The sequence below is a fragment of the Candidatus Seribacter sulfatis genome, from assembly GCF_964187635.1.
In the GTDB taxonomy this organism is placed as follows: domain Bacteria; phylum Verrucomicrobiota; class Verrucomicrobiia; order Opitutales; family Seribacteraceae; genus Seribacter; species Seribacter sulfatis.
Genome location: NZ_CAXLMO010000011.1, coordinates 1 through 47,710, shown reverse-complemented (window position 1 = coordinate 47,710; position 47,710 = coordinate 1). Strand labels below are relative to the sequence as shown.

Annotated in this window: 43 protein-coding genes; 18 read left to right on the top strand and 25 right to left on the bottom strand. The window is 43.0% G+C overall.

Features of this window, described 5'->3' with window-relative positions:
• The 3 genes from ACKPQ5_RS01315 to rlmN form a co-directional block, all read left to right on the top strand.
• Nucleotides 1-607, top strand: a 607-nt coding sequence (locus ACKPQ5_RS01315; RefSeq protein WP_407677286.1) for a DUF1553 domain-containing protein, incomplete at its 5' end; no start/stop codon positions are given.
• 2 nt (nucleotides 608-609) lie between these two features.
• Complete coding sequence (locus ACKPQ5_RS01310; RefSeq protein WP_407677285.1) at nucleotides 610-2,079, top strand: DUF1501 domain-containing protein; 1,470 nt, start codon at nucleotides 610-612, stop codon at nucleotides 2,077-2,079.
• 71 nt (nucleotides 2,080-2,150) lie between these two features.
• Nucleotides 2,151-3,218 (top strand): 23S rRNA (adenine(2503)-C(2))-methyltransferase RlmN, encoded by a 1,068-nt coding sequence (rlmN, locus tag ACKPQ5_RS01305; RefSeq protein ID WP_407677284.1) that lies wholly within the window; start codon nucleotides 2,151-2,153, stop codon nucleotides 3,216-3,218.
• A 31-nt stretch (nucleotides 3,219-3,249) separates the two neighbouring features.
• Here rlmN and ACKPQ5_RS01300 read toward each other — a convergent pair whose 3' ends face one another.
• The 13 genes from ACKPQ5_RS01300 to ACKPQ5_RS01240 all read right to left on the bottom strand — a co-directional run bounded on the left by ACKPQ5_RS01300 (nucleotide 3,250) and on the right by ACKPQ5_RS01240 (nucleotide 18,175).
• On the bottom strand, nucleotides 3,250-3,918 hold the full coding sequence (locus ACKPQ5_RS01300) for a 3-keto-disaccharide hydrolase (RefSeq protein ID WP_407677283.1): 669 nt from the start codon (nucleotides 3,916-3,918) through the stop codon (nucleotides 3,250-3,252).
• 85 nt (nucleotides 3,919-4,003) lie between these two features.
• A complete protein-coding gene (locus ACKPQ5_RS01295) occupies nucleotides 4,004-4,390 on the bottom strand; it encodes a VOC family protein (RefSeq protein ID WP_407677282.1) in 387 nt (128 codons plus the stop codon).
• Between the two features lie 23 nt (nucleotides 4,391-4,413).
• The gene (locus ACKPQ5_RS01290) at nucleotides 4,414-4,869 is read right to left on the bottom strand and encodes an ExbD/TolR family protein (protein ID WP_407677281.1); all 456 of its coding nucleotides are present in this window, start codon (nucleotides 4,867-4,869) and stop codon (nucleotides 4,414-4,416) included.
• Nucleotides 4,870-4,873: 4 nt separating this feature from the next.
• Nucleotides 4,874-5,284 carry an ExbD/TolR family protein gene (locus ACKPQ5_RS01285; protein WP_407677280.1) on the bottom strand — a complete coding sequence of 137 codons (411 nt, stop codon included), beginning with the start codon at nucleotides 5,282-5,284 and terminating at the stop codon, nucleotides 4,874-4,876.
• 29 nt (nucleotides 5,285-5,313) lie between these two features.
• Nucleotides 5,314-6,159 (bottom strand): MotA/TolQ/ExbB proton channel family protein, encoded by an 846-nt coding sequence (locus tag ACKPQ5_RS01280; RefSeq protein WP_407677279.1) that lies wholly within the window; start codon nucleotides 6,157-6,159, stop codon nucleotides 5,314-5,316.
• 65 nt (nucleotides 6,160-6,224) lie between these two features.
• Nucleotides 6,225-7,463: a tetratricopeptide repeat protein gene (locus ACKPQ5_RS01275; RefSeq protein ID WP_407677278.1), complete on the bottom strand. Its 1,239-nt coding sequence runs from the start codon at nucleotides 7,461-7,463 to the stop codon at nucleotides 6,225-6,227.
• Nucleotides 7,460-9,613, bottom strand: a complete 2,154-nt coding sequence (locus ACKPQ5_RS01270; protein ID WP_407677277.1) for a tetratricopeptide repeat protein — start codon at nucleotides 9,611-9,613, stop codon at nucleotides 7,460-7,462. Before ACKPQ5_RS01270 ends, ACKPQ5_RS01275 begins: the two co-directional genes overlap by 4 nt.
• A complete protein-coding gene (locus tag ACKPQ5_RS01265; RefSeq protein WP_407677276.1) occupies nucleotides 9,613-11,271 on the bottom strand; it encodes a hypothetical protein in 1,659 nt (552 codons plus the stop codon). The genes ACKPQ5_RS01270 and ACKPQ5_RS01265 overlap by 1 nt, the downstream gene beginning before the upstream one ends.
• 213 nt (nucleotides 11,272-11,484) lie before the next feature.
• Nucleotides 11,485-12,471 carry an ABC transporter ATP-binding protein gene (locus ACKPQ5_RS01260; RefSeq protein WP_407677275.1) on the bottom strand — a complete coding sequence of 329 codons (987 nt, stop codon included), beginning with the start codon at nucleotides 12,469-12,471 and terminating at the stop codon, nucleotides 11,485-11,487.
• A complete protein-coding gene (locus ACKPQ5_RS01255; protein ID WP_407677274.1) occupies nucleotides 12,456-13,442 on the bottom strand; it encodes an ABC transporter ATP-binding protein in 987 nt (328 codons plus the stop codon). The genes ACKPQ5_RS01260 and ACKPQ5_RS01255 overlap by 16 nt, the downstream gene beginning before the upstream one ends.
• Before the next feature lie 26 nt (nucleotides 13,443-13,468).
• Nucleotides 13,469-15,634, bottom strand: a complete 2,166-nt coding sequence (locus ACKPQ5_RS01250; RefSeq protein ID WP_407677273.1) for an extracellular solute-binding protein — start codon at nucleotides 15,632-15,634, stop codon at nucleotides 13,469-13,471.
• Between the two features lie 40 nt (nucleotides 15,635-15,674).
• Complete coding sequence (locus tag ACKPQ5_RS01245) at nucleotides 15,675-16,745, bottom strand: ABC transporter permease subunit (protein WP_407677272.1); 1,071 nt, start codon at nucleotides 16,743-16,745, stop codon at nucleotides 15,675-15,677.
• Between the two features lie 5 nt (nucleotides 16,746-16,750).
• Nucleotides 16,751-18,175, bottom strand: a complete 1,425-nt coding sequence (locus ACKPQ5_RS01240) for an ABC transporter permease subunit (protein ID WP_407677271.1) — start codon at nucleotides 18,173-18,175, stop codon at nucleotides 16,751-16,753.
• A gap of 223 nt (nucleotides 18,176-18,398) precedes the next feature.
• On the opposite strand from ACKPQ5_RS01240, the gene ACKPQ5_RS01235 reads away from it, so the two are divergent.
• The 4 genes from ACKPQ5_RS01235 to ACKPQ5_RS01220 are packed head-to-tail and all read left to right on the top strand — an operon-like array spanning nucleotide 18,399 to nucleotide 23,868.
• Nucleotides 18,399-20,246: a peptide ABC transporter substrate-binding protein gene (locus ACKPQ5_RS01235; protein WP_407677270.1), complete on the top strand. Its 1,848-nt coding sequence runs from the start codon at nucleotides 18,399-18,401 to the stop codon at nucleotides 20,244-20,246.
• 4 nt (nucleotides 20,247-20,250) lie between these two features.
• Nucleotides 20,251-21,180 (top strand): ABC transporter permease, encoded by a 930-nt coding sequence (locus ACKPQ5_RS01230; RefSeq protein WP_407677269.1) that lies wholly within the window; start codon nucleotides 20,251-20,253, stop codon nucleotides 21,178-21,180.
• Between the two features lie 4 nt (nucleotides 21,181-21,184).
• Complete coding sequence (locus tag ACKPQ5_RS01225; RefSeq protein ID WP_407677268.1) at nucleotides 21,185-22,129, top strand: ABC transporter permease; 945 nt, start codon at nucleotides 21,185-21,187, stop codon at nucleotides 22,127-22,129.
• Nucleotides 22,129-23,868, top strand: coding sequence for an ABC transporter ATP-binding protein (locus tag ACKPQ5_RS01220; RefSeq protein WP_407677267.1), 1,740 nt, complete (start codon nucleotides 22,129-22,131; stop codon nucleotides 23,866-23,868). Before ACKPQ5_RS01225 ends, ACKPQ5_RS01220 begins: the two co-directional genes overlap by 1 nt.
• Nucleotides 23,869-23,900: 32 nt before the next feature.
• Here ACKPQ5_RS01220 and ACKPQ5_RS01215 read toward each other — a convergent pair whose 3' ends face one another.
• The 7 genes from ACKPQ5_RS01215 to ACKPQ5_RS01185 all read right to left on the bottom strand — a co-directional run bounded on the left by ACKPQ5_RS01215 (nucleotide 23,901) and on the right by ACKPQ5_RS01185 (nucleotide 29,805).
• A complete protein-coding gene (locus tag ACKPQ5_RS01215; RefSeq protein WP_407677266.1) occupies nucleotides 23,901-24,830 on the bottom strand; it encodes a DNA glycosylase in 930 nt (309 codons plus the stop codon).
• The gene (locus tag ACKPQ5_RS01210; RefSeq protein WP_407677265.1) at nucleotides 24,781-25,248 is read right to left on the bottom strand and encodes a hypothetical protein; all 468 of its coding nucleotides are present in this window, start codon (nucleotides 25,246-25,248) and stop codon (nucleotides 24,781-24,783) included. The genes ACKPQ5_RS01215 and ACKPQ5_RS01210 overlap by 50 nt, the downstream gene beginning before the upstream one ends.
• A gap of 14 nt (nucleotides 25,249-25,262) precedes the next feature.
• On the bottom strand, nucleotides 25,263-25,622 hold the full coding sequence (locus tag ACKPQ5_RS01205; protein WP_407677264.1) for a hypothetical protein: 360 nt from the start codon (nucleotides 25,620-25,622) through the stop codon (nucleotides 25,263-25,265).
• Between the two features lie 24 nt (nucleotides 25,623-25,646).
• On the bottom strand, nucleotides 25,647-26,732 hold the full coding sequence (locus tag ACKPQ5_RS01200; RefSeq protein ID WP_407677263.1) for a Gfo/Idh/MocA family protein: 1,086 nt from the start codon (nucleotides 26,730-26,732) through the stop codon (nucleotides 25,647-25,649).
• Nucleotides 26,733-26,769: 37 nt separating this feature from the next.
• Nucleotides 26,770-27,936, bottom strand: coding sequence for a Gfo/Idh/MocA family oxidoreductase (locus tag ACKPQ5_RS01195; RefSeq protein ID WP_407677262.1), 1,167 nt, complete (start codon nucleotides 27,934-27,936; stop codon nucleotides 26,770-26,772).
• A 30-nt stretch (nucleotides 27,937-27,966) separates the two neighbouring features.
• Complete coding sequence (locus ACKPQ5_RS01190; RefSeq protein ID WP_407677261.1) at nucleotides 27,967-29,010, bottom strand: sugar phosphate isomerase/epimerase family protein; 1,044 nt, start codon at nucleotides 29,008-29,010, stop codon at nucleotides 27,967-27,969.
• Nucleotides 29,011-29,145: 135 nt separating this feature from the next.
• On the bottom strand, nucleotides 29,146-29,805 hold the full coding sequence (locus ACKPQ5_RS01185) for a metal-dependent transcriptional regulator (protein WP_407677260.1): 660 nt from the start codon (nucleotides 29,803-29,805) through the stop codon (nucleotides 29,146-29,148).
• Nucleotides 29,806-29,933: 128 nt separating this feature from the next.
• Between ACKPQ5_RS01185 and ACKPQ5_RS01180 the strand changes: the two genes are divergently transcribed.
• The 4 genes from ACKPQ5_RS01180 to ACKPQ5_RS01165 are packed head-to-tail and all read left to right on the top strand — an operon-like array spanning nucleotide 29,934 to nucleotide 34,141.
• Nucleotides 29,934-30,896: a metal ABC transporter solute-binding protein, Zn/Mn family gene (locus tag ACKPQ5_RS01180; RefSeq protein WP_407677259.1), complete on the top strand. Its 963-nt coding sequence runs from the start codon at nucleotides 29,934-29,936 to the stop codon at nucleotides 30,894-30,896.
• Complete coding sequence (locus tag ACKPQ5_RS01175) at nucleotides 30,893-31,693, top strand: metal ABC transporter ATP-binding protein (RefSeq protein WP_407677258.1); 801 nt, start codon at nucleotides 30,893-30,895, stop codon at nucleotides 31,691-31,693. The genes ACKPQ5_RS01180 and ACKPQ5_RS01175 overlap by 4 nt, the downstream gene beginning before the upstream one ends.
• A 31-nt stretch (nucleotides 31,694-31,724) precedes the next feature.
• Complete coding sequence (locus ACKPQ5_RS01170) at nucleotides 31,725-33,194, top strand: metal ABC transporter permease (protein WP_407677257.1); 1,470 nt, start codon at nucleotides 31,725-31,727, stop codon at nucleotides 33,192-33,194.
• The gene (locus ACKPQ5_RS01165; RefSeq protein ID WP_407677256.1) at nucleotides 33,194-34,141 is read left to right on the top strand and encodes a metal ABC transporter permease; all 948 of its coding nucleotides are present in this window, start codon (nucleotides 33,194-33,196) and stop codon (nucleotides 34,139-34,141) included. The genes ACKPQ5_RS01170 and ACKPQ5_RS01165 overlap by 1 nt, the downstream gene beginning before the upstream one ends.
• A 79-nt stretch (nucleotides 34,142-34,220) precedes the next feature.
• Here ACKPQ5_RS01165 and ACKPQ5_RS01160 read toward each other — a convergent pair whose 3' ends face one another.
• On the bottom strand, nucleotides 34,221-34,529 hold the full coding sequence (locus tag ACKPQ5_RS01160) for a hypothetical protein (RefSeq protein ID WP_407677255.1): 309 nt from the start codon (nucleotides 34,527-34,529) through the stop codon (nucleotides 34,221-34,223).
• Between the two features lie 150 nt (nucleotides 34,530-34,679).
• On the opposite strand from ACKPQ5_RS01160, the gene ACKPQ5_RS01155 reads away from it, so the two are divergent.
• The 7 genes from ACKPQ5_RS01155 to ACKPQ5_RS01125 all read left to right on the top strand — a co-directional run bounded on the left by ACKPQ5_RS01155 (nucleotide 34,680) and on the right by ACKPQ5_RS01125 (nucleotide 44,285).
• Complete coding sequence (locus ACKPQ5_RS01155; RefSeq protein WP_407677254.1) at nucleotides 34,680-35,840, top strand: HupE/UreJ family protein; 1,161 nt, start codon at nucleotides 34,680-34,682, stop codon at nucleotides 35,838-35,840.
• A 95-nt stretch (nucleotides 35,841-35,935) separates the two neighbouring features.
• A complete protein-coding gene (locus ACKPQ5_RS01150) occupies nucleotides 35,936-36,325 on the top strand; it encodes a hypothetical protein (protein WP_407677253.1) in 390 nt (129 codons plus the stop codon).
• A gap of 128 nt (nucleotides 36,326-36,453) precedes the next feature.
• Entirely contained in the window at nucleotides 36,454-37,461 is a 1,008-nt protein-coding gene (locus ACKPQ5_RS01145; protein WP_407677252.1) for a transporter family protein, read from the top strand.
• Nucleotides 37,462-37,652: 191 nt separating this feature from the next.
• On the top strand, nucleotides 37,653-39,851 hold the full coding sequence (locus ACKPQ5_RS01140) for a TonB-dependent receptor (RefSeq protein ID WP_407677251.1): 2,199 nt from the start codon (nucleotides 37,653-37,655) through the stop codon (nucleotides 39,849-39,851).
• 184 nt (nucleotides 39,852-40,035) lie between these two features.
• Complete coding sequence (locus ACKPQ5_RS01135) at nucleotides 40,036-42,201, top strand: DUF1549 domain-containing protein (protein ID WP_407677250.1); 2,166 nt, start codon at nucleotides 40,036-40,038, stop codon at nucleotides 42,199-42,201.
• Nucleotides 42,202-42,222: 21 nt separating this feature from the next.
• A complete protein-coding gene (locus tag ACKPQ5_RS01130; RefSeq protein ID WP_407677249.1) occupies nucleotides 42,223-43,524 on the top strand; it encodes a DUF1501 domain-containing protein in 1,302 nt (433 codons plus the stop codon).
• Between the two features lie 143 nt (nucleotides 43,525-43,667).
• Entirely contained in the window at nucleotides 43,668-44,285 is a 618-nt protein-coding gene (locus ACKPQ5_RS01125; RefSeq protein ID WP_407677248.1) for a peptidylprolyl isomerase, read from the top strand.
• 16 nt (nucleotides 44,286-44,301) lie between these two features.
• On the opposite strand, the gene ACKPQ5_RS01120 is transcribed toward ACKPQ5_RS01125, so the two are convergent.
• The 4 genes from ACKPQ5_RS01120 to ACKPQ5_RS01105 all read right to left on the bottom strand — a co-directional run.
• A complete protein-coding gene (locus ACKPQ5_RS01120) occupies nucleotides 44,302-45,033 on the bottom strand; it encodes a DUF3299 domain-containing protein (RefSeq protein ID WP_407677247.1) in 732 nt (243 codons plus the stop codon).
• An 80-nt stretch (nucleotides 45,034-45,113) separates the two neighbouring features.
• On the bottom strand, nucleotides 45,114-46,328 hold the full coding sequence (locus tag ACKPQ5_RS01115; RefSeq protein WP_407677246.1) for an ABC transporter permease: 1,215 nt from the start codon (nucleotides 46,326-46,328) through the stop codon (nucleotides 45,114-45,116).
• Complete coding sequence (locus ACKPQ5_RS01110) at nucleotides 46,325-47,008, bottom strand: ABC transporter ATP-binding protein (RefSeq protein ID WP_407677245.1); 684 nt, start codon at nucleotides 47,006-47,008, stop codon at nucleotides 46,325-46,327. The genes ACKPQ5_RS01115 and ACKPQ5_RS01110 overlap by 4 nt, the downstream gene beginning before the upstream one ends.
• Nucleotides 47,009-47,101: 93 nt before the next feature.
• Nucleotides 47,102-47,710: PhoU domain-containing protein (locus ACKPQ5_RS01105; protein WP_407677244.1), on the bottom strand; the 609-nt coding region annotated here is incomplete at its 5' end.

Genomic DNA, 47,710 nt, shown 5'->3' with positions numbered 1-47,710 from the left:
TGCCCTCGCACAGGATCCATTAAACCAGTCATTTTGGCGCTATGATATGAGAAGATTAACTTCGGAGGAAGTGCGGGACTCGGTCTTAAATGCATGCGGTACCATTAACCTGGAAATGGGAGGCCAAAGCGTAACTCCTCCGGTGCCCGAGATAATTCTAGCAGGTTCTTCGGTGAAAGGAAAAGGCTGGGGAGCCTGTACTCCCGAACAAGCGAATCGAAGAAGCGTTTATGTGAAGGTGATGCGTTCTATGCAAATGCCTTTGCTTATTAACCACGACATGGCAGATACCGACTCCACCTGCCCGGTGAGGTTTAACACCACGGTTCCCACACAGGCTCTGAATATGCTGAACGGTAAATTTATGAATGACTCTGCCAAGTCGTTTGCAAACCGACTGCGAACCGAGGCAGGGAAAGAACCGAAGAAACAGGTTGAACACGCGTTAAAACTGGTTTTTTCCCGCAGTCCCCATAAAGATGAAATTAATGCCGGTATAGAGATGATGAAAAATATGAAGAATAAATTTAGTCTTTCGGAAGAGGAAGCCCTGGATCGCTTCGCCTTGTTAGCTTTAAACCTGAATGAATTTGTATACCTCGATTAATTATGAACGAAAAACCAGAAAACACATTTTGTAACCGTACACACCGAAGAGAATTCCTAAAGGATATAGGAGGAGGCTTTGCCTCGCTCGGACTGACCGGAATGCTTGCCCAGGACGGATTCTTTGCGAACAAGGCAATGGCGGGAAGTACATCATCCTATGTGAATCCCCTCGCTCCCAAAAACTCAGCTTTTCCAGGAAAAGCGAAGTCGGTTATCTTCCTGTTTATGTACGGTGGACCCAGTCAGGTGGACACTTTTGACTACAAACCTAACCTCTACCCATTGGATGGAAAAACAATCCAAGTTAAAACTTTTGGACGTGGAGGAAAAAGAAATGAAAGCCGGGTGGTGGGTCCAAAGTGGAAATTCAAACCCTATGGAGACTGCGGTAAGTATGTATCCGATCTTTTTCCTCATGTCGGATCCTGTGTAGACGATATTGCGTTTTTACACTCCATGAAAGCCGAGTCCCCCATTCATGGCTCCGCTATGCTGATGATGAATGCAGGCAACCTTCTTTCCGGGCACCCTTCCCTTGGATCCTGGGTAAACTACGGACTGGGCAGCGTAAATGAGAACCTGCCAGGTTATGTGGTGATGCTGGATAAAACCGGAGGCCCGATTAGTGGAGCCAAGAACTGGTCCAGTGGATACATGCCGGCAAGCTATCAGGGAACCGTATTACGCTCACAAGGATCTCCCATCCTTGACCTAGAGAACTCGCATGGAATACCCCGTTCGCAACAGCGTACCATGCTGGACCATTTGCGGACGATGAATGAAGGCCATCTCTCCGAACGGTACGACAACACCAATTTAGCCGCTCGAGTGGCATCCTACGAACTTGCTTACAAGATGCAGGCATCCGCTCCAGAGGCTGTCGATGTGGATAAAGAGCCCGGCCACATTAAAGACCTATACGGTATGGACGGATCCAACACCGAAGACTTTGGGCGCAAGTGCTTACTTGCCCGCAGACTTGTGGAACGGGGAGTACGATTTATTCAAATTTATTCAGGAGGACATCACAATGACAACAATTGGGATGCCCACGGCGACTTGGTCAAAAACCATTCCTACCATGCCGGAAATACTGACAAACCAATTGCCGGTTTACTCAAAGACTTAAAACAACGCGGACTGCTCGATGAAACCCTTGTGGTATGGGGCGGTGAATTTGGACGGCAACCCACGGCTGAATATAAAGAAGGAACTGGACGCGACCACAACTCATGGGGATTCACCATGTGGATGGCAGGTGGTGGTATTAAAGGAGGAGTGAGTGTCGGAGAGACGGATGAACTTGGGAGCGAAGCGGTGAAGGATCGCTTTCATGTCCGTAGGTTACACGCAACGATTTTAAATCAGCTGGGCTTGGATCCTAATGCACTTTCGTACTTCCATGGCGGACTCGATAAAAGCCTCGTTGGAGTAGAAGGTGCGGACCCAATTCATCAGGTCATTGCTTAACTTTCTCAGTTTAGCACTTTCTCTTTTAGTTTATCTTGTAGGAACTGCCATTTTCAGGCAGAAAGTATCCTATGGTGAACCTAAAACAAAGTAAGCCGCTCCTAATCGATACTCCATTTGAACAATGGCAACTGAAAGGACTGCCCTCCTATCGAAATAAGCAAATCAGAGAGTGGATTTACGAAAAAGGCATTCTCGATTTTGAAAAAATGAGTAATCTTTCACTCGGGTTACGGGAAGATTTAAAAAAGGAGTGGGATCTCATGCCGATGGAGTTATCCCGAGAACAAGGCTCTGAGGATACTACTCAAAAGTTTCTGTGGAAATTACGCGACGGGCAATTAATTGAGAGTGTACTCATACCCGCAACTGAAGGTACAAAGGGAGTACGGGCATCCCGGCTCACCTTATGCGTATCCACTCAGGTGGGTTGTGCACTGGGATGTAAATTCTGCGCCAGTGGGCTAGATGGTTTAAAGAGGAATTTAACCACAGGGGAAATTATCGGCCAAATTCTCATTGCACGGGCGAAAGCGGGTCGAAGAATTGACAATCTGGTTTTTATGGGAATGGGAGAACCGCTTGCCAATTTACCGGCCATGATTCCCGCACTGGATCAAATTTTATCTCCCGATGGCTTAGGGATTGGAGCGAGGCATATCACTCTCTCTACCAGTGGACTCGTACCCAAGATTCTTGAATTAGCAAAATACCCCGCGCAAATACGACTGGCGATTTCTTTACATGGAGGTGATAACCGAACGCGTGAGCAAATTATGCCAATCAACAAGCGCTACCCGATCGAAGAATTAATCGATGCATGTGAAAGGTTTATCGAAGAACGGAAAAAAATGATCACCTTGGAATATATTTTGATTAAGGGAATAAATGACGACCTTGGCCAAGCTATTCTACTGGCCAGGCATGCACGGCGATTAAATGCAAAAGTGAACTTGATCCCCTATAATAAAGTGGAAGGGATGAAGTGGGAAAGACCGGAATTATCACAAATTAATGCATTTCGATCTCAAGTGGAAAAAGAAAATGCACCTCGGGTAACCTTACGGATGGAAAAAGGACACGATATCGACGCGGCCTGTGGACAGTTGAGACTAAGGGAAACTGTAGAATCCTGCTAAACCACAAAATAAGGAAATGAAGCAGTTGTTTTTAAATTTCCTTTAAAAACACTTCCCGAATAACTCCAGTGGTTGCATAGGTACATATTCCCAGGGGGACAGACATTTCGATCTCCCCATAGCGCATAGCTACCTTTCGACCCTCAACTTCGCAATCAATTACCTGCTCGTCGTTAATCCATACAGAGATTTCGCTATCGGTCGCACGGAGACGAATATCATACCATTGGTTATCCTCAAAAATATAGGCATCACCCGTTTCATTTTCTGACGCGTCAAAATCATCAATACTGGAAATACCGATTAGGGAACCTCCCCAACCCCCTAATATGAGGGTGGCATGAGATTGCTTAAATGGAAATGTTAAGCCGCAAAAGAAGTCACTCCCCATTGTTCTTTTAGCTTTGAAATGAATTTCATAATTTACAACAGGCAAAGGTTCACCTTTCCAATGGACTCCCGAAAGCTCAGCACCCATTTCCAAAACAAGACTGCCATTTGCATCAATCATAACCTCTCCTTTTCCGGCGAAATCGGTCGGCTCCCAATCTTCCAAACTGGATCCATCAAAAAGCCATCTCTTATTATCAATCAATGAAGACGGAAGCATTTTCTCTGGCAGACAAGACAGCATACAAAGTGACAGCACAAAGCATAGGCCAAGACGTAGTAAAATGGAATGAATCACTTTCAATTTCATACTGTAATCCTTGAATATGTCAGTGGTATCGACAACCAAGAACTCATTCTAATGGTAAAAAAGATAAGTAAGCCCGTTTTAAAATTTAAGGCCTTTGGATAACTTCGATCTCATACCCGTCCGGTGCATCCACAAAAGCAAAAATTGAACCGGAAGAACTGGTTGTCGGACCATCACTTAAAGGAACTCCGACGGACTGGGCATGGGATTCAAATTCGGTCATACTTTCGACCTCGAAAGCAAGATGCATTAGGTCTTCCTGTACCTCAACGGTACCGGACCCTGGGAAATAAGTAAGTTCGATTTCCTCATCACTATTTGGCACGGTAAGGAAAACCAATTTGGAACCCCGGGGGGATTCGTGGCGCCTGGAAACTTCCAGGCCGAAGACCTTATTGTAGAATTCAACTGATTTATCTAAATCACTCACCCGCATACGGGTATGAAGAAATTTACAAACTACTGCACTCATTAAAACAAAAAATAAAGGCTGAGTTAAAAAGAAAAAGTTACTTTATTTACCCCGGCTTCCGAGCATGCATTTAATACACTCACTGCAGATTGATGCTCTGCAATACCGGAGGATTCAATTTGTACTTTTAATTCCGCTTCCGCTTTGGTCTTTGCTCCCGAAGAAATGAGTTGATCCCGCATTCCTTTTTGAACCTTGAGGTTGGAAACTAGGTCAGGCATTTCAAAATCGAATCCATCCTCAATCTCGGACCCATTTAAATAAACCTCGCCCTGGTCTCCAATTTTAACATTAAGCATATCCATAGGAGTAACGTCGCTACTCTGGGGCTTTCCGGGCAGTTGAATAGATAACTCCGCCTCCGGTTGTTTAAGCATTGTCGTAACCATGAAATAAATAAGCAGTAAAAAGGTAACATCAATCATGGGGGTCAGATCAACTTCATCCTCGTCGGCTAAAATTTTCTTTAATGTTTCCATTCGATTATGTCCCTACTTGCCAGGTTCCAAAAATGATATCTGCCTGTCCCGCATTCCCGATCACCTTCATTACATCCTGAACCACTGCGTGGGTGACTTTTGGGTGAACCCGTAAAAAAACCTTCCATTCCGGATTTCGTTTTACGGCTGTTCCGATTGCATCCATATCAATTTCCTGTTCTCCCCAATAATATTTCTGTCCGACAGGAGTTTCATCGATACTGATAATTGTGCGCGGAGGAGGCTGTTCTTTTACGCTTGAATTTCCGGCAACAGGAAGAGCGGATAATTCAATATATTGTTCAGACATTCTTTGTGCGACCACCATAAAAAATACGATCAATAAGAATACCACATCAATCATGGGAGTTAAATCAGGCGAGTCATTGGACTCGGGTGGTTTGTATCCACTCATCTACACTTAAATAAAATCAATTATGCTTGTTATGCAGGGGGCATTGGCGGTGCTCCGGGAGCTGGAGGCAAGCCTTCCTCGACAGGAGCTTCCTGCACCTCTTCGTAATATTCTTCGCCTGCCTCTTCTCCCCCTTCAGCAAAACCACCTCTTGCAGCACGCACTAAAGTGAAAACCATTTCCCCGGCAATTCGATTTACTTCTGCCACAATTGTAGCAAATTTTGTTTTGTAAATGAAATAAGAAATTAAAGTAGGAATTGCAACCACCAGACCCGCGGCAGTAGTCCATAAAGCACTACCAATATTTCCCGCCATCTTTTGACTCGATTCTCCGCCCATTCCCGAGCTTTGCAAAACTTGGAACGCACCGATCATTCCGACTACTGTTCCGAGAAGTCCCACCATTGGAGCAATCGAACCCACAGTATTTAACAAATTAATCCAGGTAAAGGGTTTGGCCAATTCAAGCCCAGATGTTTCCTCCAGTCCTTTCTCGATCGACTCGATATCCAATTCATCATCCTGAATCCGTGCAAGTCCACCTTTAAGAACAGAAGTAACGGGCAATTTATACTGTTCGCAAAGTGCCATAGCACCCTCAACATTAAGGTTTTGCAGTTCCTGCATGATAGGCTGAACCACATCCTCCTTTACAAATGCTTTTTTTCGAATCGCGATACCATTATAAATGATCAGTGTAAAACCGGCTAATATTAATATGATAAAGGGAACCAAGAAAGGCCCCAAGTTATCAACCAGGGCTGAACCAAAGCCCTTTTGTTGCGCGTGAACCACATTAGCAAAAAAACTGGGGGATAAACTGGAAAAAATAATTCCAAGTATGCTGAATTTACGGATTGAGCCAAGTTTCATAATTTTGATTGTTTTAAGGTCTAAGAATTACGGGTAAGGGGGGATGGGTCAAGAGTAGGATTAACTCAGGTGGCGGGGATTGCGTCTAGTCGTTTTTTACTTTCAATGGCCCATTTTGAACCCTTGTAAAAAATGGAGACCTGTTTGTAGACATTGATTGCCGCCTCATTTAAACTTAATTTTTCATAGGCTCCACCCGCCATCAAAAGGGATTCCGGAAGCCAATCTAGACCGACGCGGGCACTCACAATTCCTTCGGTTACTTCCAAAACAGACTGACGATAAAATTCAGCGGCTTTCAATTCGTTCCCGCTTTGCTCGTATTGACGTGCGTACTGAACACGCAAGAGAGCACGAATCAGTTTATAAAGAGAGTATTCATTTGTTTGCCGAGCGGGTGGTTTTTCGTCTAACTTTTTAACCGTCTGCATCGCAGTATTAAATATTTTACCGGCCGCTGCTTTATACCGTGCATCCTTTAATGCTGCCTTGGAATAGGTTTCGTATAGTTTAATATAACAATAAATCGGCCAAATTTCGACTATCTTGGCATGGGGACTTCCCGGAGACTTTTGTACGATTGGTCCCAACCGGGCGTATTCAGAAATTGCATCGTTATACAAACCCTGGGTTCGTAGCGAATCGGCAAGTTTTAAATAAGAGGCATGATCAGCGCTATTGTTTCGAATCGTTACTTTTTGCAAAAGAGCACGGGCAATCTTGGCAGATTTTGAGTTGGCTCGAATCATTTTACTGGCGAGTTCAAGTGACGCTTCCGAGAAATCTCGGTATCCGTAACTGTCCAACTTATTTAAGTTTAGACGTGATAATAAATAAAACGCTTCATTATACTGCTCCATGGCAATTAATGCTTTTACATAGATCAAGCAATTATCATGGATGGCAAAGTATTGCTGGGGTATATCAAGAAAGAGCATTACTTTATACATAATTGGTCTTAAACTTGGCAGAAGTTCTTTGCTGTACTGTTCGTTAGAAAATGCTTGAAGAGTTTTCATCGCACCCTGTGGCCAAGCAAATGAAAAACCTTGAATATTCTGTTTCTTCAATCCGCGAAGTTCCAGTTGCATCCTTCCCGCACCGTCCATGGAGGCATAAATAATGCCTTTCTGCCCATCCACCCCTAAGAGAGTGCCAGCCTTTGCTGCATTTCCAACAAATATCTTAACCGGTAATGCACCCGAATGGATCTTAAAGTAGTCCTGATTGGCTTGAGCGCACAAATTAATGTGACCGAAATAAAAGCTGAACAAGACTGTAATACAAGTTAAATACTTACTCATTTAAGAAACTTTCTCTGCCAATCAACATACTGTTTTTCCACTTGAGTAATTTGATCAGATTGCCCGGTTTGTTCGTAACAACGAATTGCTTGTTCGTAGGATTTGGAAGCCCACTTTGTTGCACTTGGAAAGTTAAGGGTTGTGTCCAGGTAATAATATGCTGCACCAGCATGATCGCGAATGGCGCGTTTGCACTCCCCCATCATGTAGGAGGATTGAGCTCTCTGCTCGAGGCTGGTATCGGTATCGCTTCTTACTTCCTCGAAAGAGGAAACCGCCTGGTCAAAGAGACTGGAATCTTTACTGGACTGCCCCACTTCAAAAAGAGATTCACCCAGGCGAATCCGAGCATCGTTGGCGTTATCATGCCAGGATGAATTAGCAAGTGCAGATTGATAATGGGAGACAGAACTCTGGTAGTCCCGCTCCTTTTGCTTTGCTTGTCCCAAGAGGTAGTAAGCATCAAAAAGAAATTCGCCACCCGTATCTCCGTATACATTTACAAGGCGCTCCATCGCAGATACCGCATCCTCCACCGAGTTTTGGGCAAGTAATTGTTCGGCCATCCAAACGAGAACACCTGGACTTGCCGCAGGGAAGTCACTCTTTTGCGGATTATAACTCCCACCCGCTTTTGAACCAACCCGATCGAGCATTGAACGCATGCGCAATTCAAGTGGTCTGTTCCCTGCTGACTTTGCCTGTTCCAATAATTTTGCAAAGGCAACGGCAGGAGATAGATCCGACGGAAATCCCTTTTTAAATTCTTTGTATTTCTTTAAATAACCCTTAAATTTTGCCATATGAGAAGGGTTTGAAAAGATTGCTCCTCGGGATTTCACCACATCGCTATAAATATCCTGATCCATGCCCTTGTATTGAGAGGAAAGAAATGGCAGCAATTTTTTACGATCTCCAATTATATCCTCAACCGTTCCAGTAATCGTTTCTTCAATTCCCTTCCTGTCACGATAGGTGAATGAAATGGTTTGCCCGGGTTCTTGTAGCTTTGTAAGAAGATCTAAAGTTCTTCCGTATAATTTATCGTATTCATCGTACTTAACGGTGTATTTTTTAAGGATAGCATCGACGCCTACATTACTAGGATCGTTGCCGTACTTTTCAATATCCTTATAATAAAGATTAAGCATGGTAGAGGGACGACCTAGCATTTCATTGGCAAATCCAATTTTTTCAGTGGCTTCTGAAATTCTAGCCCCTTCTGAATCACTAAATTTTTCTGAATAGTCCGAGTATAATTTCACCATGCTTGAATAATAAACATAGGAGGCAACATCATAAAGTTCACCGAAATCGATGGACTTATCTTCATTCAAATCAAAATCGGCAAAAGATTTATCGGATTCAATTCCGATGGTAGAATATTCACTTGATTGCAATACTTCGTCTTTATTTTTGTCAAACGTAAGGTAATTTTCCACGATTCCGTCCGGATTTTCTGCCACTCGCTCGATCAGACCGCCTTCATTAAATGTGGCATCTGTAATTAATTTAATTTCCCGTGACTTTTCCCGAACCAATGAATAATTGGCCTGGGCATTTTGTATTTGTTCGTAGGAAGGTTGCTCGTCAGATTTTACATCGCTAATAGCCAAGTCACCCAAGCTCAGGTATGCCTCGGGGACCATTTTGTCTTCCGGGAAGTCTTTCACAAACTGTTGGAAAAGCCTAATTGCATTTGGGTTATCAGTGGAACCCTGATACGCGACTGCAAGGCGAAATAAAGCGTCTTTGGCAAACTCATCGTCCGGGAAATGACGGGCTTTTCCCCCATCGCTCCATTTATCATTAATCGATTCTTTTCCGGACGAGACTATTTTTCCTCCCCCTGACTTATCGGAAATTTTCCAGATTGAACCATTAAACCACATGAAAAAGCCTTCCCCATTTACAAAAACAGGCTTTCCATTCTTTTCCTCTCCGTTTGGCAGGTAAACCCCATTTGGATTCGGCAGCACTGCGACCTCCTCCTCCTCGACCTCTTCGACTACGGGAGCCTTTTCAGGTTTTACTTCGGGTGCAGTTGTGTCTGTGGTAGCTTCAGAAACCGATTCAGTCTCATCGCCACCGCAGGAAACCAAGAAAAAAGAGAAAGGAAAGAGAAAGAAGATACGGTATATTTTATTCATTATTCCGATTCCTCCTCGTCTTCACTATAACTTGAACCTCCAATCGGAAGCCCTTCAACGTTTACCCCGACCACCGCACCGAGCAATGGCTTAGCCTCTTCAAACTTACCGGAGGCAAGCAATGCCAATCCACTCATGTAATGAGCGGTCGGCATAGCGGGGCTTTTAGTAAACTCACTACGATTTACATAGCCTTGGGAGCGATTCATCGCACCATTCTCAAATCCGGCAAATTTTTCCAATAATTCTTCGAATTTTCTGCGCTTAAAGAAAACCGATCCCATCATGCCAACAAAATCCTTCGCATATTTGTGCTCAGGCATAACTTCGATGAAGTCATCACAAAGTCCAAAAAAGCGATTGTAGTATTCTGCGGATTTAACTTTTGATTTTTCTGCCCGGTCTTTTTCTGCAGTTCCCATTGCGGATTGTAAGCTGACTGCAATTGCTTGAAGGCTTTCCGCTTCCTGCCTGTAGGCATTCGCCATAATAAAAGTAACATCCGCCCGAAATTTCTTCCAGTCCTTATTTTGTAAGTATTCTTCTCCCAGCTCGATCGATTTTTCTCGATGTTTTACAGTATTGGCAGACGCGAAGGCCGCATAAATAAAATTCTCCACACTTTCATGTTTTGGAAAGTCTTTGTAGAGCCAATAAAATCCCCAAAATGACTCCCAGTCTCTTTTGGTAACTTGAAAATTATCCGCTTTTCTCCAGCGCAAAACGGTAGTGAATGGAGGTGTATCCTGAGCTAACTTGAGTTGACCTTTGGCACTGGTCAGCTTCATGGCGATGGCATTTGAACGCTCTTTTAAAATTTCCAATCGACGCTTGGGCATTGTGTTTCCCTGTAACGCGATCAATTGTTCATATTGGGAAAGTTCTGTCTGTAATTGCTTCTGCCTTTCGGTATAAAATGCAACAATTTCCTCCGTTGTCATGGTCAGAGCATAAAAAAGTGAAGCCTCCACATGTCTTTCCTTATCTTTAAGTTGAGCCGCCCCCTGCATTAAATTGACATTCAGGCGAAGGTCATAACGGGCTGGGGTATCTCCAGATAAACGGGGTAATAAAGGAAAGACTTCATCGATCCGCTTGGTCTGCACGAACATTTCAGTGAGACAAGAAACTGCATATGCAGAACGGTCTTCATCCTTGGCGAGATCGGCATACTTCAATAATTCCTTGAAGGATGGTTCTCCTTTAACCCAGTTTTGCTCGATGTGATAGCACTGAGCTTTACCAAAATAAAGATTCATCAGTTCGCTTCGTTTGACAATCTGCTTACGGTAAGGTTTTGATGTATCCAAGAGTAATTCGATAACAATTGCGGCTTCCTTCCAATCATGAAGAGCACGAAGACAATCCGTTCTCTTTTGCAAAGCCATCACAGCTTTTGAATCATTGGGAAACTTATCCGCAAAAAATCCAAATGCTCCCGATGCTTTCTCAAGGAAGTCCTTATTTCCCGTTTTTGCAAAACTCTGTAAATAGCCTACTCCACGAACAAAACCAAATTGTTGAAGGATTTTTTCCACCTCCGGATCTTTTTCGTTTTCAAAGCGACCCTCCAATTCATCCAACAGAGGAGAAGCACCCGCAAAATCACCCTGACCAATAAGTGCCTGTGCCTCGGTAATTACTTGGCGCAGTGGCATATCCGCGGGACTCTGCCCCAGCGAGAGGGAATACGAAGAAATCCAGACTAAAATACAGATTAGGAAAGGCGAAATTAAAAACTTTCGAACTGTTATTCTTTTAAAGGGCATGTAAAAGTGGTAAGAGAAAGATGATCATAAAAGAGACTCGTTCATTTTGTCGCAAGCTTTTTTCTACTATTGAAAAAATGAGGGTGATCTACCTAAAAAAATTCATGTGCAGCAAGGGCATTGAAGTACAAAATGACCTGTAGAAACTTCTTCCATGTCTAATTTTTTTCCAACACTTTCAGGATAAAGAGATGAACCCACACGATGCCCAAAAGCACAGCCTGATGGAGGGTTGATGGGGGAAGGAACATCTCCCGGAATAATCACTCTCTTCCTTTTTTTGGTGGGGTCCGGGATCGGAATAGCCGAGATAAGTGCCTTCGTATAGGCGTGTGCCGGCTTTAAGTAAATCTCTTCCGCAGGCCCAATCTCAACGATCTTTCCCAAATACATGACCGCAATTATATCGGATACATGCTTTACAACCGCTAAATCATGAGCAATCAAAAGGTAGGTCAATCCAAGCTTAGATTGAAGATCCATGAGCAAATTAAGAACTTGGCTCTGCACGGATACATCTAATGCAGAAACTGGTTCGTCGAGGACTAAAAGTTCGGGCTGCAGAGCCAAAGCACGGGCGATTCCAATTCTCTGCCTCTGTCCGCCCGAAAATTCAAACGGATATCGATTTGCTGCGCTTCCAGATAAGCCAACCTGTTCGAGTAACTCCGCCACCCTTTCAGAACGAACATTTTTTTCGACTATATGATGAATATCCAAAGGTTCCTCCAATATTGCACCCACGGTCATGCGGGAATTGAGAGATTCTGCTGGATCCTGAAAAACCATTTGCACATTTTTACGAAAATTATTTTGAGCCTTTTTTCCCGCTATTTCCTGGTTTTTAAATTTGATCGAGCCAGAAGTGGGTTCAACCAATTTTACCACGGACTTGGCCAAGGTCGATTTCCCGCAACCGGATTCACCCACCAGTCCGAGTGTCTGCCCTTTTTGTAATACCAAGCTTACCCGGTCTACTGCCTTACATGATCCGACTGCTCTGCGAAAAATCCCTCCCCGGACGGGGAAGTGAACACGAAGGTCTGTAATTTTTAGTAATTCCTCGGGTGCATTCATAAATTCGAACATAGGGGACAAGATTCTACCCAATGCCCTTCCGCGACTTCCTGCAAGGGCGACCTTTGATCAAGCAGGGCCTGTGGATGTACTTTTCCACTCCGTGGAGCAAAACGACAACCTTGGTTTAAGTCAGAAAGACCGGGAACCATGCCATCGATTGTGGAAAGTTCAGTCTTGGGTATTCTATCCAATCGCGGGATCGAGGAAAGTAAGCCACGGGTGTAGGCATGTCTTGGATTGGCAAAGAGTTCGACTGTGGATGCTCGTTCGACTATCCGACCTGCATACATCACACAAACCTCATCGCAAGTTTCGGCAATAACCCCAAGATCGTGGGTAATTAATAAAACGGAAGACCCCAGTTGTTTTTGCAAAGTTTGCAGAAGTTCAAGAATTTGAGCCTGTACCGTAACATCTAATGCAGTGGTGGGTTCATCTGCGATGACGAGCTTTGGTCTGCATGCCAACGCCATGGCAATCACAACTCGTTGTCTCATTCCGCCCGAAAGTTGGTGGGGATATTCGAAGGCACGGCTATCGGGTGCTGGGATTCCCACATCATGGAGCATTTCTACTGATTTGAGCCAGGCTTCTTTTACTCCAATTTCTTGATGTAATAAAAAGACCTCACTCAATTGATCGCCTATTGTCCGAACCGGATTTAATGCATTCATCGGTTCCTGGAAAATCATGCCGATCTCATTTCCTCGAACCTGCCTCATTCCATCTGCAGATAATTCCAATAAATCTTTCCCCTGAAAATGGATTCTGCCGGATGTTATTTTACCCACGGGCTTGGGCAATAAGCGCATAATGGACAGAGCGGTTACACTCTTCCCACATCCTGATTCTCCAACCAGGCCAAGAGTTTGTCCGAGCCCGACCTGAAAATCAACTGAATCAAGTGCCTGCACGCGTCCCTCGTCCGTCTCAAAAGAAACCGAAAGCCCTTTTATATCAAGCAATATATCAGTTTCCATTCAGTCTGCCTTTTCGCATTTGGATATCAATTGGACTGGTACTTATCATAAATCCGAACGGTCGGTTGATCCGATAGAACCTCGCCTGCCAATTTAGCCTTGAGAATCGTTTTCTTTTCGGACTGATCGATCCAAAAAACCTGAAATTCTTCATAATCACGGGTTTCTTTTGGTCCCCAGTCCTGAGGAAACTTAATCCAATTCCAGTGACCAATCCTAATCCATGGTTTTTTCCAGGCTGGAACCCAAACCCCATGTTCATGGATCATTTCACTGAGTTGATGGGATAATTCTGTAATTCTTTCAAGGCTTTCCTCCTCCCGATATTGATTAATTAGATGATCAATTTCACGCACTGCAGTTTGCGTAAAATTATTGGTGCTAGTCTTGATTACTAAGTTATCCTTTAATCGACCATCCTTACGATATTTCGTATCCCCATCCTGCTGATACGCATTATCGGAATGGAAGGGTTCCCAATATCGGGGGAACAGTTCCACAAAAGAATTAAAGGCGGAGAAAATAACTTGGTGATTCTTTTCCCCCGCGGTCTTCCATGCAGCCGTACTCTCGAGAATTTTGAGCTTTATTTCCAAGCCTGCCTTCTTGGCCTCTTCTTTAAGCACAACCAATACATCCTCGAAATGCTTATAGCCCGTTACTATTTCAACCGACAATCTTTCACCTTTTTTATTAACCAGTATTCCGTCTGGGCCACGCTTTAAATATCCGGCCTTTGCAAAGTGTTCGACTGCTTTCTCCACCGAAAAAGTACGGGCCTGCAAGGTGGGGTGCGAGCGGGCTCCATATCCATCTGCCACGGTGTTCATCCTAACATAATCTCCCCGGAAGATCTTTTCCAAAACAAGCTTAAAGTTCATTGCATGGTGAAAGCCAATTCGAATGTTTTGGTTATCTAAAGGCGCTTTTTGCGAATTAATTCTCAACGCATAAGAGGGGGGTGGAGTTTGATTAAAAAAAGTGACTTTTGATAAATATCCGTTCTTCACTAATAGATTCTTGTCGGTTAACTTTTCATACCAGAACTCCGTTTTTGCTAAACCGAACATATCAATCTCGCCCTTTAGAAAAATTTCAAATGCTTTGTTATAATCACGCACTACGCTTACCTTGATCTTGTCTGGATTAAAACGGTATCGATAGAATTTTTTCTGATCTGCCCACCAATCATTTTGCCGGACGAGAGTGACTGATTTCCCCTTATCTATATTCTCGGGGGTTGCCACATAAGGCCCTGTGGTAGGCTCGGGAAGCCACTGATATTTATTCAAATACTCACCATCTAACTCACCATAAAAATGTTCCGGAACAGGACGAAGGGATACCCGCTCAACCACATCAGGTTTTGCTTTATAATAAGTGATTGAAAAGGTATGGCTATCAAAGAGAGTAACCTTGAGAAATTTATCCTTCCCAAAAAAATCATTATACCATGGAGCCTGGATATGTTTACTTCGCATGTAATAAAACAAAAAGAAAAAATCACTGGAACGAACTGCTTTCCCATCACTGTACCGTGCATCAGGATCCAACCGGAAATAAACCGTCTTGCGATCATCCGCAACCGCCCACGAACTGGCTAACCCGGGATAATATCCGTCCGAATTGGGGTGAGACATCACTAAACTCAGGGCATTATAATCTGACAAATAACTTCGAAAGGCCCCATTTGCATCTGGTCCAATCGTTCGTAGCGTCCTCGGAAAATCTCTCATGAAAACATTCCAAGTGCCTCCCCTTTTTGCGTCCGGTGAGGAGAATTCTTCTTCTCCCAAACCGTCTTTCCAATTTAAACCAGCAGGAATTTCCTGGAGGGATTTAATAGCAAAACAATCCGCATGACTTTGATAAAATTCCAGAACATCTTCTGAACAATGAGCTAGTAATGGATGGGGGCGGCCATCCATGTCCACTAATGAACCCGGATCTCGATCAATCTGAACAGAGTTTGCTGAAAAAACAGAATCCAGTTGAATCGATGAGTTTCCTTCATTTAATTGCCTGCTCAATTCTCGGGCAAATTCCCTCCCTAGCTCCCGGGCCAGTTCACGAGCAAATTCACGATCCACTGGCAGACCACTTTCTCCAGTTTGCCTGGAAGGCTCGCTTCCAGACTCGCGGGGTGGTTTAAGTTGATGGTCTTCGCAGCCATTAAAAAACAACAGGCTCACGAAAAAAAAAGCGGTATAGTAAATCTTATTAATTTTCATATTATTCATAAGTTGAGAATTTCTTGGGATCGAATGCTTCCCGCACTGCCTCCCCCACAAAAGTGACCAGGGTTAATGTAAGCACCAATATTGAAACTGAGGAAATTACGATCCATGGAGCAATGCGGAGATTATTCACACCCTGCTTCAGAAGTTCCCCCCAACTGGGAGTTGGAGGAGGCAAACCATAGCCAAGAAAATCCAAGGCGGTAATGGAGGAAACCGCGGCCGCAATTGTAAAGGGGGCAAAAGTGACCAGGGTGGAAATCACATTGGGTAAAAGATGGCGAAAAATAATTCTGGCTGAACTCGCCCCAATTACCTTGGCCGCAGAGACGTAATCCCTGGCCTTTTCTTTATACACTGCCGCTCGAATGTAGTATGTCATTCCAGTCCATGAAAAAAGGACCATAATGAGTAATAGAGAGGAAACTTGCCAACCAGTGCCCCACCAACTCGGCATTACAGAAACCAAGATAATTACCATGTATAAAAAAGGAACATTTGCCCAAATTTCAACCAGTCGTAATCCAAGCATATCTGTCCTTCCACCAAAGTATCCCATTATACTACCCGCACAAATTGCGATGAGATAAGTTAACAGTAAATACCCCAGAGAAAAAGTCATCGCGATACGAAAGCCATAAAGCAACCTAGCAAATACATCCCGTTCCGTTTTGTCAGTTCCGCAAAAATGCCCGGAAGAAAAACTCGGTGGTGAAAATCCAGTGGAAGATTCTTTGGCATAATCCATCTCATAGGGGCCAAAGGGAACGATTGGCATAAGTAACCAATCGTTGGAATTTTCTTTTTCAAATTTCTTTTGGAGGTCCCGGTAATTCGTTTCATATTCATAATCAAAACCAAAAAATTTTCCGCTAATCTGTTCGCCGTAGGTGGGAAAGAAAAATTCTCCTTGGTAAGAAACAATCAAGGCCCGTTTATTCACAAATAATTCTCCCAAGAGACTGAGGCTATAAAGCAATACCAAGAAAATAAAAGACCAATACCCACGCTTAATCGAACGAAAGCGACGAAGCTTCTTGGTGGTCAATGGATTCAATTTAATCATGGTTTTCATTCGAAACGGACACGGGGGTCCACCATCGCCACTAAGGCATCCGACAGGATGTTCCCCAAAAGCATAAGAGTCGCAGAAAGAGTAAGTACTCCCATAACTACAGGATAATCCCGATCGATTACCGAGTTAAAACCCAACAGCCCAAAGCCATCAATATCGAAAATAGTTTCAATTAAGAAGGAACCCGTTACGAATAATGTCACTTGGTGCCCCACATTGGTTGCTAAGGGGACCAATGAATTTCGCAGAGCATGTTTGCGGACGGCATTACCAAATGAGACACCCTTCGCCATTGCGGTTCGAACATAATCTGCAGATAAATTGTCCATCAGGTGATTTTTCATCATCATCGTAACGAATGCAAAGCCACCAATCAAATAGCAGCATAATGGTTGAAAACTATGTTCCGCTAAGTCTTTTAATTGTTCGAACATCGACAATTGTTCATGGTTTTCACTCACTAAGCCCCCCATAGGCAACCAATCCAACTTTACAGAAAAAAATAGCAGTAAAAGAGAACCCAGCGCATAACCTGGAACGGCATAGCCCACAAAGATCAGAATCGAAGACAGATCGTCATAGAGCGTGTTATGCCGAACCGCCTTAAAAATCCCCAAGGGAATACAGACTGCATAGGTAAGAAGAAAAGTCAGAAGTCCAAAATAGGTTGATACTGGTAATCGCTCCGCGATAACATGAAGAACCGGTTCACCAAAACGGGTTGATTGACCAAAATTTCCTTGCAGAACGCCTTCATGTTGAGTCATGAAAAGCTCCGCCACCGGAACCGCATTTGATTGATCTGGGCTTCGTTCCTTCATTCGAACGTTCCAATTTCCCAATAATTCGGAAAGATTCACAATCGTGACTCCACCCAACCGATCTCTTTTCAGGATTACCTTTTCCCGAGCCCCCTGAATAATCGAATTTGGTTTATTGATTTCTTCATTATCTAATTCGTTGTCCTGGTTTTGATCCAAGCTATTAAAATTAATATATTTTAAAATAGTGGGAGGTACCTCGTCACGTTGTAAATATCCATCCCTATCCCAATCCAATTGAGCAAGTGGGAAACTGGGCAAACTTACCCGTTCAGATAATTCCAATTCGTCTCCCAAAAAGCGAATCTGGCGAAATTCAGTTTCTCTTGGCAAAATGCCAAGCCAGATCAAATAGGCCTGCCAATGAGGTTTATCAAAACCGTATAATCGTTTCATTTGTTCCAATTGCTCTCGGGAAAGTGCTTGATTTGAACCAGAACTCCGTCCCCCACCCCCTTCTTCAGAAACTTGTTGCATTTGCATCATTGCCTGTTCGAGCGGACCGCCGGGCGCCAGTCTGGTAATCGCAAAGACCATAATGCTGATTCCGAGAAGAGTCGGAGGAATCAATAATAGCCTTCTGATAAAATAATCTCGCATGTAACGGGTTTCTTCCTAGTCCTTTCAAGGAGATGGGGCAAAGTCAAATCTTTGCACTTTCCAATTTTGCTGATTCTTTTGCTTGCCAATAGTCAAGTGGTCGTCCCTTTTTTAAAGGATCAATTACCCAACAAACAGTCTAGCTTATTTAGGAGATACCAGGAGTTTTTTTATTCGGGTTCTCTTTTGCCTTCTGCTGGTATCATGCGGAGAAACTAGCAGTGTGGACGATGCCTCCCGTAAGGGAATACTAATCATGGGAAATAGTGGCGAACCCAAGGGATTGGATCCCCATATCGTGAGCGGAGTTCTCGAAAGCAATATTATCCGTTCACTTTTTGAAGGACTGGTCGAAGCGCATCCTTCCAAAGATGGAATTGCGATGCCCGGAGTCGCGGAAAAATGGTATCCCGTTGACCCTGCTCGACCGGATGAATGGATCTTCGAACTTCGCAAGGATGCCCAATGGTCGGATGGAGAACCTCTTACCGCGGAGGATTTTCTTTTTTCCTTTCGCCGCCTACTCACCCCTGCCCTCGCCTCGGACTATTCTTTCATGCTTTATTACATTAAAGATGCCGAATTCTATCATAAGTCCCAGCGTTCCTACCTGCTTTTCCGTAAAGACGCCAACTTTACTGAAGATTGGTGGTCAACCTTCAAAAATGTGGACTTCGGCCCGAATGAAAAAGCGGAGGAAAATTCTTTCAATTTTATTGGTCTCGATAAATTGACTCTAACTAATTTAGAAAATCTACTGGAAAATCCTTCGCTTTTTTTATGGCCAAAGAATCTTTCTCCAGAGATTCGACGATCCCTCATCATGAAAAACCTGAATTTTGAAAAAGGGGATCGGGGTCAATTAAAAAAAGATGAGTTAAAGGATTTATGGAAATTAATTGAATTGGGTGCCACCGCCCCGGACATGCACACCTTGAGGGTAAAACTCAATTCACCCATTCCATTTTTACCCGAGATCACTAAACACTATACTTGGTACCCCGTGCCTAAGCATATTGTTCTGAAGCACGGCACTATTGGAGAACGGTTCACTTCTTGGACTAAACCCGAAAACCTGGTTGGAAACGGAGCCTTCATCCTAAAATCGTGGAGATTCAATGACCATATTGAAGTGAGCCGTAACCAACATTATTGGGACAAAAGTAATGTCGGTCTCAACGGTATCCGGTTCCTCCCCATCGGCAATCTCTACACGGAAGACCGAATGTATTTTGACGGTCAGATGCATGTGACCTACAGCATTGCATCCGAACTAATTGAATACTCCCGAAAAAAATATCCAGAACATGTCCGTAGTGAACTTTATCTCGGCACTTATTTTATTAGAACCAATGTTTCCAATAAACCTTTTACAGACCCCCGGGTACGACTTGCCTTCTCCTACTCGCTCAACCAGAAATCACTTATCGATAATGTCCTTAAAGGAGGACAGAAGCCGGCCAGTGGACTGGTTCCTCCCTTCGGAAATTACCCTGCCTCTGACACCGTGACATTTGACCCGGAACTGGCCCGTAAGTTATTGGCCGAAGCAGGATATCCAGGCGGCAAGGGGTTACCTGATATTGAATTTCTTACTACGGATAAGGAATCTTCAAAGGTTACTGCAGAGGCATTACAGGCTATGTGGAAGGAACACCTCGGAGCCACGATCAAGATCAAGCAAATGGAATGGACTTCCTATATTACCGCGATGTTTGCAAAGGACTACGACCTTGCCGCTGGTGGCTGGATTGGTGATTACATGGACCCACTCACTTTTCTCGATATGTGGATGAAAGGGGTAGGAAATAACCGCACAGGTTGGCATAATGAAGAATTTGAGGACATCCTGGGCATGGCTGCCCAGACGGGAGAGGCGGCCAAGCGATACGAACTGCTCGCTCAAGCCGAAGCACTTTTTCTTGGTGAGCGGCCTATACTCCCGGTCTATTGGTATACACGCAATTATCTTCTTCACCCTGATGTAAAAGGATGGAATCCCCTTCTTCTCGATAATCATCCGTACAAGTTTTTACGCTTGCAACCGGGTGCCAACAATAGAAAGGACTGAACTAATGCTCCGCTTTCTAATCGGTCGGGTACTGCAAGGATTTCTTGTTCTTTTCGCTCTTTATACCATTACCTTTTTTCTGGCCAAGGCCATGCCAGGGGAACCTTTTACATCCGAAAAAAATATATCTGCGGAAACGAAAGCAAACATACGCAAACTTTATGGATTGGATAAACCGATCTGGGAACAATACATAGTCTATCCAAAAAATATAATAACGGAGGGTTCATTCGGGATTTCAACGAGTAAAGGAAGGCCAGTAATTGATATTATTGCCCAGTCTTTTCCTAATTCATTAATGCTTGGCCTATGTGCTCTTGGCTTCGCAATCGGAATAGGTGTGCCGATCGGCATACTTTCGGCAGTTCGGAAAAACAGCTGGATAGACTGGTCGTGCATGGCGGTGGCAATGATTGGCATTTGCATCCCCTCATTTACAATCGGCCCGCTCTTGCAAATCTATGTGGCGGCCCATATTCCCGGACTGAAGGTGGCCGGTTGGGGAAACTGGGAGGACATCCTTCTGCCCGCCTTTACCTTGGGACTAGTCTCCGCCGCTTACCTTGCCCGCCTGACCCGGGGAGGCATTCTTGAAGTCCTGTCCCAGGACTTCGTTCGAACGGCACATGCAAAAGGGGTGTCTCCAACCCAAGTAATCCTTAAGCACACATTGAGGGGTGGCCTTCTCCCGGCAGTTGCCTACCTTGGACCGGCTTTCGCTGCCTTGATCAGTGGTTCGTTTATCGTAGAGACCATTTTTCAAGTTCCGGGAATGGGACAGCACTTTGTAAATGCAGCCACTACAAGAGATGAGTTTCTTCTCTTAGGCCTGTCACTATTCTTCGGTTTGCTCATTGTGGTAATGAATCTTCTCGCCGATCTGCTCACCGGATTATTGGACCCTCGCATGAGACAAAGCGGAGGGACCGATTAGAGACATGACTAATCAAGATCAAGCGAATCCTCAAGGTTCCTCTCTTTGGAAGGATGCCCGGGCCCGCATGGCGAAAAATAGATTCGCGATGGGGGGACTCTGGATAATCATCCTTATGTTCTCACTCTGTTTTATTTTCGCATGGTTTTGTACAGACCCTAACCAGGTCAACCTCATCAATAAGTTTGCCTCTCCTTCGCTGGATCATTGGTTTGGAACCGATGCTCTCGGGCGCGATCTATTTGCCCGCATTCTCTACGGCGGACAGGTTTCCATTCTCGTTGGCTTAATCGCCACAGCCGTTTCCGTTGCCATCGGAATCGTTTATGGAGCTGTTTCAGGTTTCGCAGGGGGAAGAACGGATGCAATCATGATGCGCGTAGTGGATACATTGCTTGCCATACCCTTCCTGGTTCTCGTTATCGTACTACAGGCAACATTAAGTGACTGGTCTGGGGATGCCACCCGATGGATCGTGGAAAATTTCAAATGGGATAAAGAATTCACGGGACGGTTAACCAATGTAATTCCGCTCTTCTTCGCCCTCGGTCTACTAGGCTGGCTTACCCTGTCCCGAATCGTGCGAGCCCAGGTGATGAGCATTAAGGAACGCGAATTCGTGGAAGCAGCAGTGGCACTGGGATACGGAAAAGCTCGCATTCTTTTTCGACATATTATTCCAAATGTTCTTGGTCCCACAGTTGTCTACTCCACCCTTACCGTTCCAGGCTTCATCATGTATGAAGCAATTCTCTCATTTCTCGGATTGGGAGTGGAATCACCAAATAGTTCGTGGGGCGTTCTAATCAAAGAGGGTTCCAATTTTTTGGAAACTGAAGTTCAACTTCTTCTTTTACCAGGTCTATTCTTTTCCCTCACTCTCTTTTCCCTTAATTTCCTAGGAGATGGACTTCGGGATGCACTGGATGTAAAAGCTGCCAAAGACTAATGAGTTTGCTTAAAATAAAAAATCTGAAAACTTATTTCCACACCCGTGCGGGCACGAACCGGGCAGTGGACGATGTCAGTTTCTCGATTAATAAAGGAGAAATCGTAGGGGTGGTGGGAGAATCGGGTTCAGGAAAGTCGGTCACTTGCCATACCTTACTTGGACTTCTGCCCCAACCCCCCGCAAGGGTGGAAGGTGGAACTGTAACCTTTGATGGTGGAGAACTCCTTACCCTCTCCCATTTACGCCTCAGAGAGATCAGAGGGAAGCGGATATCAATGATCTTTCAAGATCCCATGAGCTGTCTGAACCCGTACTTGAAAATTATTGATCAAGTAACCGAACCCATTCTCATTCATGAGCATGTCTCACGACAAACTGCAGAGGCGCGTGCGATTGAGATGATGAAAAAAGTCGGGATAAGAGATGCCGAATTAAGAGCCCACTCCTACCCTCACGAATTTTCCGGCGGTATGCGACAACGAGTCATGATTGCCATGGCATTGGTTACCAAACCCGATCTTTTATTGGCAGATGAACCAACCACCGCACTCGATGTAACCGTACAAGCCCGTATCCTGAAGATCCTTCACGACCTGAAAGATGACCTCGGAATTGCAGTGCTCTTCGTAACCCATGACCTTGGTGTAGTCGCTGACATTGCCGACCGGGTAGTGGTAATGTACCGCGGTAAGATTGTCGAACAAGGGAATACCCGTGATATCTTTGAAAAACCATCCCATCCCTACGTAAAAGGACTTCTTGCCTGTAGACCCACTCTAGAAACCCAATATCAAACCCTTCCCACCGTGGACGATTTTCTTCAGTCGGAAGTCGGAGCGGACGGTTCTTTTATTCTCAGTGAACGGACGGATGCAAAAAAACGACTGGCAGGGCTTCAAAAACAACTAAAATGTGAAATTTCGGACAAGGATATCCCGACCACTCTACTACAAGTTAAAGACCTAAAAGTACACTTTCACTCCGGAGGTGGATTCCTGGGAAAACCCCGCAGGACGATTAAAGCAGTCGACGGAGTCGACCTAACAATTGCAAAAGGTCAAACCCTTGGACTGGTCGGAGAATCCGGATGCGGAAAAACCACCCTCGGGCGGGCCATACTGCGCCTGCAAGAATCAAAATCTGGCTCAGTCCTCTACGATGAAAATGAGCTCACCTCTCTGAACCGGTCCGAAATGCTCGGGTTTCGAAAGAGGATGCAGATCATATTTCAGGACCCTTATGCTTCCCTTAATCCTCGCCAAACGATCGAACAAACACTCATCGAACCAATGCTCGTTCACAAAATTGGTTCCAATCATTCGGAAAGACGGGATCGAATAGTTTCTCTCCTGGAGGAGGTTGGCCTTGGGTCCAATTTCCTTCTTCGATATCCGCACGAGTTTTCGGGGGGACAAAGGCAACGAATTAGCGTAGCCAGAGCACTGGCAGTGGAGCCGGAATTCATTGTCTGTGATGAATGCGTCAGTGCCATGGATGTTTCTGTGCAGGCACAGGTACTTAATTTACTTCGTGAATTGCAGCAAAAAAGAAACCTTACCTATCTCTTTATTTCCCATGACCTCAGCGTAGTAAAATTTATGTCCGATGACATGATTGTGATGAAAAATGGACAGGTAATGGAAAGCGGCAATGCAGAAGAGATCTACAAAAATCCTCGATCCGAATACACCCGTGAATTATTGGATGCGATTCCCAAATCGACTCTTTCCGGCTAGAAAATTCTTGTTTTCCACCAGGAAGGATTATTCTACTTAATTAACCCCAATCTTTCACCCGAAAAAAGGAATTGCTGTGCTAATCCGCAAAACTTTCCAAAGTGAGATCGTGCAAAAATTATTTTCTGAACTGGACTAAAAGATTCGAGGTTATAATGCCTATCCAGTGTTTTTGCGATCCAGGTATCAACGGGAAATGCCTCGGATTTCTTGGCTCCAAAAAGCAGTGCACAATCTGCAATTTTCGGACCGACTCCCGGTAAGGAAACCAGTTTAGACTTTGCCTCCGGATAGGGTAAATTTATTATTGTATTTAAAAAAGTAGGTTCATCGTTGAGAATTGAAGCCACTCCACAAACATATTTGGCACGATACCCTAATTTTAATTCCCTCAGTTCTTTCTCTTTAACTTGCGATAATACCTGCCAACCGGGAAAACTCCAAATATTGGGGGCAAGTTGAATACCGAATTTTTGTGAAACCAAATAGCCCAATTCTTTGATTTGCGGAATACTCTTAGCAGAACTTAATAAAAAGTAAAAAAGCATTTCTTCGAATGGTTGATTAAGTATTGTCAGACCCGGGAGGGATTGTATGCATTGGGCAAGAATCGAGTCACTTCGCCATGGTAGGTTCTGAACCGCATCATCATAGGTTTTATCCAACCATAGGTACTCTAGTATTTCGTTTTGGGTGGCTGGAAATTGTTTCGAGGTTCGCCAATGAATAACCCCATTTACTAATTTTAATTCAACTAACTTGGAACGAAATGAACCTAGCCACGTTCCATAATCTGTCGCGCTCCAAGTAAAACTTTGACCTCCTTCCAAAGTCTCTTTTAGCCCGAGAAGAGAAATGTTTTTCGGCTTAGCTAATTCCTTCCAGGGGAACATCGAAAAAATAGTCTGCGAATTAATCGTGACTCCAAAGAAAACTTTTTTTGAGTAAAAATAAGTCTTCATTTGAATTCTTTAATTCAATCTTCCATGCAATTGGTTTCACTTTATTACTGGCCCAGTCTTTTCCGGTGAGTCCAAGAAAAATCTCGTTCTTCCCTTCTTCAATAACCGGTAAAGAAAAGGTAAACCGTTCGATTTCGGTTCGACCATTACGAATCACAGATAAAATAATATTCTTTTCGGTTAGGAGTTTCCGAAAATATTGATTCAGAGAAAACGAGAAATATAGACCTTCTCTTTCTTGATTGGTTCTACAATAAACCATCTTCCCGGTATATTCTTTTCCAGAAAAGTACTCAGGAATGCGCGTCAGTTCATTGGCATTAAAATACCGAAGTGAAACGCGAGTAAGTTCTTTTCCGAAAAGAACCGAGCTATAAAAAAGCGACAGGCAGAGGAGCAGAACAAACTGTTTGCTCACAAAACTACCACAACTCAGCTCTCAGTTGAATCTTTCGATTCTTTCTGAGGGGCTTCTGCTTTTTCTTCTTTGGGAGCAGCATCTTTCACAGGTTTGTCTCCCAAAACATCAGTTGGTTTGGCTTTTTCTGCGACTGGTTCAGGTTTTTTCTCTACCACTTTTTCCTTCTTGGTAGTTGCAGTCTTTCGAACTGCTCTTGGTTTACTGACCTTGGCCTTAGTACTTTTTGACGATTTGCTAATTAATTCTTTAACCGCTAATTTCCGCTTTGCAATGTATGCTGCTCTTCGGCGACGCTTTAAGATTTTGTTGTATTGTTTGCCCATAATGTAGGAATTACTCTGAAGGAAATTGGAACAAGAAGCAAGATTCAAACTCCGCCACCGTGCTTGAAAATTTTACTGAATGTCAATCGGTTTTCCCGATTGAGCAGATTGGTAAGTCGCATCAATAATTTTCATCAGTGCCAACGCCTGGTCTGGAGTGTTCAAAGGACTCTCTTCTCCCGCAATAGTCCGTACAAAATTTTCTGCCGAACGAATTCGTCCCATATCTTCATTGGGCTCAGTTTTAATCGAACGGTTAACAGACCGGCCATGTTCCTGAACATATAATTCGCAATCATCAATTGCCGTATCATCCAAACCATCTGAGCCGAATAAACGACGAATCATACCTCCTGCCTTCTTCCCTTGAAAGGTTACCGATACTTCCTCTTGCTTAACCATTTCTGCCCAAGAGACTTGGAAAGAAAGAATTTGTCCGGTTGTGAATTTTATAAATCCATGAGAGGCACTTTCCACATCTGTCACTCCGTCTGCGACATCAGGAATACCCCAGGGGCCTTTAAAATTCTTGTCCTGAATGAAGTCCGAGAATGTTTGTGCCAACACACAGGATGGCGTCGGGTAGTCCATGTAGTAAAGAGCAAGGTCCACCATGTGTAATAAATCAATTAAGGGTCCACCTCCGGATAATTCCTTGTTGGTAAACCAACCACCAAATCCCGGTATCCCAGTCCTTCTTATCCATTTGGCCTGGGCAGAGTTAATCTGGCCCACTTCACCGGCTTCTATATATTTTCTTAGGGCATATGATTCTGGACGAGCCCGATTATTAAAATTGAACATCAAAGTCTTACCGGCACTTTCAGACGCTTCTTTCATTTGCAAAACTTCTGCCGCATTTAAAGCGGGTGGTTTTTCGCAAAACACATGTTTTCCAGCCTGCAATACCTGTAACGCTAATGGTCGGTGCGTACGATTGGGGGTTATGATACTAACCGCATCAAGGTCAGTTAATTGTTCGAGCATTTGAGCAGAATCTGAAAAGACATGGGGTACATCATAAGTCTCAGCTGCCTTTTTTGCCGCAACTTGATTCATATCACAAATTGCAACGATTTCTGCCCCTGCATTCCGAAAGCCCGCGCTATGATATTGCAGCATGCCGCCGGCTCCGATTATTCCAATTTTAATTGTCATTCAAATTCTTGTTTGTAGTTGATGAGTAGGGTCGTGCTTACTTTGGAATCGAAGGAAACTTAACCCATTTTTCCTTCGCGTTGGCACTTTTTACAACGGTTTCAATAAAAGCCATTCCAATTATTCCATCGCGAATATCCGGAAAATCATAACCTGATTTACGCGGAAATTTACCCGCAATTTCGTCTTTAATGGCAACGGCAGCAGAATTATACACATTGGCAAACGCCTCAATAAATCCTTCCGGGTGACCGAAAGGAATTCTAGTATTTTCTGCAGCGGCACCAGTTATGTAATCATTCCCTCGACGATAAATTTCCCGGGGTGCACGTGCATCCTTAACGATTAATTCATTCGGGTGTTCCTGGTGCCATTCCAACGATTTCTTGGTGCCGTAGATTCGGATATTTAAATTATTTTCATCTCCGTTTGAAATTTGTGATGCATAAAGAATTCCACGAGCACCTCCTTTAAAACGAACTAGTAAATTACCATCATCATCCAACACACGACCGGGGATGTTAACCGATAAATCTGCACATAAAGAATCGATCTCTAAACCAGAAATATAATGAACCAAATTTTCCGCATGTGTGCCAATATCTCCCATGCAGTTGGAAACTCCTGCAATTTTAGGATCGGCTCGCCAGTTGGAAATTGCTTTGCTCTCCCCCGTTAATGCAGTGATCGCGTATCCTTGAGGATATTCACAGACAACCTTAATGATCTTTCCAAGCTTTCCCTTTTTTACCATATCACGGGCTAATTTAACCATCGGATAGCCCGTGTAATTATGAGTCAATGCAAAGACTTTTTTTGATTTTATAATTACCTTCCTGAGCTCTCTCGCCTGGGCGAGGTCAAGCGTGACTGGCTTATCGCAAATCACATTAAACCCCGCTTTTAGAAAAGTTTTTGCCACATCAAAATGAAGATAGTTTTGCACCACTATACTTACAAAATCAATTCGTTCACCCTCTGGCAACAAGGCTTCTTTCTCGGCCATTTCCTGGTACGATCCGTAGGTTCGGGAGGGATCGATAAAGAAATCTTTTCCCGACTGCTTCGATTTTTTGGGGTCGGATGAAAAAGCACCCGCCACCAATTCGATTTTTCCATCAAGATTTGCTGCTCGTCGATGAACGCCGCCTATGAATGCACCACGCCCGCCTCCAACCATGCCCATTTTTAGTTTTCTATTCATAAATTTCTGGGTCCAATTAAATGATAATCGTCATTGATTTTTCTTATCAAATGCGGAATCAAATGCCATTTCATTGGATTTAAAATCCAGATTTTTTACAAATTCGCAGGATTCTGTGGCGCCATGAAAGCGATCCATCCGACCATCCTCCCACTCAATGGAAAGAGGCCCTGCATAATGAATGTCATTTAAAGCAACTATGATTTCCTCAAAATTCACATCTCCTCTTCCAACGGAGCGAAAATCCCACTGTCGGCGTGGGTCGCAAAATGTGGTGTGACCTCCAAATACTCCAACCGTACCATCCCCGTGCCCCCACCAGGCATCTTTCATATGGGCATGATAAATTCGATCCGAAAAAGTTCGGATGAACTTCACATAGTCAACTCCCTGATATCCAAGATGCGAGGGGTCGTAGTTAAAACCAAATCGCTTGTGGTTTTTAACGGCCTCCAAAGCACGCTGGGCACTGGCAATATCGAAAGCAATTTCAGTCGGATGAACCTCCAAGGCAAAATTTACATTTTGCTTTTCAAATTCTTCCAGAATCGGCCCAAAACGCTTCGCGAAATCTTCAAACCCTTTATCCCAATAGGCCTGATCAGTTGGTGGGAAGGCATAGATTGAATGCCAAATACTGGATCCTGTGAAACCATTCACCACCGCGGGAAAATCATCTTTTTTTCCACGTCCAGGTTTTGCATTTATAAAGTTGCGACATGCCTTGGCAGTTTTTGCCATTTTCTTTGCTGCCCTCTTACGAACTTTCTCAGGATCTCCATCCCCCCAAACATCTGGCGGAAGGATTGATTGATGACGTTCATCAATAGGGTCACAAATTGCCTGCCCCACAAGATGGCTCGATATGGCAAAGCAATCCAGGTTATTATCGGACAAAATTTCCCATCTCTCTTGACAATATTTTTTGGAGATCGCCGCTTTATCTACATCAAAGTGGTCCCCCCAACAGGCTAACTCCAAACCGTCGTAGCCCATTTCTGAAGCTTTTTCAGCAAGCGTTGGTAAAGAAAGATCGGCCCATTGACCGGTAAACAATGTTACTGTTCTTGGCATATAAAAATTGTTAAATTTATAGATTAATTAGTTCCAATAAGGAAGTTTTTACTAAGTGAGGGCAACGCTTTTTTGGTAAAACTATAATTAAATACCAAAAGAGGTAGTTGAATTTGATTTAAAATGAAATTGGATTCAATCGGAGACAAGTATTTTTTGGGCTGTTTTATACCCCAGCGAAAATTTCGGCATTTTTTCAACCTGTAATTCAATGGTATCGGCGACTTTTTCGTTTTTTACAAGCGTCACCATTCTTCCAGGCATCAGGCCTTTCGCCTGAGCAAAATTTAGAAATTCAGGACTTTGATCAAGAATTGATTCAATTTTCATTTTCGTACCCACTAATGAATCTAAGAGGGTTTTTTTGGGTAATCTACGAATAATCCCGTTCTTTGTTGGAATTGGGTGCCCATGTGGGTCATGCCGAGGCTTGCCTAGAAATATGTCCAAACGCTCCAACACCTTCTCCGAAATGGCATGCTCGAGCACCTCCGCTTCATCATGAATTTCGCTCCAATCTAAACCGAGAGTTTCAACTAAGAATGTTTCCAATAATCGATGGCGCCTTATCATTATCATCCCAATCTTCTTGCCCGATGGAGTAAGTCGAACTCCTTTCCGGGATTTATAAGAAAGCCATTTTTCTTTTTGAAGATTCTTCATCATCGAGGTCGCGGTCCCTGGAGTTACGCCAAGCGAAGTCGCAATCATTCCCATCGGAACTTCTCCACGCTCACATTCCATCGATAATTTTAAGATCGACTTGAGGTAGTTTTCAACCGTCGCACTTGGCATGTGGATTATATTGAATGTAATGTCCTATTGACTCAAGGAAAATGATTGCTACACTTTGACTAATCAAAAATAATACTTTTAATAGTCATAAATATTTAATTTATTTACCTAAATACTTTCTTTGGTGCATGCTTTTTTTCTGCTCATTTTTATTGGGGGGATGCGGGGGAGAAACTAGACCCAAAGCAGACTCGGAGTCGAGTAGTTCGAGCAGTGAAAAAATTCGGCTTGTCGTGACCACAACCCAATTGTATGACCTCGCCCAACGATTAACCGGAGATCGTTTTTCCGTCACTTCCCTCATGGGTCCGGGTGTAGACCCTCACATATACAAACCCAGTTCGAGGGACATACTGGCACTTTCCAAGGCCAACCTTGTGGTTTATCATGGAATGCACCTTGAAGGCAGACTAGCAGAAGCACTTAGTCATAGCGAAGAAAACGGCATTTCAACATTCAACGCCACTGGCAGTTTGCCGAACAAGGAAATCATTTACTCAATCTCAGGACACAGCGAACAACAGTACCCAGACCCCCATGTGTGGTTTGATCCAAAGATTTGGTCCTTTATTGTAAACGAATTTACTCGCAGGGTGATTCGCTGTAACCCCTCGGAACAAAAACAATTTGAATCCAGGGCAATTCAAATTTTAGATAGTATTTCCAAAATTGAGGAATGGGGGATAAATGAAATTAAGAAAATACCCAAGGACCAGCGTACCCTAATAACGAGCCATGATGCATTTCAATATTTGGGTCGGGCCATGGGACTACAGGTGATTGCACTACAAGGAATGTCTACCACCACGGAAGCGGGATTAGCTGACCGGGCTAATCTGGTTGACCTTATTCAAGACCATAATATTCCCGCTATCTTTATTGAAAGTAGCGTCAATCCGACTGCGATTCAAGAAATTGCAAAAGAATGTAATGTCGAGGTGGGAGGAGAATTATTTTCGGATGCACTTGGTTCCAACAATCAATTTGCTACCGGGCCAAACGGAATACAATACTCTGTTGGTACCTGGGAAGGAATGATGGTTCACAATATTAACACTATCGTAAAGGCATTACGAAAAAGAAGAAAATGAGTGCCAGTCCACCGTTATTCCCCCTTGAGGTTCATGATTTAACCGTTTCCTACCACACAAAACCAGTATTGTATGGGGTTGATTTACAGATAGAGGAAGGTTCATTAGTGGGAGTAATTGGTCCAAACGGTGCCGGTAAATCGACACTTATAAAAACCATTATGGGAATCGTTCCACCCAGCGGTGGATGGGTAAAAATCTTTGGTCAAAAAGGAAAAAAGGCTTACACGAGAGTCGGATATGTGCCTCAACGCGAATCAGTGGACTGGGATTTTCCTGTCTCAGTATTAGATGTTGTCCTGATGGGTCGATTTGCACATGTGGGATGGTTGAAGCGAGTAAGTAAAAAAGATCGCTCCATTGCTTGTGAATGTCTCGAAAAAGTAAACATGCTTTCATTTGCGGACCGACAAATTGGAAAACTCTCCGGTGGACAACAACAGAGAGTCTTTCTTGCTCGGGCATTGGCACAGGAGAGTGACCTCTACTTAATGGACGAACCCTTCTCAGGAGTGGATGCAGTTACTGAGAATGCGATTATTGAACTACTCAGAGAATTAAAGAATAATGGAAAAACATTACTTGTAGTCCACCATGATTTATCCAATGCGAAAGATTATTTTGATCAGTTGATACTACTCAATATGAGATTGATTGCACATGGAAAAAGGGAAGACACATTCACCAAAGAACTTCTTCAGAAAACATATGGTGGAAGACTTACAGTGTTTACAGAAATTGCAGGACAAGCCGCCAGTAGCCAAACTTCCAACCAATTCCCTCAAAAGCATTTGTGAGGTTATATAACTCCCCGTATAGACTAGTTGTATGAATCTGAATTTTTTTCAATTCGTTCCCTTTTTTCGCACCATTCTTTTTCTTTTTACTGCGGGTAGTCTCCATGCGGAACAGATTGCAGAAGATTCCTCTCTCTCTATTCAAACAGTTCGCTTTCTTTCGCTGACAGATTATTCAGTCCAAATCGTTCTTTTAGGAGTAATATTGATGGGAATGGGGTGCGGGTTAATGGGAGGCTTTGTAGTCACCAGGAAGTTATCCCTTTTTGGTGATACCTTGTCACACGCTGTACTTCCCGGTGTCGCAGTGGGCTTTATATTTAGCCAGTCAAAAAATTCGTTCAGTATTTTAATGGGTGCGATGATTGCCGGTTTCCTAGGAGTATTTCTGATTTCCTTAATCAAAAAAACTACAAAAGTGAGACTTGATAGTGCACTCGGATTGGTACTGTCCGGATTCTATGCAGTGGGAATTTGCTTATTAACTAGAATCCAGAAAATGGAATTTGGAAATCAATCCGGGATTGACCGATACTTGTTTGGTCAAATTACCGGACTGTCGACAGCGGATGTTTTGGGGATGGGAATTTCATGCGTTCTTATTCTTTTACTCACATTTTTATTATACAAAGAAATGTTAGTAACCGGATTTGATCCTGGATTCGCTCGTTCTGTAGGAATACCGGTGGATTTGCTTCAATACATACTTTGGATGTTGTTAGCATTTTCTGTCATTACTTCCCTTCAGGTAGTGGGAGTAATATTGGTTTCCGCATTGTTAATTATACCGGCTGCAACTGCATCGATTATTACCCAAAGAATGAAGTCACTTCTTTTTTGGTCAGCCGGGCTGGGAATTCTAGCCGGAATTGTGGGAACATACTTATCATTTCTGGGCAATCGATTACCGACGGGGCCCTTGATCATATTAACCTCAACAAGTTTTTTTATTATTACCCTTTTCTTACATTTCAGAAATGGTCTTCTTTTCAAATGGATTCGCTCGCGGGGAAAAGAGCAAAAAATCGCAATCGAAAACACATTAAAGGCAATCTACCAAGAATTGGAAAATCATAATTTTTCGGAAGATACAATCACACTTGGAAATCTAGCAAAAAGGAGAAGGATTAATATGCCAGAGGCCCATAAGGAGGTAAAAAACCTGGTTAAAAAAAATCTCGCTTTTCTGCTTCTTAAAAAAAATCAGACACTCCCGAATGAAGATATCTTGTCATTAACCCCAGAGGGTTGGAGTGAAGCATGCAGAATTGTGAGAAACCACAGACTATGGGAGTTGTATTTAACCAATGAAGTTCACTATGCCCCAGACCATGTTCACGAAGATGCGGAAAAAATTGAACATATTTTGGGCGATACAACGGTTCGAAAAATTGAACGAATTTTATCCAATCCAAGACGGGATCCCCATGGAAAATTAATCCCTAGCCAACAAGATATTGAACAGGGGTTTATCGAAAAAAAAGTAATTCGGACTGTATAATGGATCATTTTTTCCCACCCCTTGACTTACTTGATACCTTTGCCATGCCATGGGCATCACCAGAAGATATTATTTGGAACGGGAAAATTGTCGCGATGGGCTTTTTTGTTTGTCTTTCGTGTGGATTAATTGGCGCCTTTATCGTAGTTCGAAAACTCGCCTTGATGGGAGATGCAATTAGTCATGGAATCCTTCCCGGGCTCGCCCTTTCATTTATGATAACTCAATCAAAAGCCTTACTCCCCATGTTCATTGGTGCCTGTATTGCCGGATTGCTATGTAGCCTTTGTATTGAATGGCTTCAAAAAAAATCACCCCTTAAAGCAGATGCAGCTCTTGGCTTAACATTTACCAGTTTTTTTGCTTTAGGCGTCCTGTTAATTACTCAAATGGGAAATAACGCACATATAGATGCAGAGTGTTTACTGTACGGAGAAATTGGATTCACTCCTCTCGCGAAAAATTTAAAATGGGGGGCTATTGAACTTGGTCCCCGTCCCCTTGCGACCATGGCAATGGTTACACTTTTAATCATTTCTATAATGATTGTATTTTACAAGCAATTGCTTGTGACAAGCTTTGATGAAACACTTTCGATATCACTAGGGTTACCAATCAAAGCAATCCATTATGGACTAATGTTGCTCCTTGCTACCACTATTGTCGCAGCATTTGAATCAGTGGGAGTAATTCTTGTCATTGCGATGCTTATCTTTCCCTCCACCACTGCCTCCTTTTTCTTTTCTCGGATGCCAGCAATTTTATTTTCTACAATCCCGTTGGCTTTTATTTATTCTTTCGGAGGATTTTTCTTGGCTCGATGGCTTGATTGCTCGATTGCAGCATCCATGGTTGTAATTGCAATGTTTTGCTTTGGATTGGCATGGCTGTTTGGACCGGTTGATGGTGTAATCCCAAAACTGCTGTATCGGAAAGTATCGGTCTAGAAGAAACCTTCTCGAACAGGCACAAAAAAAGCCTTCGATTTCTCGAAGGCTTTTTTACTAAATTTGAGAGGAACTAAAGTTATCCCTTCTTTTCTTTCTTTCCTTTTCCTTTTGCCAAAGCAATCTTGGAAGCAGTCTTATTTTTGCAATTGCAACCGTCAATGCTTACGCGGGCACCTTTTTTGAGTTTTGTTGGGCAATCAATACCAACCATTTCAGTTTTGCTGCCTACTTGGACTTTCTTTTCCTTTTTTCCTTGAGTAATTGTAAGTGTTTTTGACTCTTCATCGAATCCAACAACCTTGCCGTGAATAGCTTTGGATGGACAACCGGCAAACACAGAACCAGCAAATGCGATAGAGGCGAGTAATAAGAATAATTTTTTCATAGTGGGTAATATATTTTGTTAATATGTTATGTATTAGAAATATCATTCAATGAGCAATTACAAGATAGACAAGGAAGAAGTACTCAATTTTAATAAATTTACTGAACGACCTTACAAGAAATACTAAAACCTAGATTTTCCTACCCCTTGATGAAATTCGTAACGATTTATTTCCTCCTCCTATCCACATTTGCCCTATTAAATGGCCATCCGATCCCTGATATTCCCGTAATTGGTGATTTTGATCAAAACGGGTCCAGTGTGATCACCGTGGAAATTGATACCCGTAGCTTTGCTGATGACCCCGAAGAGGTTCCCATGCTCAGTGGACCCGCTTTTGATAAGCTAACAGCGGAAGAAAAAAAAGACTTACTGCTGGAAGGAAAAAACCTAATTAGGGAGGCTTTGCTTATTAGATTTGATGAAAAAGAATGGTTTTTACCTGACTTTGAATATGACTTTGAAAAAAAAATCGGGGGGAACACCGTTGAAGAAAGTGATACCTTTGTCATCCGGGGATACGCTCGCATAAAGTTAAGTTCGGAATCCCAATCCTATCAAATTCGTGCCAAGGAATCAGCAGTTTATGATATTATATTTACAAACCGGCTAAATGGCATACCACAAAAAAGAGTTAATGTTTTATTTCCTGGAGAAAACAGCTTTACTTTAGATTTGACCAATTTTTTTGGACCGGGAGAGGAAAGTAACAGTACCGAATCATCCAAGTTCGAATATAAAGACACTGCTGATTCGCAAAGCACATTCATTTCATTTCTCCGACAGGGATTTGTCCATGTTGTTCCTCTCGGACTGGATCATATTTTATTTGTCTTCGGTTTATTTCTTTTGTCCAGAAAATGGAAACCCCTGATCTTACAAGTGAGTGCATTCACATTAGCTCACACCCTAACTTTGGGTCTAGCCACATTGGGTATCATTTCAGTTTCTCCCCAAATCGTGGAACCAATTATTGCCGCCAGTATTGCGGTCATCGCTCTGGAAAATATTTTTTTTCCCGGATACAAACCCTATCGTTTAGTAATTGTTTTTATTTTTGGGCTGATTCATGGTCTTGGTTTTGCCGGTGCATTAAGTGGATTTAATCTTGAACCCACCTCCCTGTTACTTGGATTGTTTGGGTTTAACCTAGGCGTTGAGTTTGGACAGCTTGCTTTGCTCATTGCTGCTTATTTGTTAACCGCTCAAATTAAAAATCAGTCAAATTATAGACAATGGATTGTCATACCCGGTTCAATCACTATTGCCCTTTTCGGCATATATTGGACGATTGAACGCATCTTCTTTTAACTGTTATCGAGCTCAATCTTCAAAAAATTGATGTAACTGATCAAAAATCCTTGAACATTCCGTGGTTTTAAAGTTTTAAGGGTGAGTCCAAATTGATGTTTAAAAGAATTCTATATTTCCTTTCTTTTCTTTCAGCACTCACAATAAGCGGTATGCCATTGGCCATCGTTCAAGTGGGAGCGTGGTTGAATATGATCGATGAATTTTATGAGGAAACCCAATCAATCAGTTTATCCGTAGAATGGACATTCAACGGGGATCTCCCCTGTAGTGTCTGTCAATTTGTGAGTGAACAAACAGATTCAGGTAAAAAAGGTTTAACAGCCACAGAGCTTTTTTCGCACAAGTTAAAATTAGCGTCCGAAATATCTGAAATTATTACTGACCATGGACTAAAAATGGTGGGGGAATTATACCCTCCTATCGGGTATGTCTCATCAACCTACGATCCAGCGGAGCTACCTCCTCCGCGAATCAGAGCGTAAGTCATTCTCTCTTCGAACCCGTCTTTCCGCACAATCGCGGAAGAAGCTACAAATTTGCGTAATTAAACTAACGCGCACGGATTCGATTTTTTTACTCTATGTTCTAACTCTTTACACTTTATATAATTATGAAAAAAACTTCTCTCTTCTTTCTTACCATTCTTTTAAATGCCCCCTTTTCCTTTGCTCATGATGAGCCCTGGTCTGCTGCCCGACCCGATGGCCACGCTCCCATCTCCGTAATGGGAGATCATATGCACACCATGGGCGAATGGATGGTATCCTATCGCTTCATGACCATGGAGATGGAGGGACTACTCGATGGATCCAATGATATTAGTGCATCTGATGCGAACACTACTTATGGCTATAATAAGATGATGCTTCCCAAGTCTATGACTATGGATATGCACATGTTTGGTGCGATGCATGCGATTTCTGACAAGTGGACATTAATGTGCATGCTCCACTATTTAGACAACGAAATGACCATGCAGGGTTCAAGTATGGGCAAGATGGAGTCGAACGGAATTGGAGATTTGAAAATCGCGGGCCTTTACGATCTAGCCCGATGGGACTCTGGGCGTCGTATCCATCTCAATATTGGGCTAAGCCTTCCAACCGGTTCCATTGATGAAAAGTCGGGTAACAACACACTCGGCTACGGCATGCAATTAGGTTCGGGAACTTGGGATTTCCATCCTGCAGTAACCTATTTGGCGCAAACTGAGAACTATTCTTACGGGGCACAACTTGGAGGAATTCTTCGAATTGGAGAAAATGATCAGGATTACTCCCTCGGTAACAAATTGGAGGCGGGATTATGGGGAGCTCGTAAGATTACTGATTCCCTTAGTGCATCAGCAAAGCTTGATTACTCCAACCAAGGTGAAGTCGACGGTGCTCACAAGGGATTCACCACCATGCAAAAAAACATGAGCCCAGGTAATCAAGCTACTTCTCAAGGGCGTGATATAACCGCATTAGGTTTAGGCCTTAATTACTATTTTCAAGATGGTGGACTGAAAGGCCATCGCTTGGCTGCAGAATGGGAAACACCCCTCGATCAAAAAGTAAATGGTGTCCAACTGGAACTTGATTCCACATGGACTCTTGGATGGCAGTACGCCTGGTAATTATAAATTATTACCTTTTCCACCCCTTTGACTTTCACTTCAAAGGTCAGAGGGGTGATTTTTTGATCTGAATTTTGCCCTCAATCTATTTTGTTCAAATGAACAGATTTTAGATTAAAACAAAATTTTATAATTTCTTTGATTTTGGCTTCCGGTTTAATTTAAAATAGGTAAGTGTTCAAAGGAGCATAATGTCTAATTTTAAATCACTCGCTTTTTTCTTTCGACCACCGGCGATAGCAAGAGGGTTATGCTTCTTCTTCATCTTTTATTTTGCCTTTCTATATCTCCAAAAGGTTGTGCAGGCCGAAGAAACCTCGGTGCAAACCAATGAGCTAGATCCGTTTGTCATTACCGCCAAGGGAGGATTTGCCACTTCATTGCGTTCATCTCCATGGGCAATTAATAGATTAGAGGGGACCGAGTTGCTATATTCTGCTCGCTCTCTTCCCGAGTCTTTATCCGGCCTTAACTCAGTCATGGTTCAAAAAACCGCACTCGGACAGTCTTCGCCTTACATACGCGGTTTTACCGGTTACCATAATGTTCTGCTAGTAGATGGAATTAGAATTAACCATTCGGCGATGCGTTCTGGTCCAAATCAATACTGGAGTACGGTGGAAATGCTCGGTGCGAACCGCCTTGAAATTGTTCGCGGACCCAATGGTATAATACACGGAGCAGATGCCATTGGAGGTGTCGTTAATATCATATCGAAAGAGCCCCGATTTACAGATGGGGAAATGTCACATAACGGACAATTAATCGGCCGGCTTTCATCAGCCGAACATTCATGGACCGCGGGAGTTAAAGGCAATTTCTCTACACCTGATTGGTTTGCCGAACTATCCCATATTGAACGTTCTTTCGGAGATCTTGAAGGAGGAGCAGATATCGGTGAGCAAGAAAACACCGGCTACGATTCCAGAGGTTCCCAGTTTCGATTGTCCCGTAAATTGAATGAAGATACCCGATTCACTTTTGGATTTCAAAACGTGTTTATGGATAATGTTCCCCGAACCCATAAAACGATAAATGGTTTAACTTGGGAAGGGCTCACTCCGGGTTCCGAAATCTGGCGACAGTTGGATCAGGAAAGAAATCTCTTTTATGGAAAATTTTCCTGGGAAGATGCTGGGGGATTTGCCGATGCAGGCCTGCTGACACTGAGCCTACATAAACATGAACAGGAGCGCCAACGGATGAGAGGGTCAGTAAGCGGTTTGGCTACTGGTGGAGATTTCCAATATTTCGGGCTCGAAGATCTCGGATTTTCATCCCGGTTTGAAACCGATGATCCATGGGGAGGGCGGCTGGCATACGGTGTAGAATGGCAAAGAGAATCCCTGTATTCCGGTGGTTACAAGTTTAATAGCTCACAAATAAAGAGTGCGGAATTAGTCCAAGGCCCTCTTGCCGCAGATGCCCACTATGACCGATTTGCTTTTTACCTAAGTGACAACTTCCTACTTGGTGATTGGAGTGTTGAACCTGGAATTCGCTTTTCTTCGATTCAAGCTGACCTTGAACGCTATTATCTCAAGAACAGCGATTCTTCGACTCTGCAACCATCCGAGAAAAAAAATTATAAGGAACTGATTGGAAGCATACGGGCAAGCAGAGAGGTCATGCAGGGTAACTTTCTCTTTCTTGGTCTGTCTGAGGGATTTCGTCCGCCTAGTTTATATGACCTTACTTCCACGGATGAGACCAGTGCAGTAGAACGGCCAAATACCTCACTTGATTCAGAAAGTTTCTTACAAGCAGAAATGGGTTTTAAAGGAAGCTCCGATTCATGGAATTGGGAAGCTTCCTATTATCATACCTGGATTAATGATATGATTGTACGCTCGCCAATTGAATCTGGAAAATCAGATGTTCTAAAAGCCAATGCAAACGGCTTTATTCATGGATTGGAAATTCAAGTTGGGCACGACTGGTCCCCTTCATGGAGCTCACAATTTCGGATTTCGTTAATCGATTCAGAGGTGGAACAATTGCGAGATAATAACGCAACTGGATCTATTACTGTTGACGGTCGAAACTACGACCCAATTGACCGGGCAACCACCCGGCTCATGCCCCCGCAGTTTCATTTTGTTACCCGTTATGCTCCTCCAAAGTCTAATTGGTGGGGAGACATTTCCATTTTGGCAGTGGGGAAGGCGGATGATCTGTCATTAAAAGATGAAACAGATTCCTCCCGAATTCCCTCGAATGGAACTCCTGGTTACGCGGTAGTCGGAATAAGTGGTGGACGAAAATGGGGAGATAATTCATCCGTTTTCCTTGCGGTGGAAAACCTGGGTGATATTGACTACCGGGTGCATGGTTCTGGCTTAAATGGAAGTGGTCGAAACTTTATACTTTCATTCTCCCGCTCATTCTAAAGTGTTTTATAAACACAATAATTTTTAAGTGATATTTTCTTTTTGCGGACAGTAAGAAGAAAAAATTCATAAAACATTTTTTCATAACACCAATAAAATAAGGGATACCTTCCAAAAAAAAATCTAGTTTTTTATTACTTTATGGGTGAAACTTTTTATATGAATTTGTAGTTTATTTATTGTTATGAAAACTATATTTTTTGCCCCACTGGTTTTTCTGATTACTTTACAGTTTACATTGTATGCAGCCCTTCCAGGGGATATATTTTCCTCTTCGATTATCCAAGCTGAAGCAGTGGCGATCGATAAAATCCTCAACAGCACATACCAAAAGAGAAATGTCAAAATTCCCGCTAAGATAGACGAATCAGCGTTGGTTAGAAGATTGTACCTTTCCTTGGTTGGAAGAATTCCCACTTTTGAGGAAATAAATTCCTACCTCTCCGACACATCAGTCCAAAAAAAGTCTCAGCTTATTGAAAAACTGACCGAGTCGTCAGGCTATAATAGCCATATGTTTAACTGGTGGGCTGATTTACTTAGATTAAAATCACGAATGCGTGGCGGTAACCAGATACAAGCCGGTCAACTTTACAATCACTGGGTAAAAGAACAGGTCGTACAAAATGTACCCTTTGACCAAATGACATATTCTTTAGTAACTGCAGAGGGATACCCGTGGGAAAACGGAGCCGTTGGCTATTACCTACGGGACACAGGCATGCCCCTTGATAATATGTCCAACACCGCTCAAATCTTTCTTGGAACACAAATGGTTTGTGCGCAATGCCATAACCACCCTTTTGATAAGTGGACCCAAATGGAATACTACAAGATGGCATCCTTTACCTACGGGATTTCCACCCGTATGGGACAGGGGTTACAAAAGAAAATTGGGCAGTATTTTTATCAACAAACCAAAGGGTTATCGAAAGCAGAAAAGAAAAAGTTAGGGAATTCTCAAAAAGCACAGGTGCTCAGAAAGGCGATTCAAGAAATGGTACAGCCCCTTCGATATGGAGCCACTCATACTGGCCGAAAACTCAATTTGCCCCATGATTATCAATACGAGGATGCAAAACCCAAAACAGTGGTGAATTCCGAACCTATTTTTGCACCAGACTCCCTGAATAAAGAAATAGAAAATCCTGTTAATGCGTATGGCCAATGGATCATCTCAACCAATAATCCACGCTTCACTAAAGTAATTTCAAATAGAATGTGGAAGAAAGTATTTGGCCGTGGAATCATAGAACCTGTGGACGATTTACGTGACGATTCAGAATCTTCCATTCCTGAATTATTAACTCACTTAGAATCGCTCATGGTTCGTGTGAAGTATGACCTTAAAGAATTTCAAAAGATCCTGCACAATGTGGAAGCCTTTGAAAGAGAGGCTACGGGTCGTGAACTTACCAATGTCGAAAAATATTATTTTGAAGCACCTATCCTTAAGCGCATGAGTGCTGAGCAACTGTGGGATTCGATTGTTGCCCTTTCCATTCCCGAGGTTGATGAGAGAAAAGCGGATTCCTCAAAAGTTGAACTTCGACTCAAAAACTTTGCGAATTATCAAAAGCAGGTTGACGACTTGAGCGAGAAAAAATTCGTTCAACTCGCCAAAAAAGGTGCTAAAGAGAATGCCCGAATCAATAATAATATGAATGAGATTCAGCTTAAAATTCGAGAAGCACAGGAAGCAGATGATAGACAAGCTGTATCAATGCTAAGACGGGAATATGGAAAAAAACGAAACGAACAAAAGTCCCTTTTTGCAGGTTTGGTAATGGGTTCCGAATTTGATGTCCAATCTCTTTATCGTGGTGGCAAAAGTAAAACTTCTTCCGATCCTAGATGGAAGGGATATTCCGGAAATTTAATGCGTGCTTCAGAAATTGAAACTCCTGCCCCCCCCGGCCATTTCCTTCGAGAATTCGGCCAATCAGATCGTGAGGTCATTGAAAATGCGTCAAGTGAATCATCCGTGCCCCAAGCACTCACTCTCCTCAACGGGGTTTTTTACAAAGCCCTATTTGATCCTAAGTCTCCCCTTTCCAAAAATCTTCTCCAAGCCGAATCCTCAGAGGAAAAAATTAAGGTGCTCTTTCTTTCCATCTTAAATCGAAATCCTTCAGCCCAAGAACTTACCCAATCCCTTGCCATGGTGACAAGTTCTCCGAAGGTTCCCTATCAGATACCACTCCCCAAAAAAGTAAGTCCTGAAAAAAAGAAGAAGTACTTGAATTCGATCGAAGGTAAAAAACAAAAGCTTTCCTACTATAACGATCGTGATTTTCGTGGCATCGCCTGGTCATTAATTAACACAAGGCAATTTTCCTTCATTCAATAAAATACTCAACTCAGCAAAATCATGAGCACCACAATTAAAAAATCAGACGAATTGGAACGTAGACGCTTTATGAGCTTAGCTGCAAAAGGTCTTCTGGGAGTAAGTATTTTACCTTGGGCAAACTCACTATCGCTTCAGGGGGCCGGTCTAGGATTAAACCGTCCACTCAATCACGCCCCCAAAGCAAAAAATGTCATTTACCTATACATGTCAGGTGGAATGACCCATCTTGACACCTTCGACCCTAAGCCCGGTACCGAAACTGGAGGCCCGACACAATCAATTAAAACACAGGCAGAAGGCATCCAACTTGCGGAAAACCTTCCCCTGCTTGCCAACCATGCGAAAAAAATTGCTGTAGTTCGAGGAATGAGTTCTACAAAAGGGGCTCACGAACAGGGCAACTATTTTATGCATACTAGTTATGCACAACGAGCGACAATTAAACATCCTACCATGGGTTCCTGGATGACCAAGCTCGACGGTCGCTTTAACCCTACCCTACCCGGTGCGGTTGTCGTAAATGGAGGAAGCCGGCACCCGCTTTCTGGATTTCTTCCCTCCTCTCATCAACCACTTGCTATCGGAGACCCAGAAGCCGGGCTGCGAAACAGTAAAATGCATCCGGGACTAACTAATAATACTTTTGAAAAACGACTCGATTTTTCTCAAAAAATAGATGAGGCATTCGTGAAGAAGTATAGTTCTGCAAAAGTAAATTCCTATGCGGATATGTACGATGACGCCATTCGTTTAATGAAGAGCGGTGATCTCTCGGCATTTGATCTTAGTAAAGAAACAGCACAGGCAAGAGAATCCTATGGGGAAGATAGATTTGGGCAGGGCGTATTGCTTGCCCGGCGCCTTGTTGAACGACAAGTTAGATTTGTAGAAGTTCAACTTGGAGGATGGGATACGCATCAAAATAACTTTTCCCGAGTTCCTGAACAGAGTGCGATTTTAGACCAGGCACTTTCTGCCTTGTTAGCTGATTTAGAACAAAGAGGAATGCTCGAAGAAACTTTGGTTGTACTCGCAACTGAATTTGGACGCACTCCAAACATTAATGTTAATGATGGCCGCGATCATTACCCCAAGGCTTTTTCATGCATGCTGGCAGGAGGAGGGATTAAAGGTGGTCAAGTCTGGGGCAAAACCGATAAGGAGGGGAGAGAAGTAATTGAACAAAAGGTCGAGATTCCTGATTTTAATGCAACCATTGCATTCGCACTTGGCCTCCCTCTGGACGAAATTGTCTATTCTCCGACTCGCCGTCCATTTACCTTATCTGATAAAGGACAGCCCATTACCCAATTAATTTAATTTCGTAACTACTTTCGGTTTTTCGGCCGTTTATACATCTGAAAGATTGAATGTTTTTTATTTCACTCTTTACCATCGGGACGATTTGAGATGATATATCGATCTTTATACTTAATTACCATTAACTCTAAATCCAATAAATTATGAAGAAGTATTTCGCGTTGCTCGTGTTCCTGCTTCCCTTTGTTATGTCAGCAGCAAAAACAGAAAAATTAGATCCTGAAAACACCTTAACCATTGAACTTAAGGATGGAAAAGTGGTCATTGAATTGTTTAAAGACGATGCCCCAAATCATGTTGAAAGAATCAAGAAACTAGCAAGCGATGGCAAGTATGACGGCGTTGTCTTTCATCGGGTAATTGAAGGTTTTATGGCCCAAACGGGAGATGTGGAGCATGGTAATTCAAAAAATTATAAAGCTAGTCGAGTGGGAACCGGGGGTTCTGATCTACCTGATTTAAAAGAGGAATTTAACGAACGGGAACATGTGAAAGGAACTTGCTCGATGGCAAGATCATCAAGTCCGAACAGTGCAAATAGCCAGTTCTTTATTTGTTTCGATAATTCTTCCTTTCTCGACGGGCAGTATACCGTTTGGGGACAAGTAGTGGAAGGGATTGAATTTGTAGATAATATCAAACTTGGTTCCAGTTCTGACAATGGTTCTGTGGATGATCCCGATGTAATGATTAAAGTCACAGTTGGATCTGCCAAAAAAGCAAAGAAGAAAGCTTCCCCCAAGAAGAAGAAAGAAAAATAGTATTGCTTAGTCCCTTTTACAGGGATGGACCAATAATATTCTCGCAGTCCAAGTGGTAGAGTCCCACGAAAAATTCTTCATCCCATCGTTCCTCCACCGTTAGGTTGCCATTGACCCGTATGATTTGGTCCATCAATACCTCTACGCCATCGGAGGAACTCACTACCACCCATCCATTTGCCTCTGGGCTTTTACCAAAACAACAACTCATTTGATCTGGCAAAAGAAGAAATTCTTTCACCATGTTGTTTTCGTCCACTACCGTGGGAAGCATAAAGCCTTCGACTGCTACCGTTTTGCCAGATTTCTCCCTGAGATTTTTAGGAACCCTTTGTGAGTAAGAGGCAAAGTCGAAATCTTTCCCGTCGCGCTCCCAATTCACATCATAAGTAAAGCCAGAGATATCACGAAAGGCCAAGGGTTCAAATATACTATTTTCATCTATTGGTGGCAAGTGATTGGCAATTGATTCGTTTGCATCTTCTGGCCTATTGGGCTGTGCTACTCCATTAAGAATAATTCCTTCCTCAATCGATTCCTCCAATCGCTCCACAGGGACCAATGGTTCAGGTTGAGAATCTAAACGAGAAAAATTGGATTCGTTACTATCAAGTTCAACAGTTAAAATGGATTCAACGATAATGGGCTCCCCAACTGGAATGATGGTTTGAGCCACGTCTTCTTCCTCCTCTTTTCCGCAGGAGAAAAGAAAAATAGATATTAGGAATAAATAAATTTTTGGTGGCATCACACTTTCAAGTTAGCTGAGTGGTAATTTCTCGCAAGTTCTTATGATTCAAACCTCTCGATAAATAATCTGAAAGAGTGCTAACTGGAGGGACGAAGATTCTTACTGATATCGACCCGATATGCCATCCAGGCAGGTGGTATTCCACTAATCAATCCAAGGAGAACGATTACCAAAAATACATATACAAAAGTAAGATCAAAAGAGAATGGATCTAATAAAACACCCGTTTGCTCACGGATGAAGTGCGACGCGACTCCATTCATTATCAAATAAACCAGAAAGGAACCTAAAGCCCCAACCAAAGAAATGAGTAAGGACTGCCCAAGGACCACATTCGTAATAAAATACCGACTCGCTCCCAGGGAGCGGAGAATCGCAAATTCTCGCTTCCTTTCGTTCATTGAATTTCGTAATACTGATAAAATAATTAAACAAGCCACACTACCAACAAGATAGGCGATCCATTCCAGTACTTTTTCGAACCAAGTTAGACGATCAAAAAATTCTGCAAGAGTTGCCGCAATCGGCCATGCAAATGTGGCTTGATTTCCCTGCTTGTTATACTTCATCTCCAAGGCAAAACCAGCAGCTCCCCGCAATTTAACCAATACCGCACTGACTGAAGTGGAATACTCACTTGCATGACCCTCCATGAACTGAATTCCTTTAATAGGAACCCAAATTACCTTATCTGCAGGAGTTCCAGTTGCACTTAATATCCCCACGATCACATACACTTCGTCATGCTTACTTTCTTCCCGAAAAGTTAATCCGTGGTATGGTTGAAAGCGATCGCCCACCTTGAGCCCTAATTTATTGGCTACAAAATTTCCGACAAGTGCTTCTTTCGCATTACTGGAAAAGAGCCTTCCGCCTTTCTCAATCTGGTACTTGACGCCCTTCTTCCATTCGTGCTCATCAAATAAAGAAGGTTCCGTTCCCACGAGTCGATAACCCATAAAGTTATCACCTACGGCCAATGGGTACGCTTCTTTCACTCCCGGTGTATTTTTAATAATTTCGTATTGCTCCCATTCAAGATTTCCCGGAGAGGCTTCCAGATGAAAAATGGCATTAAGAATGAGTTGAAGTTTGGATCCACGGGCTCCCAACACTGCATCAAACCCGCTAGATGAAAGTGTAAATGCATTTTGAGCACCCTCTTTTATTTTCCACGTCCCTAAAAATAATCCTCCCGACATCGCAATCGCAAGAGATGCCACTAAAGAAGAAAATGCATATTGCCTCACTCCCCTTGTACAAAGTGCGAAAAGAGCTTGTATACTGCTCATACTTCCCCCTTCACACAATTAGACTTACTTACTTCTTCCCAATTTTCTTGCCGGTCAAAATTTTGAATTACTTTTTCATCATGGCTTACCAAAAATAAAGTAGTTTTCGACTCCCTGCATAATTCGCATAAAAGCTCCATCGATTTTGCCGCATTCACGGGATCCAGGTTCCCTGTTGGTTCATCGGCCAACACTAATTTGGGCTGGTTAATAAGTGCTCGCGCCAAAGCTACCCTTTGTTGCTGGCCAATCGATAATTGGTGAGGGTAATAGTTTATTCTTTTACCCAGTCCTACCCTATCCAGCAATTCATAGGGGTCACTTTGATTGGAATGATCTGCGAAAGACATAGTAAGTTGCAGGTTTTCCAAACAAGTAAACCCTTGAAGCAGGTTAAAGGATTGAAAGACATAACCAATTAATCTAGCCCGGAGTAAATCACGGCTAGAATCTGTCATTTGAGAAACATTCTTTCCGTTTATTTGAATTTGACCTCGGTCCGGAGAAAGAATTCCGGCAATAAGGTGCAAAAATGTGGTTTTCCCGGATCCACTTTCTCCCCTCATTCCGCAAAATTCTGCTTCATTAAGAGTGAAATTTTCAACATCCACCACGCACAAGGAATCTCCCTCTGGTGCGAGAAAGGATTTCCTTAACTGCTCAATCTTTAATAGACTCATTGTGCAATCTATCTCAACAAACCAATCCTATAAGGCAAGCAGTATGCTATCGGTAAGCCAATTTTCCAAATTTGAAACCGATATTAAATTCGATTATATTACATTGTTCAGGGCTTGAACAATATTTAATGAGTCATTTCCAATCCGCTCCATTTCATTCAAGATATCGACATAGATCATCTCCGCCTTTAAATTTTCCTTATCTTGCATTCTTTTAACTGCATTCTTCCGTAAGGATTTTCGGGAAGCATCAATTCGGTCTTCAATCTCTTCTGCCTTTTGAATTTCCGGGATACTACCATCCTTTAAATGGGTCTGGTATAATTCCATGAAATCAAGGATTTGCTCCGAAAATACTTTGATTTCGCGCAAAGTTTCTTGAGGAAGAACACGATTTTTTCGGTACTTACGGTGTGCTAGTTGAACGAGACGATGACAACAGTCACCAATATCCTCAAGTTCGCCAGTTACCCTTAACAGAGAGGCTACGCGAAGGGCACGCTCACCTGCTAGGCTTTCAGTTGTACAGTAAATTAGGCTCTGGGTAACATCAAACGCGAGCTCATCACATTTATTTTCAAGTTCTTTCAATTCCTTTATGAGATCGCTTTTGTCGATGTCAGGACTTTCAAATACTTCCACAAAACCTTCAAACATGTATCGGGAAATTGCGGCCAAGCGATCTATTTCTGCTTCAACAAG

Coding starts and splice junctions, on each gene's coding strand:
- ACKPQ5_RS01310 (WP_407677285.1), top strand. CDS start 610: ATGAACGAAAAACCAGAAAACACATTTTGTAACCGTACACACCGAAGA.
- rlmN (WP_407677284.1), top strand. CDS start 2,151: ATGGTGAACCTAAAACAAAGTAAGCCGCTCCTAATCGATACTCCATTT.
- ACKPQ5_RS01300 (WP_407677283.1), bottom strand. CDS start 3,918: ATGAAATTGAAAGTGATTCATTCCATTTTACTACGTCTTGGCCTATGC.
- ACKPQ5_RS01295 (WP_407677282.1), bottom strand. CDS start 4,390: ATGAGTGCAGTAGTTTGTAAATTTCTTCATACCCGTATGCGGGTGAGT.
- ACKPQ5_RS01290 (WP_407677281.1), bottom strand. CDS start 4,869: ATGGAAACATTAAAGAAAATTTTAGCCGACGAGGATGAAGTTGATCTG.
- ACKPQ5_RS01285 (WP_407677280.1), bottom strand. CDS start 5,284: ATGAGTGGATACAAACCACCCGAGTCCAATGACTCGCCTGATTTAACT.
- ACKPQ5_RS01280 (WP_407677279.1), bottom strand. CDS start 6,159: ATGAAACTTGGCTCAATCCGTAAATTCAGCATACTTGGAATTATTTTT.
- ACKPQ5_RS01275 (WP_407677278.1), bottom strand. CDS start 7,463: ATGAGTAAGTATTTAACTTGTATTACAGTCTTGTTCAGCTTTTATTTC.
- ACKPQ5_RS01270 (WP_407677277.1), bottom strand. CDS start 9,613: ATGAATAAAATATACCGTATCTTCTTTCTCTTTCCTTTCTCTTTTTTC.
- ACKPQ5_RS01265 (WP_407677276.1), bottom strand. CDS start 11,271: ATGCCACTGCGCCAAGTAATTACCGAGGCACAGGCACTTATTGGTCAG.
- ACKPQ5_RS01260 (WP_407677275.1), bottom strand. CDS start 12,471: ATGTTCGAATTTATGAATGCACCCGAGGAATTACTAAAAATTACAGAC.
- ACKPQ5_RS01255 (WP_407677274.1), bottom strand. CDS start 13,442: ATGGAAACTGATATATTGCTTGATATAAAAGGGCTTTCGGTTTCTTTT.
- ACKPQ5_RS01245 (WP_407677272.1), bottom strand. CDS start 16,745: ATGATTAAATTGAATCCATTGACCACCAAGAAGCTTCGTCGCTTTCGT.
- ACKPQ5_RS01240 (WP_407677271.1), bottom strand. CDS start 18,175: ATGCGAGATTATTTTATCAGAAGGCTATTATTGATTCCTCCGACTCTT.
- ACKPQ5_RS01230 (WP_407677269.1), top strand. CDS start 20,251: ATGCTCCGCTTTCTAATCGGTCGGGTACTGCAAGGATTTCTTGTTCTT.
- ACKPQ5_RS01225 (WP_407677268.1), top strand. CDS start 21,185: ATGACTAATCAAGATCAAGCGAATCCTCAAGGTTCCTCTCTTTGGAAG.
- ACKPQ5_RS01220 (WP_407677267.1), top strand. CDS start 22,129: ATGAGTTTGCTTAAAATAAAAAATCTGAAAACTTATTTCCACACCCGT.
- ACKPQ5_RS01215 (WP_407677266.1), bottom strand. CDS start 24,830: ATGAAGACTTATTTTTACTCAAAAAAAGTTTTCTTTGGAGTCACGATT.
- ACKPQ5_RS01200 (WP_407677263.1), bottom strand. CDS start 26,732: ATGACAATTAAAATTGGAATAATCGGAGCCGGCGGCATGCTGCAATAT.
- ACKPQ5_RS01195 (WP_407677262.1), bottom strand. CDS start 27,936: ATGAATAGAAAACTAAAAATGGGCATGGTTGGAGGCGGGCGTGGTGCA.
- ACKPQ5_RS01190 (WP_407677261.1), bottom strand. CDS start 29,010: ATGCCAAGAACAGTAACATTGTTTACCGGTCAATGGGCCGATCTTTCT.
- ACKPQ5_RS01185 (WP_407677260.1), bottom strand. CDS start 29,805: ATGCCAAGTGCGACGGTTGAAAACTACCTCAAGTCGATCTTAAAATTA.
- ACKPQ5_RS01180 (WP_407677259.1), top strand. CDS start 29,934: ATGCTTTTTTTCTGCTCATTTTTATTGGGGGGATGCGGGGGAGAAACT.
- ACKPQ5_RS01175 (WP_407677258.1), top strand. CDS start 30,893: ATGAGTGCCAGTCCACCGTTATTCCCCCTTGAGGTTCATGATTTAACC.
- ACKPQ5_RS01170 (WP_407677257.1), top strand. CDS start 31,725: ATGAATCTGAATTTTTTTCAATTCGTTCCCTTTTTTCGCACCATTCTT.
- ACKPQ5_RS01165 (WP_407677256.1), top strand. CDS start 33,194: ATGGATCATTTTTTCCCACCCCTTGACTTACTTGATACCTTTGCCATG.
- ACKPQ5_RS01160 (WP_407677255.1), bottom strand. CDS start 34,529: ATGAAAAAATTATTCTTATTACTCGCCTCTATCGCATTTGCTGGTTCT.
- ACKPQ5_RS01155 (WP_407677254.1), top strand. CDS start 34,680: ATGAAATTCGTAACGATTTATTTCCTCCTCCTATCCACATTTGCCCTA.
- ACKPQ5_RS01150 (WP_407677253.1), top strand. CDS start 35,936: ATGTTTAAAAGAATTCTATATTTCCTTTCTTTTCTTTCAGCACTCACA.
- ACKPQ5_RS01145 (WP_407677252.1), top strand. CDS start 36,454: ATGAAAAAAACTTCTCTCTTCTTTCTTACCATTCTTTTAAATGCCCCC.
- ACKPQ5_RS01140 (WP_407677251.1), top strand. CDS start 37,653: ATGTCTAATTTTAAATCACTCGCTTTTTTCTTTCGACCACCGGCGATA.
- ACKPQ5_RS01135 (WP_407677250.1), top strand. CDS start 40,036: ATGAAAACTATATTTTTTGCCCCACTGGTTTTTCTGATTACTTTACAG.
- ACKPQ5_RS01130 (WP_407677249.1), top strand. CDS start 42,223: ATGAGCACCACAATTAAAAAATCAGACGAATTGGAACGTAGACGCTTT.
- ACKPQ5_RS01125 (WP_407677248.1), top strand. CDS start 43,668: ATGAAGAAGTATTTCGCGTTGCTCGTGTTCCTGCTTCCCTTTGTTATG.
- ACKPQ5_RS01120 (WP_407677247.1), bottom strand. CDS start 45,033: ATGCCACCAAAAATTTATTTATTCCTAATATCTATTTTTCTTTTCTCC.
- ACKPQ5_RS01115 (WP_407677246.1), bottom strand. CDS start 46,328: ATGAGCAGTATACAAGCTCTTTTCGCACTTTGTACAAGGGGAGTGAGG.
- ACKPQ5_RS01110 (WP_407677245.1), bottom strand. CDS start 47,008: ATGAGTCTATTAAAGATTGAGCAGTTAAGGAAATCCTTTCTCGCACCA.